Source organism: Carboxylicivirga linearis, from assembly GCF_018271995.1.
Lineage (GTDB): Bacteria > Bacteroidota > Bacteroidia > Bacteroidales > Marinilabiliaceae > Carboxylicivirga > Carboxylicivirga linearis.
Map to the genome: position 1 here is coordinate 1 of NZ_JAGUCO010000027.1, position 57,671 is coordinate 57,671.

General features: G+C 36.6%; 55 protein-coding genes (1 of these 55 running past the window's edge). 40 read left to right on the forward strand and 15 right to left on the reverse strand.

Going from position 1 to position 57,671, the window contains the following annotated elements; translation table 11 throughout:
- Positions 1-377: 377 nt before the first annotated feature.
- From KEM10_RS20365 to KEM10_RS20380, 4 genes are read right to left on the reverse strand one after another with little or no spacing between them, the layout of a single operon-like run.
- Positions 378-1,553 (reverse strand): hybrid sensor histidine kinase/response regulator, encoded by a 1,176-nt coding sequence (locus tag KEM10_RS20365; protein WP_212218923.1) that lies wholly within the window; start codon positions 1,551-1,553, stop codon positions 378-380.
- A gap of 13 nt (positions 1,554-1,566) precedes the next feature.
- Entirely contained in the window at positions 1,567-4,185 is a 2,619-nt protein-coding gene (locus KEM10_RS20370) for a PAS domain-containing protein (protein WP_212218926.1), read from the reverse strand.
- Positions 4,186-4,206: 21 nt separating this feature from the next.
- On the reverse strand, positions 4,207-4,854 hold the full coding sequence (locus tag KEM10_RS20375; protein ID WP_212218929.1) for a response regulator transcription factor: 648 nt from the start codon (positions 4,852-4,854) through the stop codon (positions 4,207-4,209).
- Between the two features lie 15 nt (positions 4,855-4,869).
- Entirely contained in the window at positions 4,870-6,318 is a 1,449-nt protein-coding gene (locus KEM10_RS20380) for a response regulator (RefSeq protein WP_212218932.1), read from the reverse strand.
- Between the two features lie 331 nt (positions 6,319-6,649).
- Between KEM10_RS20380 and KEM10_RS20385 the strand changes: the two genes are divergently transcribed.
- The 5 genes from KEM10_RS20385 (at position 6,650) to KEM10_RS20405 (ending at position 13,397) form a co-directional block, all read left to right on the forward strand.
- Positions 6,650-7,141, forward strand: coding sequence for a chemotaxis protein CheW (locus tag KEM10_RS20385; protein ID WP_212218935.1), 492 nt, complete (start codon positions 6,650-6,652; stop codon positions 7,139-7,141).
- A 42-nt stretch (positions 7,142-7,183) separates the two neighbouring features.
- Positions 7,184-9,223, forward strand: coding sequence for a methyl-accepting chemotaxis protein (locus KEM10_RS20390; protein ID WP_212218938.1), 2,040 nt, complete (start codon positions 7,184-7,186; stop codon positions 9,221-9,223).
- 219 nt (positions 9,224-9,442) lie between these two features.
- Positions 9,443-11,440, forward strand: a complete 1,998-nt coding sequence (locus KEM10_RS20395) for a chemotaxis protein CheA (protein WP_262897945.1) — start codon at positions 9,443-9,445, stop codon at positions 11,438-11,440.
- A 123-nt stretch (positions 11,441-11,563) separates the two neighbouring features.
- Entirely contained in the window at positions 11,564-12,718 is a 1,155-nt protein-coding gene (locus KEM10_RS20400) for a carbohydrate porin (RefSeq protein ID WP_212218944.1), read from the forward strand.
- Between the two features lie 163 nt (positions 12,719-12,881).
- Entirely contained in the window at positions 12,882-13,397 is a 516-nt protein-coding gene (locus KEM10_RS20405; RefSeq protein WP_212218947.1) for a tetratricopeptide repeat protein, read from the forward strand.
- A gap of 149 nt (positions 13,398-13,546) precedes the next feature.
- Here KEM10_RS20405 and KEM10_RS20410 read toward each other — a convergent pair whose 3' ends face one another.
- Together KEM10_RS20410 and KEM10_RS20415 are read right to left on the reverse strand one after the other, a co-directional pair.
- Positions 13,547-14,968, reverse strand: a complete 1,422-nt coding sequence (locus tag KEM10_RS20410; protein ID WP_212218950.1) for a DUF1593 domain-containing protein — start codon at positions 14,966-14,968, stop codon at positions 13,547-13,549.
- A gap of 91 nt (positions 14,969-15,059) precedes the next feature.
- Complete coding sequence (locus tag KEM10_RS20415; RefSeq protein WP_212218953.1) at positions 15,060-17,486, reverse strand: glycoside hydrolase family 2 TIM barrel-domain containing protein; 2,427 nt, start codon at positions 17,484-17,486, stop codon at positions 15,060-15,062.
- Positions 17,487-18,302: 816 nt separating this feature from the next.
- On the opposite strand from KEM10_RS20415, the gene KEM10_RS20420 reads away from it, so the two are divergent.
- From KEM10_RS20420 to KEM10_RS20465, 10 genes are all read left to right on the forward strand, one after another.
- Complete coding sequence (locus KEM10_RS20420; RefSeq protein WP_212218955.1) at positions 18,303-18,914, forward strand: RNA polymerase sigma-70 factor; 612 nt, start codon at positions 18,303-18,305, stop codon at positions 18,912-18,914.
- A gap of 75 nt (positions 18,915-18,989) precedes the next feature.
- Complete coding sequence (locus KEM10_RS20425; RefSeq protein ID WP_212218958.1) at positions 18,990-19,970, forward strand: FecR family protein; 981 nt, start codon at positions 18,990-18,992, stop codon at positions 19,968-19,970.
- Positions 19,971-20,257: 287 nt separating this feature from the next.
- Positions 20,258-23,647, forward strand: a complete 3,390-nt coding sequence (locus KEM10_RS20430; protein ID WP_212218961.1) for a SusC/RagA family TonB-linked outer membrane protein — start codon at positions 20,258-20,260, stop codon at positions 23,645-23,647.
- 21 nt (positions 23,648-23,668) lie between these two features.
- Entirely contained in the window at positions 23,669-25,411 is a 1,743-nt protein-coding gene (locus KEM10_RS20435; protein ID WP_212218963.1) for a RagB/SusD family nutrient uptake outer membrane protein, read from the forward strand.
- A gap of 78 nt (positions 25,412-25,489) precedes the next feature.
- Positions 25,490-26,968 carry a glycoside hydrolase family 32 protein gene (locus tag KEM10_RS20440; protein WP_212218966.1) on the forward strand — a complete coding sequence of 493 codons (1,479 nt, stop codon included), beginning with the start codon at positions 25,490-25,492 and terminating at the stop codon, positions 26,966-26,968.
- Positions 26,969-26,993: 25 nt separating this feature from the next.
- Positions 26,994-28,559: a glycoside hydrolase family 32 protein gene (locus KEM10_RS20445; RefSeq protein ID WP_212218969.1), complete on the forward strand. Its 1,566-nt coding sequence runs from the start codon at positions 26,994-26,996 to the stop codon at positions 28,557-28,559.
- A 21-nt stretch (positions 28,560-28,580) separates the two neighbouring features.
- On the forward strand, positions 28,581-30,809 hold the full coding sequence (locus KEM10_RS20450; protein ID WP_212218971.1) for an alpha-galactosidase: 2,229 nt from the start codon (positions 28,581-28,583) through the stop codon (positions 30,807-30,809).
- A gap of 7 nt (positions 30,810-30,816) precedes the next feature.
- Entirely contained in the window at positions 30,817-32,175 is a 1,359-nt protein-coding gene (locus KEM10_RS20455; protein WP_212218974.1) for a sugar porter family MFS transporter, read from the forward strand.
- A gap of 4 nt (positions 32,176-32,179) precedes the next feature.
- Positions 32,180-33,046 (forward strand): carbohydrate kinase family protein, encoded by an 867-nt coding sequence (locus tag KEM10_RS20460; RefSeq protein ID WP_212218977.1) that lies wholly within the window; start codon positions 32,180-32,182, stop codon positions 33,044-33,046.
- 645 nt (positions 33,047-33,691) lie between these two features.
- The gene (locus KEM10_RS20465; protein WP_212218980.1) at positions 33,692-34,276 is read left to right on the forward strand and encodes an RNA polymerase sigma-70 factor; all 585 of its coding nucleotides are present in this window, start codon (positions 33,692-33,694) and stop codon (positions 34,274-34,276) included.
- A gap of 797 nt (positions 34,277-35,073) precedes the next feature.
- On the opposite strand, the gene KEM10_RS20470 is transcribed toward KEM10_RS20465, so the two are convergent.
- On the reverse strand, positions 35,074-35,784 hold the full coding sequence (locus tag KEM10_RS20470; protein ID WP_212218983.1) for an XRE family transcriptional regulator: 711 nt from the start codon (positions 35,782-35,784) through the stop codon (positions 35,074-35,076).
- An 82-nt stretch (positions 35,785-35,866) separates the two neighbouring features.
- Between KEM10_RS20470 and KEM10_RS20475 the strand changes: the two genes are divergently transcribed.
- The 20 genes from KEM10_RS20475 to KEM10_RS20570 all read left to right on the forward strand — a co-directional run bounded on the left by KEM10_RS20475 (position 35,867) and on the right by KEM10_RS20570 (position 46,301).
- Positions 35,867-36,067, forward strand: coding sequence for a hypothetical protein (locus KEM10_RS20475; RefSeq protein WP_212218987.1), 201 nt, complete (start codon positions 35,867-35,869; stop codon positions 36,065-36,067).
- Positions 36,068-36,122: 55 nt separating this feature from the next.
- On the forward strand, positions 36,123-38,162 hold the full coding sequence (locus KEM10_RS20480; protein WP_212218990.1) for a hypothetical protein: 2,040 nt from the start codon (positions 36,123-36,125) through the stop codon (positions 38,160-38,162).
- 5 nt (positions 38,163-38,167) lie between these two features.
- A complete protein-coding gene (locus KEM10_RS20485) occupies positions 38,168-39,046 on the forward strand; it encodes an ATP-binding protein (protein WP_212218993.1) in 879 nt (292 codons plus the stop codon).
- Between the two features lie 2 nt (positions 39,047-39,048).
- On the forward strand, positions 39,049-39,690 hold the full coding sequence (locus KEM10_RS20490; protein WP_212218996.1) for a P-loop NTPase family protein: 642 nt from the start codon (positions 39,049-39,051) through the stop codon (positions 39,688-39,690).
- 2 nt (positions 39,691-39,692) lie between these two features.
- The gene (locus tag KEM10_RS20495) at positions 39,693-39,941 is read left to right on the forward strand and encodes a hypothetical protein (RefSeq protein ID WP_212218999.1); all 249 of its coding nucleotides are present in this window, start codon (positions 39,693-39,695) and stop codon (positions 39,939-39,941) included.
- Positions 39,938-40,387 (forward strand): hypothetical protein, encoded by a 450-nt coding sequence (locus KEM10_RS20500; RefSeq protein ID WP_212219002.1) that lies wholly within the window; start codon positions 39,938-39,940, stop codon positions 40,385-40,387. The genes KEM10_RS20495 and KEM10_RS20500 overlap by 4 nt, the downstream gene beginning before the upstream one ends.
- 5 nt (positions 40,388-40,392) lie before the next feature.
- Positions 40,393-40,611 carry a hypothetical protein gene (locus tag KEM10_RS20505; protein ID WP_212219005.1) on the forward strand — a complete coding sequence of 73 codons (219 nt, stop codon included), beginning with the start codon at positions 40,393-40,395 and terminating at the stop codon, positions 40,609-40,611.
- Between the two features lie 39 nt (positions 40,612-40,650).
- The gene (locus KEM10_RS20510) at positions 40,651-40,914 is read left to right on the forward strand and encodes a hypothetical protein (protein ID WP_212219008.1); all 264 of its coding nucleotides are present in this window, start codon (positions 40,651-40,653) and stop codon (positions 40,912-40,914) included.
- 93 nt (positions 40,915-41,007) lie between these two features.
- On the forward strand, positions 41,008-41,697 hold the full coding sequence (locus KEM10_RS20515; protein WP_212219011.1) for a DUF3164 family protein: 690 nt from the start codon (positions 41,008-41,010) through the stop codon (positions 41,695-41,697).
- The gene (locus KEM10_RS20520) at positions 41,694-41,861 is read left to right on the forward strand and encodes a hypothetical protein (protein WP_212219014.1); all 168 of its coding nucleotides are present in this window, start codon (positions 41,694-41,696) and stop codon (positions 41,859-41,861) included. Before KEM10_RS20515 ends, KEM10_RS20520 begins: the two co-directional genes overlap by 4 nt.
- Positions 41,862-41,911: 50 nt before the next feature.
- Positions 41,912-42,391, forward strand: a complete 480-nt coding sequence (locus KEM10_RS20525) for a DUF4494 domain-containing protein (RefSeq protein ID WP_212219018.1) — start codon at positions 41,912-41,914, stop codon at positions 42,389-42,391.
- Positions 42,392-42,556: 165 nt separating this feature from the next.
- Positions 42,557-42,769 carry a hypothetical protein gene (locus tag KEM10_RS20530; RefSeq protein WP_212219021.1) on the forward strand — a complete coding sequence of 71 codons (213 nt, stop codon included), beginning with the start codon at positions 42,557-42,559 and terminating at the stop codon, positions 42,767-42,769.
- A gap of 98 nt (positions 42,770-42,867) precedes the next feature.
- Positions 42,868-43,020 (forward strand): hypothetical protein, encoded by a 153-nt coding sequence (locus KEM10_RS20535; RefSeq protein ID WP_212219023.1) that lies wholly within the window; start codon positions 42,868-42,870, stop codon positions 43,018-43,020.
- Between the two features lies 1 nt (position 43,021).
- Positions 43,022-43,291: a MazG-like family protein gene (locus tag KEM10_RS20540; RefSeq protein WP_212219026.1), complete on the forward strand. Its 270-nt coding sequence runs from the start codon at positions 43,022-43,024 to the stop codon at positions 43,289-43,291.
- Positions 43,288-43,815: a hypothetical protein gene (locus KEM10_RS20545; RefSeq protein WP_212219029.1), complete on the forward strand. Its 528-nt coding sequence runs from the start codon at positions 43,288-43,290 to the stop codon at positions 43,813-43,815. Before KEM10_RS20540 ends, KEM10_RS20545 begins: the two co-directional genes overlap by 4 nt.
- Positions 43,787-44,251, forward strand: coding sequence for a hypothetical protein (locus KEM10_RS20550; protein WP_212219032.1), 465 nt, complete (start codon positions 43,787-43,789; stop codon positions 44,249-44,251). Before KEM10_RS20545 ends, KEM10_RS20550 begins: the two co-directional genes overlap by 29 nt.
- A 35-nt stretch (positions 44,252-44,286) precedes the next feature.
- Positions 44,287-45,141 (forward strand): DNA cytosine methyltransferase, encoded by an 855-nt coding sequence (locus tag KEM10_RS20555; RefSeq protein ID WP_212219035.1) that lies wholly within the window; start codon positions 44,287-44,289, stop codon positions 45,139-45,141.
- Between the two features lie 109 nt (positions 45,142-45,250).
- Positions 45,251-45,475 carry a hypothetical protein gene (locus KEM10_RS20560; RefSeq protein ID WP_212219038.1) on the forward strand — a complete coding sequence of 75 codons (225 nt, stop codon included), beginning with the start codon at positions 45,251-45,253 and terminating at the stop codon, positions 45,473-45,475.
- 10 nt (positions 45,476-45,485) lie between these two features.
- A complete protein-coding gene (locus tag KEM10_RS20565; RefSeq protein WP_212219041.1) occupies positions 45,486-45,827 on the forward strand; it encodes a hypothetical protein in 342 nt (113 codons plus the stop codon).
- Between the two features lie 3 nt (positions 45,828-45,830).
- Positions 45,831-46,301, forward strand: a complete 471-nt coding sequence (locus KEM10_RS20570) for a hypothetical protein (protein ID WP_212219044.1) — start codon at positions 45,831-45,833, stop codon at positions 46,299-46,301.
- 14 nt (positions 46,302-46,315) lie between these two features.
- Here the strand turns inward: KEM10_RS20570 and KEM10_RS20575 are convergent, their stop codons facing one another.
- The 8 genes from KEM10_RS20575 to KEM10_RS20610 all read right to left on the reverse strand — a co-directional run bounded on the left by KEM10_RS20575 (position 46,316) and on the right by KEM10_RS20610 (position 54,589).
- Entirely contained in the window at positions 46,316-46,879 is a 564-nt protein-coding gene (locus KEM10_RS20575; protein WP_212219047.1) for a hypothetical protein, read from the reverse strand.
- A 31-nt stretch (positions 46,880-46,910) separates the two neighbouring features.
- The gene (locus KEM10_RS20580) at positions 46,911-47,417 is read right to left on the reverse strand and encodes a phage virion morphogenesis protein (protein WP_212219050.1); all 507 of its coding nucleotides are present in this window, start codon (positions 47,415-47,417) and stop codon (positions 46,911-46,913) included.
- Positions 47,417-49,459, reverse strand: a complete 2,043-nt coding sequence (locus tag KEM10_RS20585; RefSeq protein WP_212219053.1) for a phage tail tape measure protein — start codon at positions 49,457-49,459, stop codon at positions 47,417-47,419. Before KEM10_RS20585 ends, KEM10_RS20580 begins: the two co-directional genes overlap by 1 nt.
- A gap of 76 nt (positions 49,460-49,535) precedes the next feature.
- On the reverse strand, positions 49,536-50,666 hold the full coding sequence (locus KEM10_RS20590; protein WP_212219056.1) for a phage minor head protein: 1,131 nt from the start codon (positions 50,664-50,666) through the stop codon (positions 49,536-49,538).
- A 200-nt stretch (positions 50,667-50,866) separates the two neighbouring features.
- Positions 50,867-52,114, reverse strand: a complete 1,248-nt coding sequence (locus KEM10_RS20595) for a phage portal protein family protein (protein WP_212219059.1) — start codon at positions 52,112-52,114, stop codon at positions 50,867-50,869.
- Positions 52,115-52,123: 9 nt separating this feature from the next.
- On the reverse strand, positions 52,124-52,561 hold the full coding sequence (locus tag KEM10_RS20600) for a phage protein Gp36 family protein (protein WP_212219062.1): 438 nt from the start codon (positions 52,559-52,561) through the stop codon (positions 52,124-52,126).
- A gap of 2 nt (positions 52,562-52,563) precedes the next feature.
- A complete protein-coding gene (locus KEM10_RS20605) occupies positions 52,564-54,084 on the reverse strand; it encodes a hypothetical protein (protein ID WP_212219065.1) in 1,521 nt (506 codons plus the stop codon).
- Between the two features lie 7 nt (positions 54,085-54,091).
- Positions 54,092-54,589 carry a transposase gene (locus tag KEM10_RS20610; RefSeq protein WP_212219067.1) on the reverse strand — a complete coding sequence of 166 codons (498 nt, stop codon included), beginning with the start codon at positions 54,587-54,589 and terminating at the stop codon, positions 54,092-54,094.
- A gap of 176 nt (positions 54,590-54,765) precedes the next feature.
- Between KEM10_RS20610 and KEM10_RS20615 the strand changes: the two genes are divergently transcribed.
- The 5 genes in view from KEM10_RS20615 to KEM10_RS20635 are tightly spaced (at most 42 nt apart) and all read left to right on the forward strand, a layout consistent with a single transcriptional unit that may run on beyond the window.
- Positions 54,766-55,890, forward strand: a complete 1,125-nt coding sequence (locus tag KEM10_RS20615) for a head maturation protease, ClpP-related (protein ID WP_212219070.1) — start codon at positions 54,766-54,768, stop codon at positions 55,888-55,890.
- A gap of 23 nt (positions 55,891-55,913) precedes the next feature.
- The gene (locus tag KEM10_RS20620) at positions 55,914-57,014 is read left to right on the forward strand and encodes a hypothetical protein (protein ID WP_212219073.1); all 1,101 of its coding nucleotides are present in this window, start codon (positions 55,914-55,916) and stop codon (positions 57,012-57,014) included.
- A 42-nt stretch (positions 57,015-57,056) separates the two neighbouring features.
- Positions 57,057-57,269 carry a hypothetical protein gene (locus KEM10_RS20625; RefSeq protein WP_212219076.1) on the forward strand — a complete coding sequence of 71 codons (213 nt, stop codon included), beginning with the start codon at positions 57,057-57,059 and terminating at the stop codon, positions 57,267-57,269.
- A 1-nt stretch (position 57,270) separates the two neighbouring features.
- Complete coding sequence (locus KEM10_RS20630) at positions 57,271-57,504, forward strand: hypothetical protein (protein ID WP_212219079.1); 234 nt, start codon at positions 57,271-57,273, stop codon at positions 57,502-57,504.
- Positions 57,504-57,671, forward strand: partial view of a DUF2586 family protein gene (locus KEM10_RS20635; RefSeq protein WP_212219083.1) — the 5' end (the start) only. The gene runs 1,098 nt beyond the window's last position; the window shows 168 of its 1,266 coding nt (coding positions 1-168); the start codon lies at positions 57,504-57,506; the stop codon falls past the right edge of the window. The genes KEM10_RS20630 and KEM10_RS20635 overlap by 1 nt, the downstream gene beginning before the upstream one ends.

The following is a 57,671-nucleotide window of genomic DNA, read 5'->3' on the forward strand; positions in this document are numbered from 1 at the left end:
GCCGTTCTCCGTTGTACCAATGAGTTTAACCATAAACAAAAATTTTGTGGTAAATAATTTTCATCGGCTGCAAAACTAATTTATTAGCAGAAAAACCGGATTGAATGCAATTGAAATAAAAATGAAAGGCAAAAACGGCTTGTTTGAAAAAAAATCAAAAAAATTTAATTTCTTTTTTCTCCGTTATTTTGCGTCAAAAAGTATAGTAAAATGTATGATAGGCAATTTTTAAACCTCGCCTAAAAAGCTCTGTATATTACTGTTTATTAGCCTGATATAAATTATTTATTTTTCGTTCGGATATACTTTTTATACATTGTGTTTTATTTGCATGTTGAAAGCTGAGTGAATCGTTATTATGTGATCTTAAAAATGTCTTATAAATCAGATTGAAAAAAGGGAATTGAGATGGTTGTTTTGGTACCTTCTATTTCTTTCCTGTTATTTAATTCTAACCTTCCTTTATGTAATAAGGTAATTAAATTGGTCAGATATAATTCTATTGAATTAGTTCTTTTAAATTGATAATTCTGATTTTCAATAGAATTGAAGAAATGTTGTATTTTAATATCATCATATGGACTTCCCGTATCTATTATTGAAATGAGTATGTTCTCTTCTTGCGTGGTTACCTCAATTTTTATTTCACCCTTACCTGTAAAAGCTAATGAACATTCAAGCAGAGAAACAATGGCTGTGTGCAGTAGTTTGTAATCTGCATTAATCTCAATGTCTGCAGAATTACTTTCAATTGATAATTGAATACCTTTGTCAGAAGCCTTCCCTTCATATTGTTGTAAAATGGATTTGATGATAGGTTTTATACTTAATGGTTTAAGTACTAATTGACTAACTCCTTTTAGATGAAGTTGTGAGATTTGAAGTGCTGAGAAGGAATATTTTTCCATTTTCTTTATGGATGAATCAAGCAGATTAATGATTTCCAATATATTATCATTGTGCTCATAAGCTTTTAATAGGCTAATAGCTCCAATAATTCCGTTTAATGGTGTTCTAATTTCATGACTTACAGAATTCAAAAAGTAGTTCTTAGCTTCATCGAGCTGACTAAGTTGTACATTTAATTCTTTCAGTTGTTTATTAGCAGTCCGTAACTCAATTGTTTTTTTGTCAACTTCAGTATTCAGCCAACTGTTTACATCAATTAATTTCTCTTTTGATTTTTTTAATTCAATATGTGTTTTTAGTCGTATCAAAAGTTCGCTTTGATTAAACGGTTTGGTAATATAGTCAATGCCGCCTGCAATAAAACCTTCTTCAATACTCTCAACGTCATGTCTTGCCGTCAGAAAGATGATTGGAATGTGATCTGTTTTTTTGTTTGATTTAATAACCTTACAAGTTTCAAAACCATTCATCTCAGGCATCATAATGTCAAGCAAAATAGCATCAAATGCTCTTTTTTCTGTCCATGTGATTGCATCCTTACCTGAAGAGGCTATCTCCACTTCGTAATTATTATCAAAAAGGAGAGCGGCCAGTACTTGTAAGTTTTTAGGGTTGTCGTCAACGATTAATACAGAACTTTTCATGTATTTAATTTGGTTATTTAGTTTGTTCATCATTCAATGTACTTATTGAATCAATGAAAGGTTCAAAACTGGATATTACTTTTGGGAGTTGTTCAAAATCGAAAGCGTTGATTGCATTGTTAAGTTTAGCTGAATAATTTTTTAAAGGTTCCCATTTAATAAAAGTAAGCAGGTTGTTTAACTGCTTGGAAAAATTCTGTAATTCATTAATAGAAATTAATTCATTTAAGCCTTTCCAAATTGGAATTAGTGTATGTATCATCATTTTATTAATTGACTCCTTATCTTCATTTGTTAGATTTGTAGAGATTAAATAATCTTTAAATACGGCTAATTCCATATTGGGTTGAGAAGAAATATTATTAATGATAATATTACTATTGTGTAGCTCACCCGTAAAGCTGATGTTAGGTATTCTGATAATAAAATTGCTCCCTATAGATGGCTTGCTGTCAACTGTAATATTGCCACCCATTTCATTAACAAGTCGCTGAACAATAGATAGACCCAAGCCTGTTCCTTTATATTCTTTATTATTGTTTGACTCTTCTTGTATAAAAGGTTCAAATATTCTTGTTTGTCTGTCTTTATCAATCCCTATTCCTGTGTCTTTAACCTGTATAACCAAACTTCCATTTTGGCAGTTTTTATTGTTATAAAATGCATATTGAACATAAACACTTCCTTCTTCTGTAAATTTTAATGCATTATTAATTAGGTTGATAAGAATTTGTTTAATTCTAAGCGCATCAATAAGAATGGTATTAGGAATGTCTGTTTGCTTATCAATAATCAGTTGAAGGCCTTTTTCCTTCGCAAAAAGTTGAAATGTTTGTTTAATTTCCTGAATCAAAGTAGAAATATCCGTATTTTCAATTTTGAATGATAATTTACCGGAATTGATCTTTTCTAAATCAAGCAAATCATTAATTAGTTCAAGCAATAACTTACCACTTGATTGGATGGAATGTATATAATTGCTGAAAGGTGCTTCAGTAATATGCTTACTTAATAAGTTAGTGAATCCTATAATGGCATTCATAGGAGTCCTAATCTCATGAGACATGTTAGCCAAAAACTTTGACTTAAGTTCATTGGCAATATTACTTTTATTTCTTTCAATTACGAGTTGATTGAGGAGTTCTTTAGAATCTGTAATATTTATTAAGATGCCAATTTGGTTATCGTATTCTTTGGGACTAAACTGGCCAAGGAATTTTACCCATATATATATGTTTTTAATTGTTAGTAGTCTGAATTCTACACTTATATCGCTGAGATTATCTTGTTGTAATTTACTAACCTGCTCAGTAATTAATTCAATGTCTTCGGGGTGAATTCTTGATAAAATCCAGTTCTTATCTACCTTCTTTCCATTAAAATCATAACCTGTCATATTGGTAAAGACAGAGTTACAATTAAACATTTCAGATACAAAGTTATATTCGAAGTAAGATATATTTCCGGCATTCATGGAGAATTCCAGTTTATCCATTAGTTCTTTTAACTGTTTCTCCTTTCTAACTCTTTCGCTTATGTCGATCCGAATCTCGGCAATTTGTTTTTGACCATTCTCTGCAATAAAAGGATACGTTGTAACTTGAAAGGATGAATTAGGCAGGTTACGGGTAAAGGTTTTTACATTTAAGTTATCGTTCAATAAAGGACAATCATTGCATTGTTCTTTAAGATTACAAAAGTACTGATGGCATTTTTGATTGAGTTTAGTTATGTCTTCATTACTGTGGTAAATAATGTTTTTATTCTCATCAACAATGTTTAATGTGGTATTAGTTGATTTAAGAATTTGTTGCAATTGTTTGTAAACAGTCGAAAGCTCCTTTTCGGTTTTTTTAAGATCGGAAATGTCAATCATAAAACCAATCAATTCGATAGGAGTATTATTTTCATCTACTACAACTTTTACAACATCTCTCATCCAAATAATAGATCCATCTTTTTTGATTACCCGATATTCAAAAATATGGTCATTTCCTGCCAAAGATTCATTATTGCAATAGTTTAGTGCATAGTCTGAGTCATCAGGATGGATGGCTTTGGCCCACTCTTGCATATTGGGCCATTCTTCCGGTTTGTAACTGGTAATGTTTTCGACTTGGTTACCAATAAATGTAAATTCAGTAGTTTTAAAATCTAATCGCCAAGGTACACCATGCAGTGAATTTATAAGCAGATTAATGGAGTCGACGTTAAAATTTGACTTTTTTGCTTGCTTTTGAGTATATAGTTTAACTTGATCATTAATGGTCTGTTGGATTGTTTCAAGTAACCCTTTTTCCCTTGAATCTATGGTAATTTCATTTTCGTAGAATAGGGTGATACAACCTAGTTTGATTGAATTTAAAGTAATAGGACATGCTAATAAATTTGTAAAAGCAAATGCGTATTGACTGTTACTAAACTCTTTTTTATTTAGTTGAGTACATTTATTTTTCGTTTTTAGGATTTCATAGAGTTCATCATCGCTTTTAGGAATTGGGATATTACTATTTGATTGGATAAAGATATGATCGCATTCAAACTGGATTTTTAACTCTACCAACGAACTCTTAGTTGTCTGCTCCAGCATTTCTAATAGCTTTCTCCAGTTATTTATCAACCCCTCTAGCATAATATCAATTTCTGTGTTTACTTACAGTTGAACGTATTTGTTTTTAATGGCATACATAACCAAACTTGCACTATTTTTGCAATTGGTTTTTGATAGCAAATTACTTCTGTGTCCTTTCACTGTTAAAGCGCTGATAAAAAGTTTTTCAGCAATTTCTTCATTAGTTAATCCATTGCAAATCTCTCTCAAGACTTCAATTTCCCTTTTGGATAAAGTTATTTTTGATGAAGTTGAATTGTTAATAGGATTTCCAATATTATAAATAATCTTTCTTAATAATTCATTTGAAAAGTAGCTTTCTCCATTAATAACATTATGGATAGCTCGTTCAATCTCTTTTATACCGCTCTTTTTTAATAAAAAACCTTTTACGCCTGCTTCAATCATTTTGTAATAGTATTCTTCTTCACCATTCATTGATAATGCAAGAACTTTTAATTCCGGGTTTTTATGAATTGCCAATTTGGTTGCCTCGTATCCATCCATTACAGGCATGGATATATCCATAATAACCAAATCTGGTTCTTTCCCTTCATAATTTTCAAGGAAATGTTTGCCATCACTTGATTCTCCAACAATAGTTCCAATTCCTTCAAATTCAATTAGGTTCCTTAAGCCTTCCCTAAATATTAGATGATCATCGACAAGATATAGTTTTGCAGTACTCATTACGTTATATGTTGATTATTCGTTTAATAAATTTATTTTCACATGGGTTCCTTTACCCGGTTCGGAAGTCATTTCAAACAGTCCCCCTAAGGATAACACTCTGGCTTTTATATTACTTATTCCAAAACCATTTCCTTTTTTATTGATCTCAGTAAGTTTAAATCCAATCCCATTGTCGTAGTATATTAGTTTTACTCCATGATTAGATTCAATTTTCATTGATATTAATTTAGCATTCGCATACTTGAGAGAATTATTGATTAGTTCACAGAAAATCCTATAAATAGTTATTTCTAGTTGAGTGTTTAGTCTGGATTTAAAGCTATTACTGTATTTAAACTCAATTTCAGATACATTTTTCAATCTTTGAATAAACTTTTGAATAGCAGTATCTAAACCAAAACTATTTAAGGTGTTAGGGCTAATATTATTAGATATTTCCTGTATGCTATCAAATGTTTCTTCAATTGTTTCTTTCATCTTATTAATGATGATAGATTTATTAATATTAGCGTTGGGTTTATCAAACCACTCCAGGTATAACTTTGTAGTAGATAGTAAAGGGCCGATTCCATCGTGTAACTCTTGAGCAAACCTTCTTCGCTCTTTCTCTTCTGTTAAGATAATGGTCTGCATTTCTTTCTTACGAGCCTCTTTTCTTGCCGAAATATCTCTTAAAGAAATCATGGCAGCATTTTTACTCTTATTATTAATAGGGTATGATCTTAACTCAAAGCTACGATCCATTTCTAGCTTTTTATTGAATATGCCTATTTCCATAGTGAAGCCTATTCCATTATCAACCATCAATAAGTTCTTAGAAAAATTAAATCTGTCCTTTTGTTTAAAAAGCTTGAGAATATTATTGTCCTTAGGATTTTGAATAAAACTATCTTTCAACTTTTTAGCTGCAGGATTTAGCTCAAGTATTTCCCCCATAAAGTCTGTTATAAAACTGGGGTCAGAGCTGGAATTAAAAATACTTCTGAATTTAACCTCTTCAGATTTCAAGTTTATAAATAACTTCTTCAGTTCTGTGTTTTTCAATTTAAGACTTTCAATCAAAGTTTGGTTTTCCATTTGCAAGTCAAATTGAGCAATGGCCTTCTGGATAACAATTAGTAGGTTTTCAGGATCGATTGGTTTATATATATATGAAAATATGCCTCCTCTATTAATTGCTTTACTAATGTATGTATGATCAATATGATCGGTTAAAATGATTTTCTGAATATTCGGATTTTTGCCTTTTAAATCTTCGAAAAACTCAATTAAGTCACCTCCAATATTTATGTAGTCTGAAACAATGAGTTTTATCTTATATTGATATAGATACTTCTGAGCTTCTTTTATATTTTGAGCATAAAATACAGAATAGTCTTTACCTTTAAATATTAGTTCAAAGAGTTGCAGGTTATTGCTGTAATTTTCTATAATTATTATTTTATTTTCTTTGATCGACATCCCCAAATGTATGATGATAGATTGATTAGCTTAGTAAAGATTCCAAAATAACCAAAATTCCTTTATTCCTATACCGTTAGTAGGTTTAAGTTAATTACAAAGAACTACACTATTAAACAAATGTAATATTGTAAGTGTCATGTTATAAGAATAATAAGAGTGTAATGGTGATTGGTGTTACTTACATAAAATAGACCTTTTTGTGTGGTAAATAGTACAAAAGGACTATAGTGATTACTTCTTTTAGTTAGTTTAATTATGGTATTAAAAGATCTATTCTAAGAGTGCCTAGTATTCTACTTTTATCCTCGAAAAACTAAAGTGCAAGATTATGAATAATACAATTTCAAATTCATATTTATTATTTCGTTTGCAAGAAGAACTTTTTGCAGTTAGTGTTCATAAAGTTCTTGAAATTATTGAGACCGGAGATGAACATCATATTACTCACCTTCCTAAAGCAGCAAGTTCTATTGCTGGAGTAGTCAATTTCAGGGGAGATGTAATACCTGTAGTAAACTCTCGACTAAAGTTTGATATGGATAATTACAGTGAAGGTGAAAAGTTTGTGGTAATTATCCTTAATCTTCAAATTAACGAACAAGAGCATGTTGTTGGTCTTAAAGCTGATAAGGTGGTGGATGTAATTGAGATTAAAAATGAAGATGTAAAACCCATACCGGAAGTTGGTCAGGGATACAATTCAGATTACATAGAAGGAGTGGTAAATAGAGCTAACAAGTTTATTATGCTTCTTAACCTGGAAAATGCCATCAGTTCAAATGAAATTGTCAAGTTAAAAGAGGACACTGTAGAAGATTAATCTATTCAAAGCAAATATCAACAATACTATAATTTATAAATTATGAAATGGAACAATATTAAACTTGGAGGTAAATTTGCGATTGCTTTCGGTATTATCATTGTTATAATGATTGGAACAGCCTATTGGTCAATAAGCGGTATTGGTGGAATTGTTACCGATGCAGAAGAAGTGATTGATGGAAATAAACTGAGAACTAATTTTGAAGATAAATATGTTGATCATTTATTATGGGCCAGTAAGGTTAATGAATTGTTGACCGATGAAAATGTTACCAGTCTGGAAGTAGAAACAGACTACCACAAGTGTGCATTCGGAGAATGGTATTACGGAAGCGGCAAACAAGAAGCAATTAATTTAGCACCTGAACTGGAACCATTATTAAATAAATTTGAACAGCCTCATAAAGATTTGCACGAATCAGCCATCAAGATCTCAGATGTGTTTGAACAACTGGACTGGCAAGTGGCTGTTTTGTTGCGACAAGCTGAGATTGATCACCTAAATTGGTTAGCCAAAGTTAAAGACGATATCTTTCTAAATAACACAAAAGAAATTGATGTTATTCAGGATCCCACAAAGTGTAATTTTGGTAAATGGTTACTTTCTGATGAATTAAAAGAGTTGAAAGCTCATCATACTGAAACTAATTCAATTATATCAGAATTGGAAAAAGCTCATGCCGAGGTTCACCTTAGTATTGATGAAGCAGAGAAGTTACTTGCCAGTGGCAAAAAAGAGCAAGCTAAAGCCTATTTTAATAATACCATTGAAAGGAATACAAAAAATACTCTGTCTAAACTGAATGAACTAAGTAATTGGTTTGAAAATGATTTGCAGGGAATGCAAGAAGCCAATCATATTTATCAGTCTGAAACAATGATTCATTTAAAGGAGATGGGGGACCTTTTTGAGGAAGTAGTTCATTCATCAACTAATTATTTGATGACGGATGAAGAGATGCTTAGAGAAGCAACAAGCACGAGGGTTGGTGTTATTATTTTCATTGTTATTGCTGTTGTTCTTGCTATTTTATTGGCTTTATTAATTAGCCGAAATATTCTGATTCCAATCAATAAATCACTCTTATTTGCTAATGATGTTGCTGATGGTGACTTAACTGTTACTATTGATGTTAATCAAGAAGATGAAATAGGAGAGTTAGCAGAGCGATTAAAGAGAATGATCGGTCGATTGAAAGATATTGTAACAGATATAAAAAATGGTTCAGACAATATTGCTGGAGCCAGTCAACAACTGAGTTCCGGGGCTCAACAAATCTCATCAGGAGTGAGTGAACAAGCCGCAGCGGCAGAAGAAGTATCTTCATCCATGGAAGAAATGGCTTCCAATATTCAGCAAAATACAGAAAACGCATTTAAAACGATGGACCTTTCGGGAAAAGTGTCAAACTCAGCCGAAAAAGTATCTGTCGCTTCAGAAGATAGTATGTTTGCTGTTCGAGATATCTTTTCAAAGATTAATGTAGTTGTTGAAATTGCTGAGAAAACAGATCTTTTAGCTATTAATGCTGCTGTCGAAGCAGCCAGAGCCGGAGATCAGGGGCGCGGATTTGCTGTGGTGGCTGCTGAAGTGAGAAAACTAGCGGAAAGAAGTCAATTAGCAGCAAGTGAGATTGTTGAACTAGCAGAAAAAGGATTAAGGATGACAGAGGAGTCCAATGGATTATTAAAGTCTATAGTGCCTGATATACAAGAGACTTCAAGGTTGGTTGAAGAAATAGCTACTGCAAGTAAAGAGCAGCAATCGGGTGTCGATCAGGTTAATATGGCTGTTCAGCAATTAAGTATGGTTACACAGCAAAATGCTTCATCTTCTGAAGAAATGGCAGGTAGTGCAGAAGAAATGGCTGCTCAGGCTGCTGATTTGGAGCGAATCACTCAATTTTTCACCATAAGTAACGATGATTTTGGTCGTTTTAAAAAAGCTTCCGATTCAATAAGTAAAAAAGCAAAAGCAGTTAGTAAATCAGGAAATGGTTTTGATAAAAAGCAAAAAGGTCAACCAATAATTGATTTAGGTGGATTAGATACTGACTATACCGGATATGAGCCCATGTAGTTAATGTTTGTAATCTATAAGAAAATTGAAAATAAAGACTTCAATTTCGGAGTCTTTATTTTTAAACTTGAATATGGAAAGATATGATGAGCGATACTTTCCCGTATTACAATAAACCACTTTCACGAACCTATTCATTGAAGTTCAGATAGACGAATTATTACATAACATGTAATGGTATTCTGTTTTTTCTTCAATTTATATATACAGTTATTTTCTATGGACGTTAATGATTTATCTAAATTTAAACACCTTTTTATTGAGGAAGCAACTAACCTTTTAAACTCAATGGAAAGGATTATTCTTAACCTAGAAAAGAACCCATCCGATGTAGAATTAATTCAAGAGGTTTTTAGGGTAATGCATACCATTAAAGGAGTTAGTGGTATGTATGGATATACCGCAATATCTGATTTGACACATCATATTGAAAATATCTTTGATTTAATAAGAAGCGGTTCGCTTAAAGTGGATAAAGAAATATTGGATACTACATTAATGGTAGTTGATCATTTATTTGCCTTACTCAAAGATGAAAAAGTGGAGGATCCTTCTCTTGCGCTAAAACAGAAAGAATTGATTCATTGGTGTGTTCAGTTTATAAAGGATGCCAAGGGGAAGATATTTATTAAAGAATTTGTTGAATCGGACTCTGAGTTAGTAACGTATAATGTTATTTTACACACCCACCAGAGTGTTGTTGATCGAAGAATCAATCTTTTTTATGCCATAAAAGATTTAGCAGCTATTGGTGAAATTAAGAATATTAGTCCACTTCCTGTACAGGATGATAATGAAGAAAGGTGGAGTATTTTTATTGTAGGCGATTTTTCATTCGATGATATTGAAGAGGCTCTAATGTTTGTTTATGAATACTGTATTATTAGAAAAGTAGCTGATTATAATATATTTGATGAAGAACAGAGTGATATCGTTCATGAAGAACTGGAAAAGGAAGAATTAGATTACATTGCCACAAGCAATAGACCAAAATCAACAGTTATAAATAAATCAGTTGGCTCAAATACAAATAAAGTAATTGAATCTATAAAACAAAACATTACTAGAATTTCTGTTGATTCAAGTAAGTTAGATTATTTGATGTATTTAGTGAGTGAACTGATTACCACCTCTTCGCAATTAAATATTTCAAGTCGATCAAATAGTGTAGCAACCATGTTGCCTCACATTCAAAAATTAGACAGATTATCCAAGTTGTTTAGGAATAATGCATTGGAAATTAGATTGATTCCTATAGGTGATGTGGTTCCAAAATTTAATAGGTTAGTCAGAGATGTATCCAACTCATTAGGTAAAGAAATAGAATTTGTGACAGAAGGAATGGAGACAGAGTTAGATAAAAGTTCTATCGATATGGTTACAGAACCGTTGGTTCACATGATAAGAAATTCCTTAGATCATGGAATTGAATTACCAGAAGAACGCTTGGCGAAGGGTAAAAGTGAGAAAGGAACTATTAAACTAAAGGCGAGTAGTTCGGGTAATGATATATTTATTGAAGTTTCGGATGACGGTAAAGGACTAGATAAAGATCGTATAATTGAGAAGGCTTTAGAGCAAGGTGTTTTAGATAGGAGTGAAGATCTATCAGATGAGCAAGTATTTAATATTATTTGTAAATCAGGATTTTCAACTAACGAAGTAGTCTCATCCTTATCTGGGAGAGGAGTAGGAATGGATGTGGTGAAGCAAAAAATATCTGAGATGAGGGGAGAACTGGATATTTGCAGTAGACCGGGAGAAGGAACTAAATTTACTATTAAACTGCAGCAATCAATTGCCATTTTGGATACTTTATTAGTTCGCTCTGGTAAAATGAAATTCTTATTGCCACTTTCTGATATAGAGGTCTGTTCTCAAATGCTATACTCTAATATTGATAAAAGGATTAAGTACTCAACTGTTGATTTTGAAAATGAACTAACTCCTTTCGTTTCTTTAAGAAACCTGTTTGATATAAGTGAAGAGAAACCTAAAATGGCAAAAATGGTTGTCATTCGAAAGAATAATAAGCGATTGGCATTCTTCACTGATGAAATAGTGGGCCAGCACCAGGCCGTTATTAAACCCATGGGAGAACTGGTTAAAAAGCATGAAGAAATTTCTGCAGCCAGTGTATTGGGTAATGGAGAAATTGCTTTTCTACTTGATACTAACATGATTAATCAAAATGTATATAAAAAAAGTGCGCTCTAAAAAAAATTGTAAGCAATACATAAAAGATTAGAAGCATAGCAAATAAGAGGAATTAAAGAAAGATTAGAAAACGACGAGCCTGTTTGTTAGCTCTCACTTTTAAATGATAAAGCTCTTTTAGTAATGAATAGACTTTACCTTATAATATTATTTGTTGTACTTAATAATTGGTGTTATTCCCAATTCTCAGAAGGGTTTCATTTAGAAACTTCTGTAACTGGAGATTTTATAAAAAACCTGGAAGGTGGTATAAATACTGAAAATGCTTATATAGGAATGGAAGACCTTGCCATTACCCTTAATTTCGAAGAAATGGGTATCCTAAAGGGAGGATCTTTATTTTTGCATGGACTGAATACTCATGGTATAACTCCATCTACCGATATTGTTGGTGATTTGCAGGTTACATCCAATATTGAATCAGGTAATTATACCGGTATGTACCAATATTATTATCAACAACAAATAGGTAACTCGAAATTTCTTATTGGCCAGCACGACTTAAATTCAGAATTTGTTGGAACTGAATATGGAGGAACATTTATTAATAGTTCGTTTGGAATATCCCCGTCAATATCCTTGAATATACCGGTTTCTATTTATCCAATGGCATCATTAGCGTTTATATACACGTATGAGAAACCTTATAGGTTTATTTATAAAATAGGAGTTTATGATGGAGATCCTGGTAATCCGGAAAACAATCGATATAACCTCCAGCCCAATATTAGTTTGACAGAAGGGCTGTTGTTTATAAGTGAAATTGAGTTTTTTAGATTAATTAATTGTTTGCCTGAAAATATCAAATTCGGCGCCTATTATCATACCAATGATTTTACTAATTACAATGATACCACTATAACCCAGAAGGGAAACTATGGTGGATATTTTGTTTCTGATAAAGTAATTTGGAGTGGTTTTAATCATCCTCATTCTTATTTAACTGCTTTTCTGCAAGGAGGACTTGCGCCTTCTAAAATCAATCAGGTAAACTACTACATTGGTGGAGGTTTGCACTTAAATGGTATGCTACCCAATCGTTTTCAGGATGCTTTGGGAATTGCGTGTGCTTATGCAAATATGAGTCGTGCATTCCGTAATTTAGACAAAACCATTGATAAAGGCGAATTATCAATAGAGTTTACTTATAAAATCCACGTTTTTGAACATTACTCTGTTCAGCCCAACCTACAATATGTTATAAATCCCGGAGCAAATAGCAAGTTGAATAATGCTTTGGTAGCAAGCATGAGATTCAATATTTTTTTAGAAAATTAAAGGTATAGGGAAGGCTGCAATTTAATATCTATTGAAAAATAAATATTGTAGTTTGTTGTTGCACAAAGCAATAAGAATAATAAGGAAAATTCATTGCTTTAAATCCCTTGTTTTATTGAGTAAATTGCATTGTTTTGCATCGTAAATTATATATATACGAATCATGTTAGGAAAATACATCCGATTAATAGTTGCTATTCTTATAATAATATCTTCAGTTATTCTTTTTATATATGGCTTTGTTGGCTGGGGCGTGCTTGCCGTAATCATCTCCTTGCTTTTTGTTTTGTTTCAGTTTAAGAATGAAATGAATTTGCTTGCTTTTTCTTTTATCAGGAAAAATAAGTTTGCAATGGCTGAAAAGATTCTATTGAAAGTAAAACATCCTGAAAATATGATGAAGAGTCAAGAGGCATACTATTATTATCTTCTGGGGTTAACTCAAGCTCAAACTCATCAATTAAATCTGGCTGAAAAAAGCTTGAAGAAAGCATTGTCAACAGGTCTTCGTTTGAATAGCGATCAGGCTATGGCAAAGCTTAGTCTTGCAGGTTTTTATTTATCGAAGAGGAATAAAAAACTGGCCAAAGTTCATTTAATGGATGCCAAGAAATTAGACAAGCAAAAAATGTTGACACCTCAGATTAGAGAGGTTGAAAACATGATGAAACGAATCTAAATGATCGTAATCGAATTGGAATAATTACAGAGGCTAACATCAATGCAATTGAAGTTAAGTCTTACAATATGCGGAAAAAATAAACGGGGATGGTAATTCATCCCCGTTATTTGTATTTACCAATGACACTCTTAGAAAAGAATTTCTAACTAATCTGTAACCGTAATGATAACTCTTTGATATCTTGTTAAGGATGGTTTTCCAGAGTCAGAAACTTCACAAATCATATGAATGGTTTCTCCTGATTTTGCATCTGATGGAATGGTGATCTTTGCCTTTGCAGAATGAAAGTCTTCCATTTTTTCACCAGAATAGTTACTTGCTTCTACATGTTGCCACCAACTGTAATTCAGCTTATCTCCATCCGGATCAATTGAATTGGAGGCATCCAATTTTATTTTAGATCCGGCTTTAGCTTCAATGTTGAGAGGCGTCTTTTTTAATCGTACCTCTGGGTGGTGGTTAGCTGATGCATAATTTTTTACACACCAATCAGCTCTAGCTGCAAAATCATTCTGAACAGCAGGCAGCCATCGCCAAATAGGCTTAAAATAGTCAGTTCTGATTGCAATTTCATCTTCTTTGCTCCAGTTTTCCATCATCTTCGACCAGCTATTATGAATACTTATTTGTCCGTCAGGATGTGTATAATCTGATGTCGGAGCCGGATCCATCCATACATTATTTCGTACGTTAATATATCGGCCACCCCAACCTCCATATCCTGGATTTTCTATATTACGAAGCCCTGTTGGAATGCTGTGTAAAAACGAAGGAGTATCACCTTCAGCATTGAATGCACCTGAATTATTTTCATAAATGGCACATAAAGAGCCATGATTATTTAAAACGTTATCCTGCATCCATTCAGCCTCAAAATAGCTATTTATCTCTTTAGGCAATACTTTGGGCCAGATGTAGGCCATACAATCAAATTGATCGGCAATGATGGTTGGAATATTATATTTTTCCCAGTTAGGGCGTATGTAATCCTGATATGTCCCATCCTGTTCCCATATTAAGAAGAGTCGCATTTTGGCGGCTGCTTCTTCCATTCTTTCTGGATAATCCTCTTCTATAATTTTAAGAGCACGAGAGATGGTATTACAACCTCCCCAGGCCTGCAGCCATACAGGTCGGTCATCACTCTTATCCAATAAAACATTTGCAATTAGTTCAGCACCTTCGGTTCTGATATCATCTTCTCCAACTCCTTCGATATTACCAACCTTCCATTTGCTAAGTAGATATTCAGGTGTAGGATAGTTAGGTGAGTGTTGTTGCAAGTTGTTATAAACCTTAGCATACAGTTCAATGTATTCTTTTACCCAGTCAACCGGGTGAAAAGCATTCCATCCTTTTCCGCCCACCCAATGAAACTGTGAGCTGCTGTTGATGATTCCTTCTACATCAAATTCGTTACATGTTAGTAGAAAGCGTACCATAGAAGCCCTGTCATCAGCCTCTCCATCGGTAGTAACAATTACTCGAGGTCTGGTATTTTGCCCTATGATTGCAGAATAATCCGATGAAAGTATAATTAAAAGGGCAATGGCTAATAATTTATTCATTGATTTTATTTTTTAAAACCAGAAAGAAGATATTAAGTAAGAAAACCAAAGAGACACTGTCCCTTTGGTAATTTTATCGGATAAAGATGTATTATTTTATGGTTTTTATATCGATTGAAGAATCCTTCATGCCCGGTGAAGTAACTGTTAAAGTAATATCACCGGCTTCTTTTGTACTTCTAATAATAACCAATGCTTTTCCTTTCCATGTTTTTCTGCTGCTAGCCACATAAAGATCTGTATCTTTTAAATTAGCATTATCTACTCCGGCAATTACCCCAGGGCCAGTTATGCTAAAACTTAGTTGATTCTCCGCATTAGGATTGAGAATGCCATTCGTATCCTTCATTCCGATTGAAATATACGATAAGTCCTGTCCGTCAGCTTTTAACTCTGTTCGGTCGGCAATTAAATCAATGGCTACGGCCTTGTCAGATGTTTGTAAAATAGTTGATTCAACTTCTTTACCATTTTCGAATCCAACTGCTTTTAATGTTCCTTTTTGATACGGAACACTAAAAGTGGCTTTAAATTGCTCAGCAACTGATGTTGGCTTTTCACCTATTAGTTCATCATTTAAATACAAGGCTACCTTTGGGTATTTCGAATACACTTCAACTTCAACGTTTTTTCCTTCATAGCCAGGCCAGTTCCAGCTTTCCCAGGTTGGCCAGACACCCCATGCAGTGACTATTATTTTTCCATTTTCAGGATTTGGTTCTTTAACAGCCATGTATAACTTTTCATTATCGTTATAAAGCATACTTCTGTAATGAGATATCGGTTTTCTCCACCCCATCAGGTCGATATCACCACAGTATGCACCATGCCAAGGGAATCGATCACTTCTGTAATGTTCGTCGGCATGTTCCCCAGGGTAATAATAGCCACCAATTCCCGACTCTCCCAGGTAATCCATGGCTGTCCACACAAAATCACCCAAAATGAAGTTATTCTTCTGAATTAAATTCCAATAGTAAAAAGCATCTCTTGGATAAGATTCGGTACTGAAAACAACTCTTGAGGGAACTCTTTCGTGATCTGATTCAGCCAGATGCAGCATGTAGTTGTAACCACAAACATCATGTTCGGCCATCAAAGGATCAAAAATTTCCCATCCTTCACCCCAGGATGTCATAGCTGATGTAACCGGACGAGTAGGATCTAACTCACGAACATGAGTGGCCAGCATGCGAGCTGTTTCTACTGCTTCAGGGCTCTTTCTTTCAATTATTTCATTCCCAATACTCCACATAATTATCGAAGGATGATTTCTGTCTCTATGAACCATCGCTTCAATATCTTTCTTCCACCAGTTATCGAAATGAAGCGAATAATCCATAGGTGCTTGCGGAGCTTTAGCAGTTCTCCAGCCATCGAATGCCTCATCAATAACTAACAAGCCAAGTCGGTCGCAAGCATCTAAAAAAGCTTCTGATGGTGGGTTGTGTGCGGTTCTTACTGCATTAAAGCCAGCTTCTTTAAGCAGTTCAACTTTTCTTTCTTCTGCTCGGTCAAAAGCAGCCGCTCCCAAACAGCCATTGTCGTGATGAACACATCCACCGTTTAATATGGTAGATTTACCATTCAATAAAAATCCTTCTTCAGCACTAAAATCTATTGTTCTAACACCAAATGATTCAGTTAACTTATCAACTTCTTTTCCTTCAGATACAATAGATATTTCTGCCGTATAAAGGTTGGGTGTTTCAGTGGTCCATAGCTTAGGATTAGTGATAGTAAGTTCATTTATAACCTTGAGCACACTATTAGCTTCTAATTTTACTTTTTTCTCTTGAATGCTAACTTCTGTATTTGACTGATCTTTAATTTGAATTCTCAATAAAGCCTCTTTAGCTAAATCTGTTTCATTATAGATATTGGATTCAATCTTAACTAAGGCTTTAGTATTATTTGCAACAGGAGTAGTTATTGCCAGTCCCCATTCATCAAGAAGAATAGGTTCAGTCACCTGCAGCCAAACATGTCGGTAAATACCAGATCCACTATACCATCTGCAGTTTCTTTGAATTGAATTATCGACTTTTAAGGCAATTACATTTTCCTTTCCAAATTGCAGAAATTGTGATATGTCGTGTTTGAAAGATGTATATCCGTATGGGTGCACTCCCAGAGAGTTTCCATTAACAAATACTTCGGCATTCATATAAACGCCTTCAAAATAAATGGACACTTTTTTTCCATTGTAGTCTGCAGGGACGCTAAATGATTTTCTGTACCACCCAATTCCTGCAGGAAAATAGCCTCCATCATTACTGGTAGGGTTTGATTGCTTTACTTGTCCTTCGATGCTCCAATCGTGCGGTAAATCAAGTGTACGCCACGATGAATCATCAAACTCTGAGATACTGGCTTTTTCAATGTCTCCCAAGTGAAACTTCCAGTCATTACTAAAAAACTGTTTGCGATTTTCGCTTTCATTTTGTGGATTGCAGGCAATAAATGCACTTGCCATTGAAATTAATAAACCGATTAAAATAAATCCTTTTTTTTTCATAAATCACTTTGTCTTTGCTATAAATTTAGTAAACAACTTTACCAGGGCTTTTTGTATTGTTCTATATTATCTGTTCTTCAAAAATGTAAACTTATCGAATAAAAATAAATAGTCTATAAACTCAACGAAACAATCTAAAGTTATTACTTATCAAGTTGAATGTTTTTATAACAAGAAGTCACTAGCATCGATATTCAAATTCAAAAATACTGAAATCCGATGTTTTCAATAGACGGAATTTTACCTTATGAGGTCTATATTTAGTCATTTTGTAGTTTGTATGTTTAGTTGGATTAAGTCCTTTCTGAAGTTTTAATGGCTAATTGTTAAAAGGTCTATCTTTGTTATTCAACCGAAATAGTATTAGCAACTATACTTTAGTAAATAGGAATTTTGAATGACATATCTAAAGATAAATATATGTTGGCTATAATAGTATGGCTTATTTCAGGGAAGCCTTTAAAAGTAAATTTGGTGTTCTGCCCTCAGAGTATATTTCAAAATTAGAGTAACTAATCTGTTAATGAATTTTTGATACAATTCTTTCTTCAAAAATTTCTAATGACTTTGATAATCTCAAAGACTTTTTTTATTACTGAGTTTAATTGTTTGGCGTTTTATGAGTGCATAATTGTATAGTAATTAGCGTTAAATAGTGATTGAAGCTGGTCTGTAAGGACCGGCTTTTTCATTGATTTATAATGCACACAAATGAATACAAACTGTTTTTATCTATTACTTGTACTAAATGATACTCTTAAAACAGTTTTTTTTGCTATTTTTAAATAACAATATAAATAATAGCCTTGGGGGTGCATGTTAGTTGAAACTGAAGATTTAAATGAATTCTTATTCATAGAGTTTAAAGAAGGCAATGAATCGGCCTTTGAACATGTTTTTAAAGCCAATTATGATGCTATAGTTGGTTTTTGTTATCAATTTATTTTCGATCATGATAAAGCTGCCAGCCTGGCGCAGGAAGCATTCATTAATCTTTGGATGAACCGTGAGAAGATTGAATCATCCAATGGTATAAAGTCTTTTTTATACACCTTCGCAAAATCCGCATGTCTTAATTTTATTCGTCATCAAAAAGTAGTAAAAAGGTACGAAGATCAGCATCTGCATCAGATGGAGAGTAATATTAATGCCGAAGTATTGAACTCCTTCGATTTTGATTCCATCGAATTTACCGAAATGGAAGAATTGATTTATCGAGCAATAGATGAATTACCTGAAAAATGCAAGCAGGTTTTTATGATGAGTCGATTTGATGCAAAGAAGAATAAGGAGATTGCTGAGGAACTTCAAATATCAGTAAAATCAGTAGAAGCGAATATCACAAGAGCCTTAAAACAATTAAGTATAAAATTGGCGGAATTCTTACCAGCTGTGTTAGTTCAATTAGTGATTCGTTACCTTTCGTAACATTTTTTAAAATTTTCTTCATTTTGATATAGGGTGTATCCATGTTTGCGTGTACTAATGGTATAAAGCAAAAAAATGGATCATACTCAAGTCATAAAATATTTATCAGGTAAAGCTACAGAAGAAGAAGTGAAGGAGATTTTTAAACAAATCGAAAACTCTTCCGAATTCAAATCTGAGTTTATAAAACTAAAGAAAGCCTATGCTCTTACATCCAAATCATCAGAGGATAGTCATAGCATATGGAATCAGGTAATATCACGCAGTATTCATCGTAGAAAAATTCAATCAATTAATGTTATTGCCCGTTATGCAGCTATCGTTATATTGTTTTTTGCATTGGGCATGTTCATTCAAAAACAATTGAAATGGGGAGGTATTGATGAGGCGGTTTATGTATCTAATGCCGTGATTGATGTCCCTTACGGGCAAATGTCCAATATCACTTTACCTGATGGAACGGTTGTTCAATTAAATTCGGGAAGCCACTTCTCATACACAGGTAACTTTACCCAGGGCGAGCGAACTGTTGAATTAACAGGCGAGGCTTTTTTCGATGTAGCTAAAGATGCAGAACATCCTTTTATAGTAAAGACCAAAGCGCTCGATTTTGTAGTGCATGGTACTTCTTTTAATATTCAGGCTTATGATGATGATGAAAAAATCAACACAACATTGGTAGAAGGAAGTTTGGGGGTTGTAGCTAAAAAGGGAGATGAGATCGTTCGTCTGAAACCAGGACAAAAAATTAGCTATAACGATGTTTCAAAGAAATATAGTGTGAAAGAGGTAGATGTTGATTTATACACATCGTGGCAAGATGGCATCATCATCTTTAGAAATGAAAAGCTGGAAGATATAGCAAAGAAATTGGAGCGATGGTACAATGTTGAGATTATTATTAAAGATCAAAAGCTGGCTAAAGAGTTGTACTTCGGATCGATCATGAAAAATAAACCTATTGATCAGATTTTGGAAGTGCTTAAAAGAACTTCCTCACTTCATTATCAAATCGAATACCGATCAGACAGACCTACTCTTATTTATTGGGAGTGAGTGCGTAGTTAACTAATTATTAATCTAAAATAGAAGTATTTCAAACAAAAGAAGCTAACAAAAAAAACAGGCCGTGAATAGTGTTAGTATCCTCGACCTGAACTGTAAAACGGATGTTACCAGCATCCGGTTCTACATCAAGAAATAACGCCTGCGCTAACAGGCAAGTATTAACTCGAACATTCAAAATTATGAAAAAAAAACCGGATTTGAGTCTGAATCATTCAGATCTCAAGCAAATTATGCGAATTATGAAGCTAACAGTCTTGTTCATATTCATCTTAAGTATGAATTTATACTCAAAATCTTTCGCACAAACAGGAAAGATATCCTTAAACATTAATTCTACGTTTGAGGAGGTTATTGAGCAAATTGAAGCAAAAACAGGTTACCATTTTGTATTAAAAGCCGATGCGGAAATATTAGACAGAATGGTAGCTGTTGACTATGAAGATCAGGATCTTGATCAGGTACTTGCCGATATATTTAAAGATACAGGATATACATACGAAGTAATTGATCAGTACATTGCCGTTACTAAAGTGAAGGATGTTCAGCAGCAGGCGCAGCCTGAAAAGGTTACCGTTACCGGAAAGGTTACTGATGCATCAGGAGCTCCATTACCAGGTGTAACAGTGGTTATACAAGGAACTACGGAGGGAACCATCACCGATTTTGATGGGAACTATTCTTTGGGTAATGTGGGTATAGCCGATGTGTTGGAGTTCTCGTTTATTGGTATGCAAAAACAAGTAATTGCTTTAAATGGAGCAACAGACATAAATGTTACTTTATTGGAAGAATCGGTTGGATTGGATGAGGTGGTAGCCATTGGTTATCAGGTTCAGCGTAAGGCCGATTTAACCGGAGCCATTGAGGTAGTTGAATTAGAATCGATAGAAAATGTTAGTTTAAGTTCAGGTAACCCCATGCAGGCTTTACAAGGTCGTGTTCCTGGATTATATATCGAAAAAAGTGGTTCTCCTAATGCCGCCAATAATCGTATCTTAATTAGGGGTGTAAATACTTTGGGTGACAACAATCCTCTATACATTATTGATGGAGTACCAACCAAACGTCCGGAAGTATTTCAAGGCTTAAGTGCCGGATCTATTGTATCGGTTCAGGTACTGAAAGATGCTTCAGCATCCTCTATTTACGGAGCACGGGCTTCAAACGGAGTAGTGATAGTTACAACTAAAAACGGATCAGACAAGAAAGGAGAGGTTAGTGTACAGTTTAACTCTAATCTATCAGTTCAAAGCGAGAAATCACAGCGTTTAAATATGCTTAATGCAGTAGACCGAGGACGTGCTTTGTGGCAGGCTTCAGTTAATGATGGTATTGATCCAGCCAGTGGATACGGGGAAATATACAACTTTGACTGGAATGGTGATTATAGTAATCCTGTATTAAATAGTGTTACTCCGCAGCCATATGTAGGAGGTGATACTAATGTTCCGGTGGGTGATACTGACTGGCAGGATGCAATCTATCAAACCGGTTTTGTGATTAATAATGATCTTACTATCTCAGGTGGTACAGAAAAATCATCGGTATTAATGAATGTGGGGTATATCAAAAACACCGGAATGTTAAAGTATACCGATTACGACCGTATCACAGCCAGAATTAACGGACAAACCAGTTTGTTGGATGATAAGGTTAAGTTTGGATTAAATGCTCAATTTGTATCTTCCAATGAAACATTGGCAGCAAATGATTTGGGTAATGCACCAACTCCCGGATTAGGTGTTACCATGGCACCAACCATACCTGTTTACACAGCAGATGGTGAATATGCCGGGCCACTGGGATCAGGATATTCAGATAGAAATAATCCGTTAATGATGCAATACATTAACCGCTGGGATAATACCAATCGTAAGTATTTGTTTGGAAGTGTATATGCTGAAATACAACCTGTAAAGAATTTGGTTTTTAGAACAACCTTAGGGCTTGATTATTCAATGGTGAAGGATAAGGATATTGAACCGGCTTTTACCAACGGTTTTATTGCCAGATCGGTTAATAACCTGAGTATTTACAATAGTGATTTTACCAGTGTAACATGGACAAATACCGCACATTATAGTCTGGATTGGGGAAAAAGTAAATTCGGATTTTTATTGGGTATTGAAGCAGTAAGCGACGATTTCCAGGATTTTATGGGTTATAAAGAAGGTTTTTCAACGCAAACAGAGGAGTTCTTTGTATTGAGCGCCGGTACCAACAACGGAAATAGCTTTGGTACAGCAACCGGAAGTCGTTTGTTCTCTCAATTTGGTAAGATAGATTTCAATTATGATGAGCGCTTTTTGGCTTCAGTTACTTTACGTCGCGATGGTTCGTCTCGTTTTGGAGCAGATAATAGATATGGATTTTTTCCTGCTGCCACTTTCGGATGGCGTTTGAGTGAAGAATCTTTTATTAAAGACATGGATATCTTTTCTAATTTAAAATTCAGAGCGGGTGTAGGACGCGTTGGTAACCAGGATGTAGGTGATTTTGCCAGTCTTGGATTATACGAACCTCGTTATGGAGCCGTGGCCAGCCAGGTGGATGGTGTCTCACATAATAATTTCTTCGATAATTATTGGAATGTAGGTTCAGCCTATGACTTAAACGGACAAAATACGGGTAATCTATCTTCTGGTTTTGTGTCAGTTCAAGCCGCCAATTCTGCATTAAGATGGGAAACTACAGATGAATTGAACCTTGGATTGGACTTTGGCTTTGCAAATGGTAAGTTGATTGGATCCTTTGATTGGTATACCCGAAAAACGACTGATATATTAATTCAACCACCAGTAGCTTCAGCATTAGGCGAAGGACAACTACAGTTCTTAAACGGAGCCACCAAAAAGAATACTGGTTGGGAATTTGCTTTGAGCTATCGTAAGCAGGTAAACGACGATTTTATGTATGAAGTAGCAGGAAGTGCCAGTCATTTTGCCGATAAGATTACCGATCTGCCCGAAGCGGTAAGAACAGCTTATCCGGGTAACTCAGAGCAAACAGTGGTTGGTCATTCAGAGCTTTCGATATTTGGTTATGTTGCCGATGGTATTTTTAAGAATGATGCTGAAGTGCAGGCGCATGCCGATCAGGTGGGTGCAGCACCAGGCCGTATCAGATGGGCCGATTTAAACAATGATGGTGTTATCAATTCTTCTGATCAGAAGTTTTTGGGAACCCTGCTTCCTAAATTGGAATACAGCCTTCGCATTGATTTGAACTACAAGAATTATGATGTTTCGATATTCGGATCTGGAGTAGCCGGAAAAACAGGATATGATCCTTACACCTTTTATAACGACTTTATTCGTGGTCGCGACAATGTTGGTCCTGGTGTGTTTAATGCATGGACGCCTCAAAATCCAAATTCTGATGTGCCTGCATTGACTTTATCAGATAGTAATAACGAAACACGTACTTCCAGTTATCTGAATGTGAATGCCTCGTACTTTAAGTTACGTAATGTTCAGGTTGGATACACATTACCAGCTGGAATCATGGAACGTTTGCACATGGAAAAACTTCGTTTCTATGCAATGGCCGAAAATTTATTCTGGATTAAGAGTAAGGAATTTCAGGGGCCGGATCCCGAACGTACAAATCTGGATTTAGTGCCAATTCCCCGAACTTTCTCAGTAGGCGTAAATGTTTCATTCTAATCAATCAAAACTAATTAAGTCATGAAAATGAAAAATATCAATATATACATCGTAGCACTGATTAGCATCTTAGCTCTTTCTTGTAGCGATTATCTCGAAACAGAACCTCAGGGTTTTATCACAGCCGGCAGTCCTACCATCGATGCCGCTGAAGGATTGGTTACCGCCGCTTATGCCGGTATTGGAAATGATGATATGATTGGTCCTATTGCAAGTATGTGGGTGTATGGAAGTGTTAGGTCTGATGATGCCTACAAAGGAGGAGGTGGTGTAGCCGATATGGAACCGTTCAACTTTTATGAGCAGTATAATCTGACTCAGCCATTTCAAAATTGGTTAGCCGGTTTGCCTTTTACTTGGGAGAATTACTATCGGGCTATTTCTCGTGCTAATTCAGCTTTAAAAACTCTTAATGAGTTGACTGATGAAGAATATGCCTTACGTAAGACACGAATGGCAGAGGCTCGATTCTTAAGAGGTCATTCCCATTTTATGTTGAAAGTGCTTTTTAAATACATTCCATATATCACAGAAGATCTTAGTAAAGAAGAAATATTAGCCACCAAAAACCGTGCTTATACAAACGATGAATTATGGAGTAAAATCGCCGAAGATTTTGAATTTGCCATGAATAATCTACCTGGAAAGCAACCTGAAGTTGGTAGGGCTAATAAATATGCTGCTGAAGCTTATTTGGCAAAACTAAGATTGTATCAGGCATATGAACAAGATGATAATAACCAGGTTATTAATATCAATAAAGAACGGTTGCAGGAGGTGGTTGATCTTTGTGAAGATGTAATCACTAAAGGAGGTTACAGTTTGCAACCTGATTTTGGTGAGAATTTTCTGGATGGTTATGATAATGGACCTGAATCTGTTTTTGCCATTCAGTTTTCAATTAGTGATGGAACTACTGTTGGTCGATTGAACTTTGAAAATGGATTAAACTATCCGCATGGAGCTCCTCAGTATGGTTGTTGTGGATTTCATCAACCTAGTCAGAATTTGGTAAATGCATTTGCAACCAGTACAACCGGACTGCCTAAATTTGACACTTTCAACGATGTGGAGTTGAGTGCTGCTGATATTACACCTGATGGCGTAACAGTTGATCCTCGTATAGATCATTCAGTAGGTTTAGACGGACATCCGTACAAATACAGAAACGAAGAGAATTATATCTTTAGTAACAGCTGGGTACGCGATCCTGGAGTTTATGGCTATTTTCAGAGTATGAAAGAGCAACAGGCTGCCGATTGTTCTTGTTATAAGAAAGAAGGTCCGTTTATGGGCGTATCTAAAAATATAGATGTAATCCGCTATGCCGATGTGCTTTTAATGCAAGCCGAAGCTTACATTGAGTTGGGGCAACCTGAGATGGCCCGTCCTCTTATTAATCAGGTACGAAAAAGAGCTGCTGAAAGTACCGGAAGAACTCGTTTTGCAGATGGTTCTGCTCCATCCAATTATTTAATCTCGGAATATGACGGAACTAATCTGGCATGGAATCAGGAAAATGCACGTATTGCTCTTCGTTGGGAACGTCGTTTGGAGTTTGCATTGGAAAGTCCTCGTTTCTTCGACTTAGTTCGTTGGGGTATAGCCGCTACTACTTTGAATGATTATTTAGAAAAGGAAAAAACAAGACACGATTTTTTGAATAATGCAAAGTTCACTGCTGGTAGAGATGAGTATTTTCCAATTCCGCAACGCGAAATCGACTTTACGGTGGATTCTTATACTCAAAATGTAGGATACTAATAAATAATATAATCATGGTGGAAGTATATTGCTTCTGCCATGATTAACCCAAAATATCTCAAACAAATTCAAGTTGAAATGAAAAATTCCATAGCAAATATAATACTGGTTTTGATTGTTTTTTTTGGGGGCTCTGGTTGTGGTAATAAAAATATCAGAACATCTATACACTTTAGTTTACAGGATTCGGCACTAACAAAACCGGTTGAAATAATTTGTGTTGATGATGTCTATCATCTGTATTATACCTATTCAATTGATGGAAAGAGCAAAAAATGGGGGCAGGTGGAAAGCAAAGATTTACAGCATTGGAATAATGTACCAATGAGGATAGAATCAGCAACTGAGAATAATATTAAGAGTATTTTGGTTGATTGGAGTTACCTGACAAAATACAGCAATGAAAAGCCTGGTTTAATCGCATTTTGTAGTAATGATGATAAATCGGGAGAATTAAGCCTCTTATTCAGTCATGATAATGGTTTAACATGGAACGAAGATTCAGATGTCTCCATATTACTCGATGGTTTATCAGATCCAATAATGGATTTGAAAGTGTTTTGGAACGATAATACTCAGAAATGGAATATGTTGGTGTTATCGGGATACCAGGTTCAATTCTATTCTTCAGATGATTTGAAAGAATGGGAATATGTAAGTCGATTTGGCGATGATGTGTATTTGAAATCAGGCGAATGGACAAGTGTTGATTTCTTTCCGATGGAAGTAGAAAAAACAGGAGTAATAAAGTGGATACTAACCATTAGTGCTGATAAAGGTTCGCCCAATGAAGGGAGTGGTGTACAGTATTTTGTTGGTGACTATGACGGTTTCTCTTATGTGTCATCTCATAATAAACCCAAGTGGATTGATCATGGAAGTGATATCTATCAAACCGTTGTTCTTTCAGATTATTATACTGTAAATAAACAGCCTGTTTTGATCGGAAGTATTTACAATTCAATCTATCAAAAATTTAATCTGCCTGATGATGCTCAAACAGAGTTTTCATTGGTTCGTAAACTAAGTTTAATTGAGAAGTTTAATGATTTATACCTTATTCAACAGCCAACTAATCTGGCTGAATCCAATTCAGCGAGTAATACTTTTATATCAGGTATAGAGTTGGCTGATCAGAAGCAAATTGAAGAAAAAGCTCAATTACCTATAAAGATTGATTTGAAATTTAATGTTGATAATCGTTTGTATCTGGGGATGGCAGAGGTTTTTGGTGTTAAAATATCGAATGATAATGGGCAGGAGCTAATTGTAGGCTATCAGGCAGAACGAAGGTATTTCTTTATTTCTGATCCATCCATTCAAAAGAATTACCCCGATACATGGGATGGTTTTAACTATGCTCCATATGTTACCAATGAGCCACAAGTTGATATGACCTTGATTATCGATCAAAAATCAGTTGAATTATTTGCCATGGAAGGATTGGTGGGGGTATCAAGAAAGTTTGTTTTTGAAGGAGATGTGGTTGATTTTCAGTTTTTTGGTAAGAATGGTTCCATCAGTTTACAGGAAGGAAAGATTACAGAGTTGAAGTGAAATTATAACAGCTAAACTAATAAAGATGAATTATAAATCCTATATAATATTTTTAATTCCCATGTTAATATGGGCTTGTTCTTCTGGTTCAGATAAACAGACGGAAAGCAAAGAGATAAGATATACAGAGCAATATCGACCGCAATACCATTTTTCGCCAGATTCAGCCTGGATGAACGATCCCAATGGAATGGTATACTACGATGGTGAATATCATCTGTTTTATCAATATTATCCTGATAGTACGGTTTGGGGGCCCATGCACTGGGGGCATGCAGTTAGCACCGATTTGGTCCACTGGCAGCATTTACCCATTGCCTTATATCCTGATAGCTTAGGTTATATTTTCTCAGGAAGTGCAGTGGTTGACTGGAAAAATACCAGTGGATTAGGTACCCAGGAGAATCCTCCATTGATTGCCATATATACCTACCACAATGCGCTAATTGCTGAAGCTGGTGGAGTGGATGTGGAGTCGCAGGCCATTGCTTATAGTATTGATAAAGGACGAAGCTGGATCAAATATGAAGGTAATCCTGTGATACCTAATGACGGGAATAGAGATTTTCGTGATCCCAATGTTTTTTGGAATGAAGACATTCAAAAATGGAATTTGGTGCTTTCGGCACACGATCATGTACAAATATATTCCTCTGATAATTTAAAAGAATGGAAATATGAAAGTGATTTTGGTGTTGATGCGGGCGGTCATGGAGGCGTTTGGGAATGTCCTGATTTATTTCCTTTGAAGGTAGATGATACAGATGAGGCTAAATGGGTATTAATTGTAAATATTAATCCGGGTGGACCCAATGGAGGCTCCGCAACCCAGTATTTTACGGGTGAATTTGATGGGCGTAAGTTTAATGCCGATACAAAAGAAACCAAGTGGTTAGATTGGGGACATGATAATTATGCTGGGGTAACCTGGGCTGATGTTCCTAAAGAAGATGGTCGCAGAATTTTTATGGGGTGGATGAGTAATTGGGATTATGCACAAGTGGTTCCGACTAAAAAATGGAGAAGTGCAATGACCTTGCCTCGTGTTCTTTCATTAGTGAAAAAGAAAGATGAATTTATGGTGCGATCTACACCAGTTGAAGAAATCAATAAAATCATCAATACTGAAACTGTTATTTCAAATCAAGTTAAAAGCATAAGCGATGAGGCTGTGCTAAATACAAACGGAATAAATCTGAATCAAAGTCATTTGGTGTTTGATTTTGAATTAGGTGATTCTATTCCTCACGAATTTGGAATTATTTTAGAAAACAACCTAAATGAGCAAATAAAATTTAGCTATGTTGATTCGACAAAACAGTTTCAATTTGATCGTACACAATCGGGTAATTTAAGTTTTTCCGAAAAGTTTGCACATATCTCAACAGCACCTTATCAAACAGGATCAACCTTGAATTTGGAGATCTTCATCGATGCAGCTTCGATGGAAATATTTGTTGATAATGGAGATTTGGTCATGACCGAAATATTCTTTTGTACTCAGCCATTCAGTAAATTAAAAATATTTTCTAATGGACAAGCTATTTCGATGACTCATTCTCAATTGGCTGAAATTAAATCAATTTGGTGATCTAAATCCAATATGAAAATCATGAAAACAACATTAAAAACGATACTATTCGCTATAGGAATTTTACTACTGCCATGTTCAGTGATAGTTGCACAAAATTCCAACGTCATAGAAATTCAAACTCAGTCAACCTCTCTGGTTTATGCGGTGGATAAAGATGGACGGCTGGTATTTCAACATTATGGAGCAAAGGTTGATGCAAACGATGACTTTATGCAGCAAAGGGCTTATCCTAAAATGGATACTGATAGAGATTTCTCTTACGAAGCCTATCCTGCCTTTGGACATGGAAATATTAATGAACCGGCTTTAACAGTCATTCATTCCGATGGTAGTTTAAATACCGAGTTGATTTATAATGGTGTAAATGTCGACAAATCGAACCCAAATGTCGAAGAAACAGTTATCCAATTAAAAGATCCGGTATATGACTTTACCGTTGAACTTCATACCAAAGCTTTTTACAAAGAAGATGTAATCAGTCAGTGGACGGTGATAAAAAATGATGAGGAAGGAGCTGTGAAGCTCACTAATTATGCTTCATCTTATTTGCCATTGAAAGCTCAAAGCTATTACTTAACACATTTTTATGGTGCCTGGGCTGGCGAAATGACTATGGTGGAAGAGAAGATTGAAAATGGCATTAAAGTTATCGATTGCAAGAAAGGAGTGAGAACAACACAAACTGAAAATGCTTCGTTTATTTTAAGTTTGAACCATCCATCTTTAGAAAATTCGGGAGAATGCTATGGGGGTGCATTAGCATGGTCGGGTAACTACCGTTTGGCTTTTCAGCTGGATGAGTGGAAAATGCTTAATATTGTAAGTGGTATCAATCCATTCCATTCGGACTGGACCTTAAAAACAGGGGAGCAATTTACTACGCCTGAAATGATTTACACCTATAGTAACGAAGGGCGTGGTCAGGTTTCACGTAATCTGCACGACTGGGGCCGCACATATGCTATGGTTGGCGGAAATAAAATACATGATATTGTGCTAAACAGTTGGGAAGGTGCGTATTTTACTTTTGATGAAAAAACACTAACCGGCATGATGGATGATGCTGCCGAAATGGGAATTGAGACTTTTGTGCTGGATGATGGCTGGTTTGGAAATAAATATCCTCGAAACAGCGACACTGCCGGTTTGGGCGATTGGCAAACCAATAAAAAGAAATTACCCCACGGGATTGATTACTTGATTAAATATGCGCACAAAAAAGGACTCAAATTTGGATTGTGGATTGAGCCTGAAATGGTGAATCCTAAAAGCGAATTGGCCGAAAATCATCCGGAGTGGATTGTGCAAAGTAATGGACGAGAGAAAATTACCTGGCGAAATCAGTTGCTATTGGATTTGTCAAATCCCAAAGTGCAGGATTTTGTTTACAATGTGTTTGATAGTTTATTAACTACTCACCCCGGTATTGAATATATAAAGTGGGATGCCAACCGACATGTGGAACAGGCCGGATCAACTTATTTACCTTCCTCGGAGCAGACTCATCTATGGAATGGCTATACGCAGGGTTTGTATGCTGTTTATGAACGCATTCGTGCCAAATATCCTGACTTTGTAATTCAGGATTGCGCTTCAGGTGGTGGACGACTGGATTATGGTGCATTAAAATATCATAACGAGTACTGGACATCAGATAATACCGATCCTTTATCGCGCATTTTTATTCAATACGGAACCACTTTAATTTATCCACCAGTGGGGGCAGCATCGCATGTGTCAACTAGTCCTAATCATCAAACCATGCGCGTTACTCCACTAAAATTTCGCTTTGATGTGGCCATGACCGGTCGCTTGGGAATGGAATTGCAGCCTAAAGATATTCAGGGAGAGGATCGAATATTTGCCGAAGATGCCATCAAAAACTATAAACAATTTATACGTCCGATAATAACCAACGGTGATTTGTACCGATTACAATCGCCTTATGATGAAGGAGGTTATGCATCTCAAATGTTTGTTTCAAAGGATAAAGAATCGGCTGTACTTTATGCTTTTAGTACCGATCAGCATACGCGTGGAGTTTATTCAACCATTAAACTAAACGGACTGGATACGAATAAAGAGTATCAGATTGTTGAAATCAATAAACAAGGCGATAGTCAATTTTTGGGTGATGGTCAAACGTTTTCTGCATCTTACCTGATGAATGTGGGTATAGAATTAACTCTTTCAGAACAGTTTGATAGTGCTGTATTTAAACTAAAAGCTGTTGGTGATAATAAATAGTAAATTTATGGAGACGAATAATAAAATACACGCAACTTATTTATATTGGATCACATTTGTAGCTATTAATGGGGGCTTGTTATTTGGATTAAATATGGCTGGTATATCAGGTGCTGTTGATATGCTAAAAAGTGAATTTTCTTTAACCGATGGCGGTTTGGGAACCGTTGCTGCCTTATTAACATTTGGTTGTTTAATCGGGGCCCTTTTTACTGGCAATTTCACCGAAAAATATGGACGAAAGAAAGTGATGCAGGCAACCGCATTACTGTATATAATTTCTGCCATGGGGTGTGCTTTAGCCGAATCATCTGTGATATTGATTGTGTTCAGAGTACTATCAGGTTTGGCTGTAGGAGCTACATCGGTAGTGGGGCCTATGTATATTTCTGAAATATCACCTGCACATAGTCGAGGAAGGTTAGTTTCAATGAATCAGTTTGCCATTACCATTGGAATTGTTTTAGCTTATATCTTCGATTATTTTCTTATTGATTTAGGAGATGACAGTTGGCGTTATATGCTAGCTGTACCAGCGATATTCAGTATTTTTTATTTCATTTTTATACTAATTTCTTTTCCGGAAAGCCCGCGATGGTTAATTGCAAAAGGGAGAAAAACTGAGGCCGAAGCTGTAATGTTAAAGATTGGAGGAGAGGAGTTGGTAAATAATGAAATGGAGCAAATAGAGAGAGTTATAAAGGAGGAAAAATTAAAAGAAAAGGTTAGGGTTTCAGAACTGTTTAAGGGGAAAACAGGTAAAATTGTTGCCATTGGAACAGCCATTGCTGCGCTACAACAAATAACAGGAATTAATGCAGTTATCATGTTTGCACCCGATATTTTCAAAGCGGCTGGATCGGCACAAGGAGATTCGATGATGCAGGCTATGATTGTTGGTTTGGTTAATTTTCTGATGACAATTGTTGCTCTTTGGCTGGTTGATAAAAGGGGTAGAAAGAGTTTATTGCTTTGGGGAGCAGTAGGTATGGTTGTTTCACTGGCATATCTAACCTTTGAATTTAGTAAACAGACTCAGTACGGAGCCGGAGTACTCATTGCCTTATTGGTTTATATCTCCTTTTTTGCAGCTTCGTTTGCTCCTGTTATGTGGGTAATTATATCAGAAATATACCCCAATAGAATTAAAGGTGTGGCCATGTCATTTTCAACAGCCGTAAGCTGGTTATGTACATTCCTGACAGTTTATTTCGCACCTGTTATACAAGGGCAATTGGGGCTAAGTTACCTGTTTGGTATCTTTGGTATATTCAGCGTTATAGCTTTTGTGTTTGTAAAATTCCGGATCCCTGAAACCAAAGGGAAATCGTTGGAACAAATTGAAAAAGAACTTGGATTGATTTAAAATTATGGCAAAGAAACCATTAGTAATAGGCATAGGTGAGTTATTATGGGATGTATTTCCCGATCATAAACAAATGGGAGGAGCTCCATGTAATTTTGCCTATCATGCTTCTAAGTTAGGATTGGATAGCATGGCAATCAGTGCAATAGGCAATGATGAATTAGGTGTTGAAATTATTAATAAAATGGATGCTGTTGATTTAAAATACGATATGCAACGTGTTGATAAAGATACGGGAACAGTAAAAGTTACTTTGGATGAGAAGGGAGTGCCACAATACGAAATTTGTCAACCTGTTGCCTGGGATTTTATACATATGAAACCCGAATATAATAAGTTGGCTAACTCAACAGATGCTGTTTGTTTTGGCTCTTTAGCTCAACGAGGAGACGTTTCTCGAACTACCATTAGAAGTTTTGTAAATCAGGTTTCTAATGACGCTTTAAAGGTCTTTGATATTAATCTGCGGCAGCATTTTTATTCAAAAGAGTTGTTAGAAGATTCGCTGATGATGTGTAATGTTCTTAAAATTAATGATGAGGAAATTAAGGTTGTTTCTGAGATGATGGGTTTACAAGGTGATGATGTAGAGAACTGTCAAACTCTTCTGAAAAATTATCATTTAAAAATGGTAGCGCTCACCTGTGGAACAGAAGGCAGTTACCTAATAACCCCGGCTGAAGTCAGTTTTATAGAAACACCTATGGTTGAGGTGGCAGATACGGTAGGAGCCGGTGATTCGTTTACGGCAGCCATGATTACAGGTTTTCTGTCAAAAAAATCATTAAAAGAAACGCATGAAATGGCCGTTAAGTTATCGGCTTTTGTTTGCACACAACATGGTGCCATGCCCGAGTATTCAAATATTTAAAGTTGTGTACTTATAAATAATTAGCAGACCAATAAAGAGACTGACTTACACAAGTTGGTCTTTTTGAGTTTATTCATATTACGACTATATGCCAAATTCAGGCATTTCCAGAATTTCTGAATGACTTTACAATGATGTTATTTTGGTCTGTTATTTCTCCTGAATGACGAAAATAGATATTTAAAAATTGGGAAATCTATTATTCCATTCCAAGTTTTTTGAAACCAACCTTGACTAAGACAATTTTCCTTCGATATCACATGCAGGTTTTGACAGTCTCAAAAACTGGATTATTAATAGGTCTATTTTTTTAACCTTAAAAGATTGGTGTTAAAGCTGGTTATTCAACATATCTGCAAGTGATAACAATTTAGTTATTTAAATATAGGAGACTTACTTAAAGTATAATACAAGCGAAATCTTGAGAGAAAGAACATAGTTAAATCTCCCTTAAATACTGTTTCCTTCTAGGATGCCTATGTTTAAAGGTTTTTAAATAAACTATAGTATTCTTGTTTTGTATTTCAAAACGATTTTTATCTTTGTTTGTGAAATGGGGATTTACAAATATTAACAAAAATATATATTTATAAATATTTAGTAGATGGTTTTCATTTTTAAATAACTTTATTGAATCATATACTTATGAATAAATCAAAGCATTTATCGGATATTTTTCTGGTTGATCAGCTTCATGTTGGAGATATGAATTCTTTTGATTTAATTTTTGAAAAATATGGAAATCGATTATACGCTTTTGCTATAAGTTATTTAAAGTCAAATGAAGAGGCAGAAGAATTAGTTCAAGATGTATTTCTGAAACTTTGGGAGAATAGAGCGAAACTAAATAGAGAGTCCTCATTAAAATCTTACCTGTTTACCATTGCCTACCATAAAATGTGCAATCTATTTCGTCAAAAGGAGCAGCACAACAAATACATACTTTCAGAAAAGGTTCAAGATGAAAAATCAGTTAACCTTGAAGAACAAATAGAATTTAAAGAAGCTCTCAATCAAATTGATCAAATTATAGAGGAACTTCCTCTGCGACAAAAAGAGATTTTTATTAAGAGCAGAAAAGAAGGAAAGAGTTCAAAGCAGATAGCGGAAGAATTACAAATATCTCCGGCAACTGTCGATAACCAGATTTCTGCAGCCTTAAAATATTTACGCAAACATATTCCAGAAGCCAATATTGGACTGATCTTGTATTTTTTCTTATTTCTATAGAAAAAAATATCATTTCTTAAAGATCAGTATATCAGTAGATATAACGAGTTAGTTTAAGTTTTTTCAAAAAAAATGTGTTAATGAATGTTAGATATTGTTCTTTCATGTGTATTACTTTATGAAAGGCTAAGTGAATCCAATATTAACAACAGCCAAAAGTTTATAAATGAAAAGTAAGTTCGATAAAGACATATTAGAAAAATATAAACACCACCAACTAGAAGAGACCGATGTATAGGGGATAAATAAGAAAGTACATAAAAAGAAAAATTGATAAAAACACTGAAAAGCGCATTAATAAAGGCTTTGAAGTAATTCGTAAAACAAATTTAAGCAAAAATAAAAAGTACAGAAAGTGAATAAAATATGAATTGGTAGTGAATTACAGAGAAGCTAAATATTAACATTATTTCTTTTTATTGAAACACAGTAATCAAATAGTATAAAACCGTTAATATACAAGGAAAGAAAGCGTATTAAGACCTATAAATTATAGGTCTTTTTTTATGCTGTTTACTTCGATGTATTAAAAATAGAAAAAATGTACTTTTTATTTTGGTTCTACAGTTGCATCTACAGTTGCATCTACAAAATAGTAGTTGATCAGGTTCATAAAAAACATGATAGTGTATTGTAATATGATATAAAATGCAGAATATTCTGCATTAAGAGCATAATAATGTATTTATAAAAACATGCATGAAAAAGGCATAACTATATGAATAGAAACAAATTAAAAATATATGAGACCTATTTGTGTTTAAAAAAGTCCCACACATGATGGTTGTCTATGTACTTTAGTTCATACTATTGATACGAATACTGGCTTTTACAAATGCGAGTGCGCGAATTTTAGATAGTGGAACATCTCTCTCTGCATGATGTTGGTTGTAACTAACCAGGCGTATGTGATCAATCTTTTCACTTTTCTGGATATACTTTACTGCAATGTATTCCTCTCCATCCATGTCAACTGATATCAGGTACATCTCACCAAAGAATATATTATCAGCAATATTGTTTATCTTTTTATATAGCACAATATCACCTGACTTTAATAATGGATACATGCTATCTCCTGTAACATGAACTGCACCATCACACTTAGGAATACCAGGTATACTAATCTGATCAATAGGATCGTAAGAACCGTTTTTAAATAGTGGCACTAAACCTGCAGATGCTTCCAGGTCGTATAAAGGTATTGTTTGGTAATCTTCCTTGTGATCACTAGCCAGGCTAAAATCATTTTGTGGTTTAGTATAGTCTTTTCTTCCGATAGATCCCTTTCCTGTAATCAACCAATCAGGATTTATCTTTTCAGAATATTCTGAATTGAATAACTTATTAAAGAAGTCGTAACTAGGTGAGCTTTTACCATTTATGATATCATAAATACTCTGAGCCCTACTGTATCCCAGTGTTTTAGCTAAATCACTGCGCGTAACTCCTAGATATTCAATTAACTTCTCCACCCTTGCAGATATTTCTGTATTTTTTTTATTCATTTTCTTGATTATGCAGAATATTCTGTTTTAATTTGTAAAAGCAATTTAGAAATAAGATTTAAAAATAACAACTTTTAAAACGATGGCAGTACGACCTCAAATTAATCTAGCAGCTAAACACAAGGAAATACTCAAAGAAGAGTACTCTGTAAGTGATCAGACAATCAGGATGGTATTGATGTATGTTAATAATAGTCCGAAAGCTAAAGAGATCAGGAAAAGAGCTAAAGAATTATTAGAGCAGGAAGCTAATAATGTAGTATTAGACGAATCAGGAAAATAAAGGTTCTCTTTTTTTCAATTCTTCAATTAGGGATCAGTTTAAATCAATCATATCTATGCCTCAACTGTGGTTAAATAATAAAGTAGCCGTAGAAAAAAACGAACTTGTGTCTTCTTTCTATAAAGAGAGAAACTTAGCTCAGGAGCTTTGGAGATACAAGAACAAACCTTACGGCATCAAGCGCCTTCAGAAAGGTGGCAATGGTAGAAAGTTGCTGATTGATTTTGATACCTTACCACGCGAAATACAGGAGGCCCTTGGTGATCCACGCAAAGTAGGCCATATACTAGAACGCTATTATCGCATCGATTCTGATACTGTTGAGTATTATGGCGACTACAAAAGACCTCATTCAGGTTATCTTACCACTAAAGAACAGGAGCAATACATTGTAAATGCATCGGTGATGCATGCTGTTGTTCGCCTGGAACAGGATCGCATAATCGAGCGACGAAACAAACGCGGCAGTTTGCGTGGTTTAGGTTCAACACTTTGTACCGATGTAATCACCTTTAACGAAACGTTGAAAGTTCGTCACAAGGTTACTCATAACATACCTTCAAATGACAGGCGTTTTAAAGAGTATTTAAAAGCCTTTAAAATGGAAGGTTTGTACTCCATTATTAAAGATCCAATGGGTACCGGTCGCCAGAATGCTCGTAAGGTTGATAACAGTGTTTTAGAAATCATCAAAGGTCTGTTTATCGATGGTTATAAACCAACAGCCACCGAAATAGCACGTAATTACGAAGCTTTTTTAAGTGGATATGCAGAGGTTTACAACGAAAAAACAGGCGAATTATACAATCCTAAAGACTTTCCGAAGCTTAGCGAATCAACTGTAAAGAACTACCTGGCTCAATGGGAACACAAAATTGGTACCCATAAGAAGCGAAGCGGCAACCGTCAGACGTATATTGCCAATTATATACCGCATGGTCAGATGGATTTACCTAAAAAAGCAGGATCCATGATATCAATCGATGACCGTCAGCCTCCTTTCTGGTACGAAAAAGGAAAACGTATGTGGTTCTATATTGGTATGGACGTTGCCAGTGGTTGTATTACCACCTTTGTTTACGGCAAAAGTAAAGAAGGTATTATCGTTGATTTTTACCGTCAAATGGTACGCTTCCACGCTGAGTATAACCTTGGTTTACCCATCGAATTAGAGTGTGAGAGTTCGTTAAACAGCAGCTTTAAAAACACCATCCTGCGCGAAGGTAATATGTTTAAACATGTACGCATCGAGGCAAACAACGCACAGGGTAAAATTATAGAGCGTCGCTTTGGTGCCATTCGTTACGAAGTTGAAAAGAAAGCACCAGGGTGGATTGCACGTCCGTTTGCTAAAAAAGAATCGAACCAAGCCGGACCAGGTGACAACATGATTATTCCTTACGACGAATTGGTAGCAGCTCGTTTATCAGAAATTGAAGACTGGAATAACTCACCTCACCACGAGAATAACGAACTAAGCAAGTGGGAATACTTCTTACAAAACCAACATGAAGAAACCAATCACATTAACTATAAAGCTATCCTTCCCCACATTGGTTACAGTACACAAACGTCGTGTCATAGAGGTTACATCACCTTGCAAGGGCGAAAACGTGCGATTGCCGAAAACGGTAAGATCCTTACTGGTTCCTCCCTTATTGAAAAGATGAAGGTGATTGAAGGTAAAGATGTGGAAGTACGTTGGCTCGACAGCATGAATGGCGAAGTATTAAAAGCCTATGCATACATCGACGATCGCTTTATGTGTGAAGTAATTGAAATGCCACGCTTTAACCGTGCCAAAGCGGAACAAACCAAAGCCGATAAGGCAGCAATGGAACTACAATCTCACTATGCAATGACGGTTATTGGCTATGCTCAAACCACTGCCAAACAAATTGAGAAGGTTGGGTTCAATGATCTTTCTCCTAAACCGGAGCGCAAATTTCAAATACCTAACCTTAAGCGATACGAAGCTAACGAAGAGTTTGCAGAGGTTGAGATATTAGATGAAGTACACCCCGACGATAACGAAATATTGTATAACCAAAATTCAGACGCCCCCTCTAGCTGGCGCGATAATTTTCTAAAATAAGAATCATGAATTTATCTCAGGAGTTTAAACAGAACGTACGTGCAGCTATACTGCATCACCGACAAAACTTTGGCGGTACGGATACCGACTATGCACGAACCCTTGGTATCAAACCATCTATTTACAGCCGATTGAAAAAAGGTGAAACAGAAGGGTTATTATCGAATACCATTTGGATCACGATTGGACGTGAGTTAGATGTTCGCATGCATCAAAGTACCTGGAAGGTGGCACGAACTAAAGTCTATAACGAAATTGAAGAGAGTCTTCACTTTTGTAAAGAGTATAGTAAATCTATGATATTGGCTGATGACTGCGGTATTGGTAAAACCTTTTGCACACGCCATATTATCCGCTCTATGAAAAACACCTTTTATGTCGATTGCTCTCAGGGTAAAACCAAACAGCAGTTTATACGCCTGTTGGCTAAAACGGTAGGTGTAGATAATAAAGGCCGTTATGTGGATGTGAAAGCCAACCTGAAGTACTACATCAACCTGTTAGATAAACCACTTATTGTGTTGGATGAAGCAGGCGATTTGGATTACAACGCCTTTTTAGAATTAAAGGAGTTGTGGAATGGTACCGATGGTGGATGTGCCTGGTACATGATCGGTGCAGATGGCCTACGCGCCAAAATGCAGCGAGGTATCAGAAATAACAAAGTAGGCTATGCCGAAATATTCAGTCGTTTTTCTGATGAGTTTATTACCCTGGTACCAACCGGATCGATGGATAAAAAGCAGTTCTATGCCGATTTAATTGGTGCAGTAGCCACCGCTAACCTAACCGAAAAAAGCAAGGTGAATGTATTGGTCAACCAGTGCATTAAGAAAGAAGCCACCTTACGTCATTTAGAAACCCTTATTAAAATTGGAGCTTAACAATGGCCAGACCCAAAGCAGTATACGCTAAAAATTTATATGAGCTAAAAGACAAGATTAAAAGATTTGCTTTTTCAGGCGTGTTCGAGATTGTAATGGGACAGCCAACCACCACAGGAATGTGGATCATCTATGGTAATGAAAAGAATGGTAAAACATGGTTTGCACTTAAAATTGCCGATTACCTAAGTCAGTTAGCAAACGTGCTATATGTAAGTGCAGAGGAAGGAATTGACGGTGAATTTATTGAAGCTTGCGAACGCGCAAAGATACCTTTCAACAATCGATCGTTGAAGTTTTACGAGTACACCGAAATAGAAGTACTCGACGAAATGTTGAGCAAAAAGAGAGCTCCTAAAATAGTGTTTATAGATAACGTCACCATCTATGCTGATGAGTTGAAAAATGGTGTCTTACGACAGTTTACTCAAAAACATGCTGATAAACTGTTTGTGTTCCTGGCTCACGAAGAGCGAAAAGAACCACATGGAGCCACCGCTAAACTCATTAAAAAGCTATCGAAAGTGATTGTACGAGTACAAGGTTTAGCCTGTTTTGTTAGTGGCCGTTGTCCGGGTGGAGTACTTACCATCGATGAAGAAAAAGCCCAGTTATTTCATGGAGTAGAAACAACAAGTAATTAAATATGAATTTTCAGAAAGTAAAAACCCGTAAAGAATCATTGTTATTCCCAATCATTTGGATGGATGCAAAGTCGAACCCTCAACACTTCTTTGATGAAAATAAGAAGATAGTAAGCTTCGATAAGTTAGAGAAAGTTAAAGCATTCCTTAGAAAGGAGCGCCCTCTGTTATGCCGCATCGGATTAAAGAAATTTCCGAAAGTAGGTTATGTAAAAAGTGTTAGTAAAACCGATTATAACATACTAGAATGACAGTAGCAAAAAACGTACACGCCCAGTTTTACAACTTATTAAATAAGATGGGCATTCCACAAAGCGACCGTCGTGATTTTCTAATGGATTATACCAATGGTTTAACCGATAGTCTTAGCGAGTTATACAGCAAAGATCCTTTGATGTATTTCAAGATGATTAACGACATGGCAGAAACGGTTAAGAAAAGAACCACTGATGTTGATAAATGGCGAAAGCGTGTGATGGCCAGTGTGGGAGGTTACTTAAAACTAATGGGCCGCGAAAGCAATGCCAATCTGATTAAAAAAATTGCATGCCGTGCAACCGGTTACGATAATTTTAATGCGATACCTCCATCAAGGTTAATGAATGTTTATAACACCTTTTTGAATAAGCAACAAGACTTTAAACAGTTAACCAAGGAAATGCAATACGAACTTGCATCTAAAACTCTGTTAAACTAAATACCATGGTTAAAATAATGGATCGCCAGTGGTTAACCGAAAAGTTAACAGGCATAAAGCTAAAAATTGAAGAGTTGCATAAGGAGCAAAACACTGCAGATTTGCAACGATCAATTGATATAACCAGGCAACTATCTAACTACGAATATACAAAACGTAGCCTTGAACAACGCCTGGCGAACTATCAGCCATCAGCTGCACCTCAATTTACAATAATCAATTAATAAATATGCCTTGGGCGGCTTTGTAAAACCCATGAAATTATGAGTAAAGTAGGAAAAAGAGTGCTGTACAAATTCGGCCAAAACGATGTTGAATTCATTGATGCTTTACGGGTAACTGATGGCGGTGTTAACCCTGCCAAAGTAGGCGATCAGTATCCAGGTGTTATTGTGGCTGATTGGAGCCAAGGCGAATATGAAGGATGTGTCAATATTTCTGTAACACTGGATGGATGTGTTTTGCCAATGTGGAAAACATCTGTGATGGAAGGAACAGGTGTTAATGAGTACACCTTAATTGACTAGGTCAATAATCCCGGTGTGGATTGAAACCCTATCCGGGAACAAAGTTCAATTATCATTTTAATCATTAATAATTCACCATTAACAATTAAATCAATGGAAACAATACAATTAGAAAAACTTACTCCGGAACAAAAAAAACAACTCATGGCCGATTTAATGGCTGAAGAGGAAGCAAAGCAAAAAACTATCAAGGCTGAGCGTGATATTTATAAAGAAACGGTTGGTAAAACAGTGGCCGAAACCATTAAAGAAATGGAGATAGTAAGCTCATTGTTATCGAAAGCAAAGGCCAATGTATTCAATAACTTTTCTGCTCTGTTGGATATGAAAAAAGAGTTGTATGGTTACAAAGAAGGTCAGCAGAGCCACACATTCACCAACGCATTAGGCCAAAGTATTGAGGTCGGTTACCGTCAGATTGATGGTTGGGACGATACTGTAGAGGCAGGCATTGCGAAAGTTAACAGCTATATCGATAGCCTTGCCACCAATGCCGAAACGGCCAAACTGGTTAAGGTTATTCAAAGCTTACTGAAGAAAGATCAGAAAGGCAACCTGAAAAGCAACCGTGTTTTAGAACTTCAGAACCTTGCTGATGAGTTAGACAGTCCGCTGTTTACTGATGGTGTTAACATTATTCGTGAAGCTTACAAGCCTGTTCGTTCTGCCTATTTTATTGAAGCCAGTTATAAAGACGAAACTGGTAAAAAGGTAACCGTTCCTCTCAGTATTACTACTGTTGAATTTCCTGAAGGTGCTAATGTAAAAATAGATGCACTATGATTACATGGGCTGATGTTGTAACGTTATCATCACTCGCTATTGTATTATGCATTGGCATTTGGGGTGGAATACGCGACTATAAAAAAAGAAAAGCTCAGGAGGCTAAACGATTTGGCGATCACAGCCGTCCTGAGCCATTCGATAAACGATTAGAAAATAAGTAATAACCGTTGGTGTCCCGATAATAATCGGGATGCCTTAACAAAACAAAAGTATGGAGAATTTATTTGAATGCCGTGTGCGTTACGAGAAGATTGATGAGCAAAGCGGTAAAGAAAAGAAAGTAACAGAATGTTATTTGGTAGATGCTGTTAACCATGGCGAAGCTGAAGAGCGAATGTACAAAGAAATGGAAGCCATGATTCGTGGTGAGTTTGTGGTTACTACAGTTCGTAAAGCCAACTACACTGAAATATTTGACAATATGGATGGTGACCGTTGGTTTAAATCAAAGATATCATTTGAATCGGTTAGTGAAAAGACAGGATTAGCAAAGAAAGTAAGTAACAACATATTGGTCATGGCTAACAATGTGAAAGATGCTTACGACAATATACAGGAAGGCATGGGCGGTATGACTGTTGATTTCGAGATTAATGCCATTGCTGAAAGTCCAATACTCGATTTCTTTCCTTATCCGTTAGCTGAAGCTGCAGAGAAACTGGATGGTAAATCAAACGCTTATAAAGACTAACCATGTCATTGCTAATGGTAAGCTGCGATAATTGTGGTAAAGAACGCTTTATATATCAATTAAATATAAATGAAGAAAATAAAAAGGTTCTTTGCCACAGTTGTTACAACAGCGAAAAAACAGAAGAAAGGAAGTTAGTTGATCACATACATAACCTGGTAACAGATGAAGAAACGATATTGTAAACCAGTTACATGCCCCGACTGCGATGGATACGGACAATTAAACGTAAACTTTTATAAAAGTCCTAAAGATCCAACCATTGAAGATTGTTCTACCTGTCATGGTACAGGCCGCTTATTACGGGTTGTTGAAATAACCCACTTACCACTTATCAAAAATCAAAACTTACTTAAAACTGTAACCCATGAAAGTTAGAAAAACAGATATCACAACACTCATCTATTTTAGTTTGGTAGCATGTGCCATACTTGCCGTTGTTGCCTTTGTGTTTACTGCAATAATAACTATTTGATATGCATGACGAAGATTATTTTAATACACGCGAGTGTTGGGATGCTGATCCAATGGTGAGTGGATCCGGTAGTGAAGCACCTGGTTGTTTCATCGCCTTACCATTTATTATAATATCCATTGCGCTGATAGTAATTTATTTAATCGATAATTAAAATGATACATATTTTTAATGAAATAGTAGAGGAAAGAAAAAGACAGGATGAAAAGTGGGGAGAACAAAACCATAAGCCTGTAGAATGGTGTGCCATATTAGGCGAGGAAGTTGGTGAAGTAAACAAAGCGGCCTTAGAAGCTCATTTTAAAATGTACTATAAGGATAACGAAAAGCTTGCAAACTATAGAGAAGAGTTAATACAAGTGGCTGCAGTGGCAGTTGCCATGATTGAAAGTTTGGAACGTAATAAACCATTGTATCAGAAATGACAGACTATTTATTTTATGATGAAGCTACCAAAACTGAAATTATTGCTACCTATACAAAGGGTGGAAAATTAAAGAAGGTAACAACTAAAAAAGGTGTATTGCAGCTAGATGGATTAGAATATTTCATTCCGTGTAGCGAAGATAAAATTGATACCCAATTTTTAAAGATTATAGTAGTTTCTCCCGACGAATTCTTCAAACATGCACAAAAGGTATGGTTTGAGTTTTATACTTACGACACCGGCTTAGATTATTTGTTTGGTGCCAAAGATGGAAATGCATTAAAGGCAATTGGCAAACAGCTAACCAAGCTAACCGGAAGTACAGAAACCGCCTTAGATGCTTTTAAATACATAACAAAGCACTGGAACCAGTTGGATCCATTCTACCGTAACAATAAGGATCTGACTTTTATAAACTCTCAGTTAAACAAAATTCTAAACCTACTGAAGAATGGAAAACAAACCGGCACAGCAGCCCAAAGCCATACTGCCGATGATCTCCGCAGGGGCTTCCAGTCGTGACCTGATAAAAGCCTTTGCTAACCTTACCCCTGAGCGAGTGCTTGGGGGTAATTATAAAAGCATGGCTTTAATACGTAAAGAGGAAGGTGAAGAAAAAGCTGAACAGGCATTAGCCATATTATTAGCCGATACAGCACTGGCCTTTGGAGAAAGTTTAACTAAAGAAATGGCTCTCTATTTTGCTACCGAAATACTCAACGCCTACTACTGGCTAAGCCTCGAAGATTGCTTTATAGTACTCAACCGTATAAAGAGAGGTAAGTTATACGGCAAGCTTAACCTTAATACCTTTTTAAATGCTTTTGAAACCTATAATAAAGAGCGTTTAAATATGGCTGATGATCTAAGCTTTAGTAAGCACTTAGAGATAAAAGAAGAGCGCCCATTGTATGAAAGAGCGAATATAATTGCACAGACTTATAAAGTGAAAAAATAAGTGTTGATGCTTATAAATTTTAAATAATATCAAATGTGGATAATTCCAGACAAACTATTATATCAATTGCTACCGGAACAGGAGGCTTGGAACGAGGACTTGAATTGGCAGGATGCAACATTAGAGTTGCCGCTTATGTGGAGGTCGAAGCATTCATTATTGCCAACCTGGTATCAGCGATGGAAACGAATAAAATGGATGCAGCTCCTGTTTGGGTGGATGTTAAAACCTTCCCTTCAGAAAACTTTCGTGGAAAGATACACGGCATCACTGCCGGATATCCATGTCAACCTTTCTCACATGCAGGTAAACGAAAAGGAACAACAGACAAAAGACACATTTTTCCGCATATACTCAGAGTTATCAAAACAGTTGAACCTATTTGGTGTTTCTTCGAAAATGTATCAGGACATTTATCAATGGGATATGCAGAGGTTTACAGAAGCCTTCGACATTTGGGTTACAATGTTGAATCAGGAATATTCTCAGCGGAAGAGGTTGGTGCACCACACTCAAGAAAGAGATTGTATATACTCGCAATTAAAATGGAGTACGCCAATGCTTCCACGATCAAGAGAGTCATATTCACAAATGAAACGAAACAGTCCAACTTTAGAAACACAAGTAAAATGGCCAACGCCTGTAGCAAGCGAAAGCGAGAAAGCATGCAAGGGTCAAAGTCAGGAGTGTTTAACACAACTTGCTATAAATGGCCAGTTGGAAGAGGGAAGTCACAATATGCGTGGGAAGCATCCAGGACGATTGAATCCGGCTTGGGTTGCACAGCTAATGGGTATGACTTTAGAATCGATCTTTTACGTGCCCTTGGCAACGGAGTTGTACCTCAAACAGCAGCCAAAGCTTTCAAAAGCTTGTTAGGTAAATTTTGATTATTCTATAAGTAGAATTATTTTTGTAAAGCAGTCAAAAAAAAAGCCCTGCGCAAAAATGCTACAAGGCCTCCCGGTACAGAGGTAAAAATAGTAAAATTTGTGTAGAGTGGCTTATAACAGGAGAAATATTTTACAACGGATGGTAGATATTCAGAACATTACATTGGAACATACCAATAAAGGTGTTACCCAGGAGCATGTTTTTAAAACCATCATTCACCCTCAATACCGTATTTGTCGCAAAACTTTTTATAGTTACCTGGGCTCACCTGCTAAAATGGAACTAAAGCGGCTTAATAACGTAGAACAACAACAAATGCAATTGTTTTAATATGATTATAATGGATGATAAATATGTAGCTTTAAGTTCTTACGTAACCACTCCTATTGATTTAATCGATATTGACAAGTGTACTCCAATAAAAGATCTATTAGCAAATAGGCAAAAAACCTATTTAGAAGATTTAATCTTTAAATTACTTTCAGAATTACTGAATAGAGAACCTTCAATTGATGACTTTAAATGCGTCAATATAATATACCACAATAATGCTTTTCCTTGTGATAGTACGGTATCATATAAAGGAATAGAATTAGGGATAATAAGTTATCACCAAAAATTTGAAGGATGTTCGGTTAAATTAATATACAGATTTACACCTAACAAATACCTAAAGTACTAAATCATGAAAAAGTATTTACTATTAATTGCCATTTGTATTGCTTCTGTATCTTCTTTCGCTCAGATCGGATCAGGCTTGCAATATAAAGCAGGGCTTAAAAAGATGGAATTTAAAAAAGTTTCCTATGTAGTATATGGAGATACTATTAATTCAGTTAGGCTTTCCGATAAATCAGCGCATAATTTAAAAGCAACAAAGGTTGATCAGTTAAATAAGTTAGGGACTAAGATTAGTACCGTTGAAAAAGAACTCAATAAAGTAAGAACAAAATTAATAGAGTTTGATTATCCACTTCGTACAATGGCTGATGATTACATAACAACATTAGCTAGTTTGGAAAACTTAGATGAAATTGATAGTTATAAAAATGAAATAGCTGCCTACAAAAGTTTATATAATTCAAAGGTAAAAGAAATGAAGTCAAACGGACAGTTAGACTCATTAATGTATGCAAAAGAAAGACATGGAAGATAAATCCCTGTGAATAATCAAAGGGATCTTGTTTTAAACGTATCAATAATAGGAGGCTCAGGAGTCTCCTTTTTTTGTTTTAACCTTGCCTGTTCTAAATGGTAATCGGTTAACTCCACATCTTCATATGTAGGTCGGTTAATGCTATCCTGGTCTTCATCAATATAACACTTGTAACTTACTATATGGTACTTGAAAAAGGGTGTAATACGTGGCCGTTCACCCATGTATTTTAATGGTGTGGTATTGTCTGCACTCAATTTGTTGACCAGGTACTTTACCGTTTTAAGCATTTGCAAATACTCCATACCTTCGGTTAATCGGTCGCTATAGTGTTCGGTTCCGGCTCCTGGTTCCTGTAGTACATGAAAATCCAACTGCATATAATTGGTACCTGTATTCTCATCTTCATTAATTGTCCAGTCAACAAAAACAGATGGACAGAATACCTCGAAGCTCTCCGCATCATCAGGCTGCCCCATGTAAATATCAACCTGCCTAACCGGTGGTAGGTTACGATCGATAAACACCTGTTCGTTATCTTTAAACTTCTGTGCTATTTGTAAATAAATACTTTCCATATTCTTGATATTTTTGTCTTGATACTTGATACTAACCTTTAATTGCCTTTATTAAAGTGGCAGTCATTACTCGTGTTAAGCGTCTATCCAAAGTTGCAGACGTACCAATAAAGCGCCTTCGTGGTATATTTTGGTTAATGGTTCGACTATGGGCTCTTACATTTACTTCACCTCTCATGGTTCGTCGGGTGTGAGATCGTACACTTTGGATAACACGCCCACGGAAACCATTATTGTGAGCTTCAGCATATGGAACATCAGTACCAATAACAGCCTTTTCTGCAGTAACGCTTACCTTACGGATAGATCGTCGTAACCGTCCGCTTTTTACCAAAACAGCCCTGCCTGCAGTTCGCTTACTTTCACCACGTACCGGCTTACGTTTCTTCCATGGTTCGGTATTGATATCCACCCAGTTTTGTGCCCTGAAACGTTCCTTGCTAAAGTTAACAGCTTCGGTTGCTGCCACCTGTGGCAACTTGGTAACTGCAGTAGAGACACGGTCTAAAAGCTGTATGTACTCAAGCGTCTCATTCATTAGTAACTTGTTTCAACATTTCGTATCACACGTAAAAACATATTAGTCATCCATTGCTCTAACTCATTTGGATTCATTTTCTGCAGGTTGGTGTTTTCGGTATTAATACCACCCTTTACAAAAGAATCGATGTTAACGGTTATGTTTTTAACCTGTTTGGCACTTCCTGTTATTTTATTAATAGAGTCTGAACCTGCTCCATTTAATGATGTGGATCCTGATTTGGAACCACTCGAACCATCTGCAGCAAAAGGACTGCTTTCCTGTTGTTCAGCCTCTGCCTCCTTTTTGCTTTTCCATCTTAGATTACTAACCAGTTTTATGCCTTCCATTACAGCTTTAGCATTGTCAACAGTGGCATTCTTATAGGCATCAATATCTTTTTGCCTTTCAGCTTTTAATTGCTCTATCTCTTCAGATGCAGCTGTTTTTATTGGAGAAGTTAAAGCTGTTTTAGCTCCTGAAAAATCACCGCTTAAAGCTAGTTTTATGGCATCACCTATATTGCTGAATAAACCTTTAATCCATTGGCCAAAAGACTTGAATTGCAACCAAAGATATTTAAGTCCATATGTAGCAGAACTCCATAGGTTTTCAAAGTCGGCACCTATTTGCTTGATAATTGCACCAACTATTAATTTTATGCCTTTCCAAACATCTCCCCAACCTTCAGTGCGTTTAATCAATATGGTAATACCTGCAACCAGGGCACCAATTGCCAGAACAATCATACCTATTGGATTGGCAGCTGTTATAGCATTAAATACAATCATCGCTACCTTTGCCACTCCTAAAGCAATGCCTACGTTTTTAATAACAGACCATATAGTATCAAAGTGTTTCCATACAAAGCTTAAGGTGTTATTAACCTTTTCCAATACATTAACCCATATAGGAAGAAACTTTTCACCAATCTCTGCAGAGATTACTCCTAATCGATTACGCGCCATATTTGATATAACGGTCATGTCACCTTTAGCATTAGCCAGGGCTTTAGCAAAATCAAACTGAGTTTCATCAAACTTCTTAAAGGTGGTAAAGAAGTCATCAGCACCGGTCTTAAGTTTTACAAATAGATTTCGTAATCCTTCAGGGCCTCCAATCTTGGCAATCACTTCATCAATCTGTTGACTTGTCATGCCTTTAAACTTGCCGCTCACATCACCCAGTATGGCACTTAAGTCGCGCATTTCGCCTTTGGCATTGTACATGCTTACGCCAATCTCTTTTAAACCTTTTACCGTACCGGCCTGTGTAAATCCTTCAAAGGCCGATTTGGTCATAGTGGCAGCCGTATTGCTATCCTTGGCAATGGAAGTGAACACAGCGAAGAGTTTATTAGCAGTATCCACACTTTGCCCGGCTCCTGAAGCTGCACCTGCAAACTCTGTTTGTACCCTTGCCAGTTCGTCGAAGGTGGTAATACCCATTTGAACGGTTTTGGCATTACTGGCCAGTAGCATGTCAATATCTTTGGCTTCGAGTTTAAAGGCTTTCATGGCCTTTACTGTTTGGTTAACAGAGTCCGGTAATTTGGCACCTGTCATCAATGAGAAGTTACCTACCTTTTTTGTGATATCAGCCACTTCCTGTCCGTACAAACCAGTGGCCGATTGAATATCATAAAAAGCTTTGGTGGTATCAACTAACGACTGACCGGTTTCAAAAGCAACAGATTTAATACTATCCTTATAGCTGTTTAATTGTGCCTGGCTTTTATCGAGATTAAGCTGTTTAATGGCTAAGAACTCATGATTAAACTCAGCCGCTTTTTTGGTTGTAGTACCAATAATAGCACCTAACGAAATAGCACCTGCAATAATTAAGGCATACGGATTCTTAAGCAACGATAATGCATTGCCAAACATTGGAATCTGATCACGCATTGCGCTAAACATCTTTACATGATGGTTCTTTAGTTCCGATAGTTTATTCTTCATATCACCAACCGAACTATTCACCTTCTTTTTAGCCTCACTCAGGCCTGTTTTCATGCGGTTTTTTAGTTCCAGTAGTAGTTGAACCTTGGCCTGTCCATCCATATTGTAATTAGTTTAAAAGTATTGTATATTTGTAATGTCTACCGGGACGTGCGCCCGGTGGAGCCCAAAACAGTAATTACTTCGTGTAGTTGCTGTTTTGCTTTTTAATCAGGTTACCACCGTTATCAATCCACACCTCTTTTATTGTTTTACTCTGATTGAACAGTCCGTCGACGGCTCTGTCTATATCATTGGTTGATATTTCTTCAGGTAGTTTAAGAAGTATGTTTTCGGCTTGTTTTGATGCCTGGTATATTTTGCGTTGCATGGTTTTGCGAGTTACATTACCATTAATGGTCTTAAACTCAAATAGCTTTTTGTTCACTAATGCATCGGGGTTCTTACCTTTTCTGAATGTGGATGATTTGTAAACGAATTCCCGGATATCATCATCAGCCTTTTCCAAAACAGGTAACAGCTTTACGTTATAACCCGAATCAATTAATCCGGATGCTATATCAATGTTTTCTGCAGCTTCCTGCACTCCATGATAAATATGTATATCAACACGCTTGCCACCTTCCACATCTTTTATAACCGTATTGTAAGCAACGTTATCAGGTAAGGATCCTACCGCACGTTTCATCACATCAGCCGGAACACCTTTGTAATAAGCATGACCTTTAGGAAATACCATACCTGTTACAGCTAGGTTGGTATCAAACATCGAGTCGATAGGTACACGCGGTAGTACTTGCGTTTCAACAGCGCTTTGTGTGGATAGTTGTTCAACATCGCAACGGCACTTCCATCCATTAGGTGGATAATATTTCCGCCAAAAAGCATCCGTAATCTTGCGGATGATACCATTTAATAACTGGTGCTCGTGTCTTACATTCTGATCGCCAACCGTACGATAGATTAAAAATGGTTGATCTTCAGCATTGGTTTGGAACTCAGCCCAGCGGCTTGCCATTGTACTGGATCCGATTGAATGATCGTACTCGGTACGCAACCAGGTTCGGTTGTATTTATCATTAATCTTTTTGGCCGCCTCTTCAAATTCGTTAAAGTTCCGGAGTTTGTTATTCTCATCAACCAATGCCAATGTCATATCGCGCATTTGCTGATAATTCTTAGCTGAAGCAAACTGCCAAACATCACGAGTCAATCGCATTAACATACGTCCATCAGGCGTTGAAAAATCAGCACCTGTATAACTTTGTGCGGTGCCGTTTAATACACCTTCGTGCAATACACCACCCACAATACCTAATAGCTTTGGATAGATATCACCTGCTTTTATATTACCCTTATAAATATCATTTAAAAGAGGTTTTAAAAGCCTGTTAATTTGGTTTTCAAAAGCTACCGGTATGGCCGTTTCTGCAGTAGGATGTTTACCTCCACAGTGTGGGCATGGCTCATATAGTTCTTTGGGTTCAGCCGTGGCCTCTGGACTAAACCCTAGCGAAAATTTGTACTTAAGGCTGCCGATGCATTTAAACCAGTATTATTGATGGTTTGCTTTTTGCCAATGATAGGCACATTAAATCGACGGCTTATCCATTCCTCTTCTACATCGTAATGAGTCAATACACCGTTAACAATCTCCCAAAGTTCCTTTAAGGTTAATTCTTCCGATCGATCAAAAACAAATTCATCACCATCCTGAAAAGGAAAGCCCCACGTACGTAACAACGGAATGAGTTGACCTGTTACGGTAAACTCAATCATACGTTTGTCGCTTTCGGATATCTTATCGTCCAGAGTACGTTCATGCACTTCACTCTGACTTAAACTGGATCCGTCGTCACTCAGCATGGTTCCACCTACCACACGTTTACTAATTTCGTTGTTGGTAATGGTTATTTGTTCCAGGAATACTTTGTGAGGATCGCCTTTGGTAGCTGCATCATGAATAGTGATTTTTGCACCTTCGGGCAAAACAGCCTGTGCGGCTCTGCCTAACTGGCGCATCATACTTTCAATACGCTTTAACTCGCGTTCATCAGTTATGGATGTTTCAGCACTTACCAAAGGAATACCAAAACGCTCCGAAAAGTCAGCCCATGTTTGTTGAGCATTACGTTTCCATATCAATTGAGGTATGATATCGTTTAATATACCATGACGATCTTTATGATATCGGTGTATGATTGTACGTGCGAAAATAGGTTCCGTAAAATCGATGCCTTTGTCACCTCCTGCCTCAAACAGCACCATGTTAGTGGATGGAATAACATTACGACGTGGTATCAAATCCCATTTCATAGTAGCAGGATCCGTCAACTCTAAAACTGAATAACCACGGTAAACACTATCCAACAAATGTTCCATTAAATCGTAGAACCACTCCGTTTCTAATAGCTTGGTACGCTCTTCTATTTCTTCACCGTTTTTATCCCGGATATAAAAGCGACTGCATAAGGTTGCAGCGTTACGAATATCAATCTGTGACATCAGGTGGCCGTCAGTCATAAGGTTACGGATCAAGTCCTGCAGAGGTGCAGACTTTGGATTATCAACATCCTCGAAAGCAGACAGTGCCTGGCGCCACTTTTTAATATCGGAACGCGCCCGATCCTGAAACTCATTAACCAACTGAGTAATGATACCTTTACTCTTTTTATCGAGTGCTACAGGTGTATTAATCTGTCTAAAGGCTCCCCACAAATATTCTTTAGTTGTTGATATGCTGTTTTTCAAATTCATAATCGAGTATTAATAAGTTTGATCTTCAGGTTCGCGTTGGCTCCACACTTTCATTAAACCAATCTCTTCACCATCCTCATCGGTTTTAATAGGCAAGTCAGCTGCAGCGCCTGCCTGTACATCCTGCAACCATTTTAAAGCATCGTTATAGCGGAGCTCGCGTGTTTTAGGTATGTTGTTGGGGCCTTCCTTGGTCCATATGTGGTATAATGTGATATCAATAGCCAACATAACTATAAACGGATCGCGCAAATCCTCTTCGCCATCACCTGGAGCATCCACAAAAATGGCATCTACATCAAAACGACCTGCCAAATGGTTTCGCATTTGACTTACTGCCATTGCTTCAGCTTTCTTGTATTTGGTTCGTTCGGTGCTTGGATCAATTATTTTTGATATCTCAGATCTAATCTGAACATCGTAGTCGGTTTCTATTAGGAATGCCATAATTAAAAACGGTTTTTGCTGTATGATCGCATATCACTGATAGGTGTGATCAATGGTTTAAAATTGTCTTTCTTCACATATTCCGATAGCTGATTGATTGCCTGCTCATCGGCATCGGGTGCATCGTCGTGAGTTTTATAACCAGGTTCAATACCTTTTAACTGAGCAATACCTTGCTGCATATCGTTGTTGGCTATCTCACGTTCGTTATAATAGATGCGTCCATTCTGATAATATGGATGCATGGTTAGGATCCTGTCGTACTTATTGGCACGTGGCCTGTCAACCACAACAATGTTTAAGTGTTTGCCTTTTTCTTGTGCCACCTTGTGCAAGGCATCTTTCATTGGATCGTTCCAAAACTGGCTTTCAACCTTCCAATGAACGATGGCACTATCGGGTATTTCTTCCTGATAATCGTACATAAAGCGGATAGCATCTGCCATTTTGCACTGTTTAACAAAGGCTTTTAATTGCCAAAAATTACGGCCGTGCAAGCCCCAAACCTTAACAGCATTAAAGTCGCTTTTACCTGAGAAAGCCACATCCCAAAAGCCAACAATTATCTTAAAGTGATCGATACGCGGAGGCTTAGCCCACTGTATCATTTCATCGGTAAAGATCTTACCTTCTATGTGAGCCTCATGGTTATATTCAGCTTTGGCGGCAATAACGCCCAAATCATCTTCAACCTCACGGTAATAATTATCATCGTATTTACCTTTCCAAGCAGGCTTATAGGTTACCGGATCGTAAGCCTTCACCAAATCAACCACCCAATTGGGATGCTTTTTCTCCAACTCGTTTTGTATGGATCGCGGCCAAGGATCGTTATTAGGTTGCAGGTATCGACGTGTTTCACCGTCCATGGTTGGTATAAGGTCACGTTCTATCCAGGACACCACTTCATCCTGTCGTTTGGGATTTTTACTGGTATCCTTATCCTCTAAATCATCGCATACAATAATAGTAGGACGTTGAGAACCGACACGCAAACCACGCGGACTTTGACCCATACCCAAAGACTTAGCAATAAATTGACCGTCCCTAGTTCTAAAGTCACCATCTGTCCACGATCCGTCTAGTTTTTGACTACCAAAGTCATGAATCAATAAGGCGTTTGCTTCAAATTCGGCTTGTACATCACCTAAAAGGATATCGGCTTTATCCTTGTTGTTACCAACAATGACTAAATAGTTTTTTTCGCCATTGATCCAAAGCCATAATGGAACCAATGTGTCACATACTACTGATTTAGCTAAACCACGTCCCCAACGAACCAATACGCGACACTTTTTATCACGCTTTACTCTATTGGCTAATCGAGTATGAAAGTCAGGGGTAGGCGCATCGGCATAATGCGGAAAGTAAGTTTGAACAAAATAGGCAAAGTCTTTTTTAGCACGTTCAATACGATCGGTTTGCTCATCCTTTGTTTCGTTGGTGTTAATTGAAGTACCCGAACGAATAAGGTTAAGCTTCTCCTGGTATCGTTGTAATGCCTGTTTATCCTGAATCTTCATTTCAATGCTATTTAAACTTTAATGAAACTTCGTTTAAATGCACCTCCTGAAAATCGAGTAACTGCAGAAACAACTTTTCGTCGAAGGAGCGCAGGGCATCAAAAATCATTTCCATAACAGCCAGATAAGTTGATAAGGAAACACGGCTTTCTTTGTTGATGGTCTCCAATGTTTTGTTCCACTTGCTTACACCATCATCCACTTTGGCAATAGAAGCTCGCAACTGAGAACAGCGATCATGATCCAACGCTTTTTCAGCATCAATCAATTCGCGTCCAAGTTTAAGGCGTTGTTCGCTCAGGTCGTTAATGAGTTGCTTAATGTTTTCGGTTCTTATCTTAGGAGCCGATAACCGGGCATTGCGCTGATCAGCCCAACCATACTTATTAACCCACCTACTTAATGTTTGCTCACTCACATTTAGCAAACGCCCAATTTCTTTGGCCGTTTTGCCCTGCTCTACAAACATCACCTTAGCTATTTTCAGTTCTTTTTCCTTTGCCATTTATGCCTATGATTTATGGCAAAAGTGGGCACACACACATATATAAACGAATAATGGTGATTGCCTTACACGTATCTCTGCAAGGCTTACACTATTAGTTGTTTGCCCTTGTTTACACCACTATTCTTGCATTACGAAAGCGCACGACGCACACAACACAAAAGAAATTGTAATGCATGTTTAAACTCGAAAAACTAAAAGATAAAGCAGTACTAACCATTTATGGTTATGTGGGTGGTTATTACCTCGACTTCCGTGCTGTATCTAATGCCATTGATGAAATAACTCAAGTCGGTTATAACCAACTTGATTTTCATGTTCATACCTATGGTGGTTCGGTTATAGATGGTAACATGATTTACAACTTCTTTGCCGGTTTCAAAGGTGAAGTTGATATCTACATCGACGGTGTGGCTGCCAGTATGGGTTCGGTAATAATGATGGCAGGTACCCGTATTCATATCGCTGAAAATGGCTTTGTAATGATTCATGCACCTAGTGGTGGTGGAAGTGGTAACGCTAAAGACTTTGAGCAATATGCCAAGCTACTCCGATCAATGGAGAAAAACTTCTTAAAAAAACTGGCGGCTCGAACAGGCAAAACCATTGATGAAGTACGCGAATGGATGGACGGTACCGACTATTGGTTCGATGCTGAAGAATGCCTGGAACTGGGTTTGGTTGACTCTGTGTTTGATGCGAAGGTAAAGGATATTGAAAGTCTTAATAAAGGGCAGGCCGCCGATCTAGGCGCCAAAGCTGTTTACGACAGGTTTGCCGCCCTGACAACTAAAAAACCGATTATAAACAAATCAAAATCTGAAATGGACAAAGCAGAAATGATTAAAAGGTACGGCCTGACTTCAGTTACGGCTGAAAGTACCGATGAGGAAATTTTGGCTGCCATCGATGCAAAGATGAAAGCTAAAGACGATGCTGTAGCTGCGGAGCGCACTAAAAGCATTGAGGCTGCTGTTGATTCTGCCATAGCTGCAGGTAAACTAACCAAAGAGCAAAAGGCCGATTATGTGGCTCGTGGTGAAAAACTAGGTTTAGATGACTTAAATGCGATCCTGGGCGATATGCATAAGCCACAATCAGTAACCGACCTAATTAAGGACAAAGGTGCCGGTGGTTCGGGTGGTGCAAAACCTGAAGCAAAAGGCCGCGAAGGATGGACTTGGGATGACTACCAAAAGAAAGCATCTGCTGAGTTGGAAGCCATGGCTGATTCATCTCACGAGAACCACGAAACATTCAAGGCTTTGTATAAAGGTAAGTATGGTTCTGAACCTAAGTAGTAATCAAAAACAATCTATAAGTGATGAAGAAAACAATAACGTTTAGAAGCTTTATGATGGCCGCCTTTGTGGCAATCATTATGGCCGTTGCTTTAGGAGTGGTTATCGCTCCTGAGTTATCCGCTGTTTTACATGCCTCTCCGGGCATGGTTGTGTTAGGTACTTTTGCCTTTTTACTACTGGTATCGTTTATTCCATTACCCAACGGTGTGGCGTTAGCAGCTGTATATCAAGAGGTGTGGACAGGTGCCGTAAAAGAAGAATTAACCAATGCTGAAAATGCTACTTTCTTAGATGGAATAGAAGATTATTCGAGATACGTAGCAGGTGTAGGTGATGAAATGCAGGTAATACACTTAGTATATATGGGTGTTCAGCCTGATGTATTAATAAACAATACCACTTACCCAATTGATTCACAAGCATTGGATCAGGAAGATATTCCAATTAGCCTTGATAAATACCAAACTAAGGTTACACCAATTACCGACGATGAATTGTATGCATTGAGCTATGAAAAGATTTCTGTTGTAAAGCGTAAGCATGCAAGGGCAATTGCTATTGCTAAGTTTAAAAAGTCGATTCATGCCTTAGCACCTTCAGGTAATACTACCGATATGCCTGTAATTGTTACCACTGGTGATGATGACGGAACAGGTAGAAAGAAATTAACCTGGGGTGACTTAGTGACCTTAAAGCGCAAGTTGGATAAGTTAGAAATACCGAAAGAAGGCAGGCGCCTGGTATTGTGTCAGGATCACTTAAATGATTTGTTAGAAACAAGTCAGACCTTTAAGGATCAATATTACGATGCAACGTCAGGAAAGGTATTTAATCGCTTAGGATTTGAGTTTTACGATTACGTTGCTAATCCATATTACAACTCAACTACATTGGCAAAATTAAGCTTTGGAGCTACACCCGTAGCAGGTGATTACGAAGCCAGTGTATTCTTTAGTGTGGCTCGTGCCGCTAAGGCAACCGGTTGGACTAAGATGTATTATTCAGAGTCTTCGACTGATCCTGACAACCAACAGAACCGTGTTAACTTCCGTCATTACTTTATTGTATTGCCAACACAGGAAGATAGTCGCGGAGCTATTGTGAGTGCACCTGCAGCTTAAAACTGATACTCTCCTGATATGACCAATGATCCCCCAATGGACATGAGTAAGCTCACACAGCGTGAGCTTCTCATTCTCCTTAACGAAAGAGTTGGAGCTTTAAGTAAAAAAATGGATGAAGTTGGTACCGATCATCAAAAATTACGTGAACGGGTTGGGACCATCGAAACCAGACATAAAACAGTTTCGGCTTTGTGGGGAGCTGTTGGTGTAGTGATAACCATATTTTTAAACGCATTCAAAATCTTTAAATAAGATGGCAAAAGAAACTAAAACCAATGCACGAAAAGCGCTTACCGAAAAGGAGCAGCTTGAGCTAATGGATAAGTTTAAAGTGGACACTTTATTCAAGAATCCAAAAAACGAGTATTTCACATCTAAGAACCTGGCTAACCTAAGCATCACTGCTGAGGAAAAGAAAGCCGGTAAAAAGTTGGCAAAAATTACTCGTGAGGCTTTAGAAGGTAAAACCCCTGAAGAGACTAAATAATGAGAGGTGTAGTAATTACAAAAGGTGACATTGGCGTTAATGCCGATTCAAATGCTGATAAAATCAGCGGACTGTTGGTTAATGGTCCGGCTGTAGCAGCTGCTGAAGGCATATTAGGCGTTGTTAATGGCACCTTATACACTCTTGAAAAGGTAAAGGATGCCGAA

Excerpts from the sequence above, each read along its gene's own strand:
- KEM10_RS20365 (WP_212218923.1), bottom strand. The coding sequence starts at position 1,553 with ATGAAAAGTTCTGTATTAATCGTTGACGACAACCCTAAAAACTTACAA.
- KEM10_RS20370 (WP_212218926.1), bottom strand. The coding sequence starts at position 4,185 with ATGCTAGAGGGGTTGATAAATAACTGGAGAAAGCTATTAGAAATGCTG.
- KEM10_RS20375 (WP_212218929.1), bottom strand. The coding sequence starts at position 4,854 with ATGAGTACTGCAAAACTATATCTTGTCGATGATCATCTAATATTTAGG.
- KEM10_RS20380 (WP_212218932.1), bottom strand. The coding sequence starts at position 6,318 with ATGTCGATCAAAGAAAATAAAATAATAATTATAGAAAATTACAGCAAT.
- KEM10_RS20385 (WP_212218935.1), top strand. The coding sequence starts at position 6,650 with ATGAATAATACAATTTCAAATTCATATTTATTATTTCGTTTGCAAGAA.
- KEM10_RS20390 (WP_212218938.1), top strand. The coding sequence starts at position 7,184 with ATGAAATGGAACAATATTAAACTTGGAGGTAAATTTGCGATTGCTTTC.
- KEM10_RS20395 (WP_262897945.1), top strand. The coding sequence starts at position 9,443 with ATGGACGTTAATGATTTATCTAAATTTAAACACCTTTTTATTGAGGAA.
- KEM10_RS20400 (WP_212218944.1), top strand. The coding sequence starts at position 11,564 with ATGAATAGACTTTACCTTATAATATTATTTGTTGTACTTAATAATTGG.
- KEM10_RS20405 (WP_212218947.1), top strand. The coding sequence starts at position 12,882 with ATGTTAGGAAAATACATCCGATTAATAGTTGCTATTCTTATAATAATA.
- KEM10_RS20410 (WP_212218950.1), bottom strand. The coding sequence starts at position 14,968 with ATGAATAAATTATTAGCCATTGCCCTTTTAATTATACTTTCATCGGAT.
- KEM10_RS20415 (WP_212218953.1), bottom strand. The coding sequence starts at position 17,486 with ATGAAAAAAAAAGGATTTATTTTAATCGGTTTATTAATTTCAATGGCA.
- KEM10_RS20420 (WP_212218955.1), top strand. The coding sequence starts at position 18,303 with ATGTTAGTTGAAACTGAAGATTTAAATGAATTCTTATTCATAGAGTTT.
- KEM10_RS20425 (WP_212218958.1), top strand. The coding sequence starts at position 18,990 with ATGGATCATACTCAAGTCATAAAATATTTATCAGGTAAAGCTACAGAA.
- KEM10_RS20430 (WP_212218961.1), top strand. The coding sequence starts at position 20,258 with ATGAATTTATACTCAAAATCTTTCGCACAAACAGGAAAGATATCCTTA.
- KEM10_RS20435 (WP_212218963.1), top strand. The coding sequence starts at position 23,669 with ATGAAAATGAAAAATATCAATATATACATCGTAGCACTGATTAGCATC.
- KEM10_RS20440 (WP_212218966.1), top strand. The coding sequence starts at position 25,490 with ATGAAAAATTCCATAGCAAATATAATACTGGTTTTGATTGTTTTTTTT.
- KEM10_RS20445 (WP_212218969.1), top strand. The coding sequence starts at position 26,994 with ATGAATTATAAATCCTATATAATATTTTTAATTCCCATGTTAATATGG.
- KEM10_RS20450 (WP_212218971.1), top strand. The coding sequence starts at position 28,581 with ATGAAAACAACATTAAAAACGATACTATTCGCTATAGGAATTTTACTA.
- KEM10_RS20455 (WP_212218974.1), top strand. The coding sequence starts at position 30,817 with ATGGAGACGAATAATAAAATACACGCAACTTATTTATATTGGATCACA.
- KEM10_RS20460 (WP_212218977.1), top strand. The coding sequence starts at position 32,180 with ATGGCAAAGAAACCATTAGTAATAGGCATAGGTGAGTTATTATGGGAT.
- KEM10_RS20465 (WP_212218980.1), top strand. The coding sequence starts at position 33,692 with ATGAATAAATCAAAGCATTTATCGGATATTTTTCTGGTTGATCAGCTT.
- KEM10_RS20470 (WP_212218983.1), bottom strand. The coding sequence starts at position 35,784 with ATGAATAAAAAAAATACAGAAATATCTGCAAGGGTGGAGAAGTTAATT.
- KEM10_RS20475 (WP_212218987.1), top strand. The coding sequence starts at position 35,867 with ATGGCAGTACGACCTCAAATTAATCTAGCAGCTAAACACAAGGAAATA.
- KEM10_RS20480 (WP_212218990.1), top strand. The coding sequence starts at position 36,123 with ATGCCTCAACTGTGGTTAAATAATAAAGTAGCCGTAGAAAAAAACGAA.
- KEM10_RS20485 (WP_212218993.1), top strand. The coding sequence starts at position 38,168 with ATGAATTTATCTCAGGAGTTTAAACAGAACGTACGTGCAGCTATACTG.
- KEM10_RS20490 (WP_212218996.1), top strand. The coding sequence starts at position 39,049 with ATGGCCAGACCCAAAGCAGTATACGCTAAAAATTTATATGAGCTAAAA.
- KEM10_RS20495 (WP_212218999.1), top strand. The coding sequence starts at position 39,693 with ATGAATTTTCAGAAAGTAAAAACCCGTAAAGAATCATTGTTATTCCCA.
- KEM10_RS20500 (WP_212219002.1), top strand. The coding sequence starts at position 39,938 with ATGACAGTAGCAAAAAACGTACACGCCCAGTTTTACAACTTATTAAAT.
- KEM10_RS20505 (WP_212219005.1), top strand. The coding sequence starts at position 40,393 with ATGGTTAAAATAATGGATCGCCAGTGGTTAACCGAAAAGTTAACAGGC.
- KEM10_RS20510 (WP_212219008.1), top strand. The coding sequence starts at position 40,651 with ATGAGTAAAGTAGGAAAAAGAGTGCTGTACAAATTCGGCCAAAACGAT.
- KEM10_RS20515 (WP_212219011.1), top strand. The coding sequence starts at position 41,008 with ATGGAAACAATACAATTAGAAAAACTTACTCCGGAACAAAAAAAACAA.
- KEM10_RS20520 (WP_212219014.1), top strand. The coding sequence starts at position 41,694 with ATGATTACATGGGCTGATGTTGTAACGTTATCATCACTCGCTATTGTA.
- KEM10_RS20525 (WP_212219018.1), top strand. The coding sequence starts at position 41,912 with ATGGAGAATTTATTTGAATGCCGTGTGCGTTACGAGAAGATTGATGAG.
- KEM10_RS20530 (WP_212219021.1), top strand. The coding sequence starts at position 42,557 with ATGAAGAAACGATATTGTAAACCAGTTACATGCCCCGACTGCGATGGA.
- KEM10_RS20535 (WP_212219023.1), top strand. The coding sequence starts at position 42,868 with ATGCATGACGAAGATTATTTTAATACACGCGAGTGTTGGGATGCTGAT.
- KEM10_RS20540 (WP_212219026.1), top strand. The coding sequence starts at position 43,022 with ATGATACATATTTTTAATGAAATAGTAGAGGAAAGAAAAAGACAGGAT.
- KEM10_RS20545 (WP_212219029.1), top strand. The coding sequence starts at position 43,288 with ATGACAGACTATTTATTTTATGATGAAGCTACCAAAACTGAAATTATT.
- KEM10_RS20550 (WP_212219032.1), top strand. The coding sequence starts at position 43,787 with ATGATCTCCGCAGGGGCTTCCAGTCGTGACCTGATAAAAGCCTTTGCT.
- KEM10_RS20565 (WP_212219041.1), top strand. The coding sequence starts at position 45,486 with ATGGATGATAAATATGTAGCTTTAAGTTCTTACGTAACCACTCCTATT.
- KEM10_RS20570 (WP_212219044.1), top strand. The coding sequence starts at position 45,831 with ATGAAAAAGTATTTACTATTAATTGCCATTTGTATTGCTTCTGTATCT.
- KEM10_RS20575 (WP_212219047.1), bottom strand. The coding sequence starts at position 46,879 with ATGGAAAGTATTTATTTACAAATAGCACAGAAGTTTAAAGATAACGAA.
- KEM10_RS20580 (WP_212219050.1), bottom strand. The coding sequence starts at position 47,417 with ATGAATGAGACGCTTGAGTACATACAGCTTTTAGACCGTGTCTCTACT.
- KEM10_RS20585 (WP_212219053.1), bottom strand. The coding sequence starts at position 49,459 with ATGGATGGACAGGCCAAGGTTCAACTACTACTGGAACTAAAAAACCGC.
- KEM10_RS20595 (WP_212219059.1), bottom strand. The coding sequence starts at position 52,114 with ATGAATTTGAAAAACAGCATATCAACAACTAAAGAATATTTGTGGGGA.
- KEM10_RS20600 (WP_212219062.1), bottom strand. The coding sequence starts at position 52,561 with ATGGCATTCCTAATAGAAACCGACTACGATGTTCAGATTAGATCTGAG.
- KEM10_RS20605 (WP_212219065.1), bottom strand. The coding sequence starts at position 54,084 with ATGAAGATTCAGGATAAACAGGCATTACAACGATACCAGGAGAAGCTT.
- KEM10_RS20610 (WP_212219067.1), bottom strand. The coding sequence starts at position 54,589 with ATGGCAAAGGAAAAAGAACTGAAAATAGCTAAGGTGATGTTTGTAGAG.
- KEM10_RS20615 (WP_212219070.1), top strand. The coding sequence starts at position 54,766 with ATGTTTAAACTCGAAAAACTAAAAGATAAAGCAGTACTAACCATTTAT.
- KEM10_RS20620 (WP_212219073.1), top strand. The coding sequence starts at position 55,914 with ATGAAGAAAACAATAACGTTTAGAAGCTTTATGATGGCCGCCTTTGTG.
- KEM10_RS20625 (WP_212219076.1), top strand. The coding sequence starts at position 57,057 with ATGAGTAAGCTCACACAGCGTGAGCTTCTCATTCTCCTTAACGAAAGA.
- KEM10_RS20630 (WP_212219079.1), top strand. The coding sequence starts at position 57,271 with ATGGCAAAAGAAACTAAAACCAATGCACGAAAAGCGCTTACCGAAAAG.